Origin of the sequence: Neohoeflea coraliihabitans, from assembly GCF_019334345.1 — a bacterium.
GTDB classification, from domain to species: Bacteria; Pseudomonadota; Alphaproteobacteria; order Rhizobiales; family Rhizobiaceae; genus Pseudohoeflea; species Pseudohoeflea coraliihabitans.
Genome location: NZ_JAHWQX010000001.1, coordinates 1 through 54,679 on the forward strand (window position 1 = coordinate 1; position 54,679 = coordinate 54,679).

A 54,679-nucleotide genomic window follows, 5' to 3' on the forward strand; every position below is an offset into this window, starting at 1 on the left:
GCGCCCCCGGCGATCGGCAGAGATATCCGGACCTTTGTTCGCTCACCTGCCAAGACGAAACGTGAATGTGTCAGCGTGGTCCCGCTGGTGTACGCGATCGTCTGATAAATGTAGTGCAGCCCACTCGTCGCACTCTCGACAATCTTGTCCATCGTGGTTGCACCGGTCGGCGCAACTGCTGCATCGCTTGTGACGGTTACATTCGTCTTCGACCAGCTATTCGCATCCTCGGAATAGGTGAACCGGTTGGTCGTTGCCCCTTCTATCAGCAGACCCTCAGGATCACCGTTCTCGTCGTGCGACGTGCGCAGGGTCGTGCCCGCCACCAGAAGCCCGGATGCATTGCGCACATATTTCGTGGACGGACTGGTGTAGGTTACGAGATCGTTCGGATCGCCGCTGAAATTCGTCGTATGGCCCTTGACCACCGCCCTCGGCGTCGTATCCTCGAACGAGATCCCAAGGCCCGCATATTTGTTGACCAGAATGCCGCCGGCAATCAGGTGCTCGATACCGCCCCAAGGGTCAGTAAGCGGATCATAGAAGGGCGAGCGAAGAACCGGCCTCATCGCATTGCGAAGAACCATGGAAACCTCGATTCAATTCTGCAAGGGGCCGGGCGGGGGGGGTCAGGATGGCCGCGCCTATCCAGAAGTCGCGCAGGCAAAGAGGGCCGGGTTACTGGCTTACCGGCTAAGTCGAAGACGTTACCGCCTCGATATCATCCTGATAGGTGCCCCGCGCTCACCTGCTATAGCTAATGAGCTTCTGTGATGTTCAGGGAGGCGGGGATGGGGAATTACGACTGATCGGAGAGAAAGACCAGTTCAGCGCAATAGGCCCGGCGATACTTGCCAGCCTCGTTGATCGTAATCACGTCGCCAGCGAATTGCGCGTAGCAGTTTTTGTTGTTCGCCTCGGAGACGACAAGAAGCCGCTCACCAGTTGCGCGCGAAACCACTTCGTCACCCGCCTTGAACTGGCAGATGGGCGTTTCAGCCGCGGCCTGAGTGGCCTTGAACCAGCCCGCTCCACCGAGCAACGCCAAGCAGACGAGCGCAATGAAAGCGGTCGCGATATATGCTGTGCGCTCAGACATTGCCTTCTCCTTTGGGGTGGGGAATTGGTTGGCCGGGTATTCGGCCCCCTCGGCCTGGGCTTGAAACTGAGGCCAACTCACGCTGGCCTGCCACCATTCCCGGTGGTCTTGCAATCCGCCGAAGCGGTAACACCGTTGGCGACCGCCGGGCCGCTTGAGATGTACGCTCCAAGTGGATGGCTGCTATCCCGGTGCAGCACCGCACATCATCGCCGAAACGGTTGGGGGTAGCCGCCGGGTGGGCTTTTGGCCCTGATACGTTTCGACGTATCCCCGGCAAACCGTATATAGCGACTTCTGCGTGACTCGTCAAGGATTCTAGTTTTCATTCCGCTTGCGAAATGTTCACAATGCAAAAATGGGCCAGCCGCTTCTCGCAGCTAACCCATCGTGCATTTAATGCGCTATCTGATTCGGGATGATAAGTCAAGCCGCTCTATCCCCGCGTTGGAGGACTCTTGAACCTGGAAGGGACTTGCGCTATTATATCCGCCAAGCGGGAAGCGCAGTTTCCCCTTTACCCACCGAACGAGTCTCGCTAGGCCTCGGTGGGACCGGAAACGGCTCCAGACAGGTGTTCCACCACCTACTGGAGCCGTTTTCATTCCGGCGGTTCTATCTTTCATGCTGCCTTCCTCCGCTTTTTCAAACGCGCAACCTCGTTCAGCGCCAGGCGCAAATCCCCCACGAATTTCTGCATCGGCTTATTCTCGAACAATATGGCCTCAACAGCCATCATTCCAAATGGGCCGGATTCGAGAATTGCCCGCCGAACGGCCTTCCAGTCGGCCACAGCTCTCTCGTCTCGCTCGGCGCGCTCGCTCTCGAAAGGGTCTGAGCCATCGTAGCCTGAAGGCCCGGAATAGTCGCTGGCGGATCGCGGATTCCGCAGGCCCATGGCGTGACAATACCGCTCGTAGGTATCCATCACCATCTCAGCCGACCAACATTGCGCAACAGACACTTCCTCAGCCAGTCGCAGTTGCTCGAAATAGTTTCCGTGCCTCTTGTCCTTGGCTTGATCTGGCGTCAGGTCCGGGCGGTATTGGCGGCGCTTCCACGTCGCTGTTTCGAGGTTCATCCGGACCTCAACATGCTCTCCAACTGCGCGCGACAATGCCCCCGTTTGCGTGCGCTTGCCTCGTTTTCTCGGTCGTCCCGCCATGTCCCCGTTCCCTTGCTATTTCAGGCCCATCACCTTGAGCGCGTGAAGCACCGTTGTGTGGTCGCGGTTGAAAAATCGGCCGATCTGAGGCAGCGACATGTCAGGCCGGTGCAAATAGACCTCTGCCATCGCAGCCTGCCTTGCTCTGGTCAGCGGCTTGTACCGGCTTCTCCCGACGATCTCGCGCGGGGCGAACCCGAACCGCTCTGCGACCTCGACAATGATTTCCTTGACCATGAGCTGCGGCGTAATATCGATGATCGGCTCATACCGATTGCCAGCCTTGGCCATGATCTGTGTCGCTTCTTCGATCCTGCGCTGCTCGGCTTCTTGCTCACGCTCAGCCCTTGCTCTTTCCTCTCGCTCCCGGCGGGCTTCTTCCTTCGCCTTTGCCAAAAGCTCACGGTGAATCCTCGCGGCTTTTTCACGCTCGCGGCGTTTGTTCTTTTCCCGAGCACGCGCCAAGAATTCCGGGTTATAGCCAGGCCGATAGTCGCGGGCATCTGTGGCTGTGAACTCCATCAGCCTGACTCCTTCGAAAACCGTGCCAACACCTTCTGGCGCTCGGCTTTCAATTCTGCTGCCTGTGCGTCTGTCAGGCGCTTCATGGCCGCTTCAATCGGCGCTTCCCTTGGCTCTGGAGGGGAAAGTTTCATCCGCTCCCTTGCCCGCCGGATGACTTCGTTGCACTCGTGGACGTACCGGGCATGGTTCGCAAAAACGTCCGGGGATGGCGCCCAGCCCTTGCGCCGGCCCTCGATGTGTTCGCCGCTCGCCACATCGGCCACCGCCTGCTGCAGCGCCTCGTCGGGAAGCCCGCGACAGCCAAGCTCGACCATCGCCAGATAGGCCTCCCCGTTGATCTCATCGGATCGCGGGTAGGCTGAAAACATTGCGGAGATCATCTTCCGGGTCCTGCTGTTCATGGTCTTCGCCTCGCTGAATGAATTTTCGACATGCCTCGTCGGTCATGGTGATCCGGTTCGGCGGGGATCTGCCCCTGCCCTGATAATCGAGCGCCTTGAGCACCCACGTCCGCCACGCGGCAGACCAGTCCTTCTTCGGCTTGCCCTCCCCGAGCCAGTAGTTGACGAACTTCTCGGCCTCGGTCTGTGCAGCTTGCGGGGACAGGCCACGAGAAACAGCCCATTCGAGATCGGGCTTGAAACCAGCCGGGATTTGCCGTGCTCTTGTCGGTTTGGCTTTGGGCGCGTCCGCGCGCATCTCTTCTGAACGAAGTGAAGAAGAGTTATTACATCCTCCATCCTCCATCTGTTTTGGTTTTTCCCCACTAGTTCCGAACTGGTTCCGTACTGGTTCCGAACTCGGCTCGCTTGAAGCGGTGAACGTTCGGGACTCTGGGGTAACTGGATGGACCGCATTGGGCTTCTTCGGGCGCTGGAACTTGCAGAAGTTCCGAACCGCTCCGTAACTCTTCCCGGCAACTTCGAAACGCATCACAACGCCGAGGCTTACGAACTCTTCCAGGATCTCGGCAAAATCGATGTTGTCAGCAGGGAGAAGCCGCGCCTTGAGGACCACCGGCTTCCACTCGAACACGCCTTGATCGTCGCATTCCATCCAAAGCAGCGGCCATGCAGCCTTCGCATATGCCGTCATGGACATGAACGCTTCATCAGTCGCGAGGGCTGGATGGATGGATCGGATTCTAGCCATCATTCTGTCCTTCCATCTTCCGGCGGCAGGCTTCTTTCAGGCCCACGAAAAACCAGAGGTCGCGCTCGCTCATTCGCCCGCCCTCTCCGCTTCCCGCTCCGCGAGCTTGTCGTAGCCAACGGAAGCCCAATGCAGGGCGCGTATGTCGTCCTGATACATCTGGTGCCAGTGGTCGGGGCGGTCCTTGCCGAACCTCTCCAAGTGGTGCGTTTTCTCCCGCTCCATCTTGCGCAGTTGATCGCGTATCCATGATGCTGCTGGCCTCGTCATCTCGGGCTTATCTCCACCAGGACACTGCCGGGAGGTGAAGGTTCGACCTTGCGAAACGACAGGCTCCACCGGCTGTCATCAATGCCGATCACGTCAGCGATTCCGTCACGGTGCGCCTTGGTGGCTGCGGCCATGTTGTCGAGATCGCGGGCGCGGCGATCTGGCGGAACGAACGTCATGGAGACATGAACCTGCTCGCAGTTGAGCAGCGCGCCTCCTGCGGTACGGGTCAGCCATGCGGTATCCATGCGGGCTTTTCTCTTGGCCTTGGCTTCCGGTGCCCAATGAACCCGCTTGTTAGGGTTCAGGATTGGGTCGAACCATGGGAGTTGCAGCTTGATCATTCCTCGCTCCCTTTGCAGTCTACGCAGCGCCAGACACCGAGCCGCCCTTCCTTCAGGCAAACCCCGAATCCAAACGCAGCCCATTTGCCGGAGCCGCAATCACACCGCTTCATATCGCTCTTTGAAATCATCGAACTCGTCTGGCGAGACGGTTCGGAAAGTTTGGGGCGTGTCTTCAAAAAGTCCATCTGAGCAGGGCTTAACGAGCCCTTCTTGGATGAGGAATTTCGCGCTCGCCGTGCCAATTTTCTTCCCGTCCATTACTCGAAAATAGAGGTAGTTTTCACCCCTATGGGTGGCGTCGTCTGAACGGCTAAACTGCCTGCACAGAAGCCCGCGCCCCTCACTAAGCTGGGCGAAAGCGACCCTTACGTTCTTGTGAAGCTTCGGCATTCCGACCCTCCTTGATTGCGCCGGTTTTCTTCCGTGCGGCACCGGTAAGCCGCGTGTCTGACAAGCAAGGTTCAGCGGTTAGGGGTTCAGGATCACCCTTGCCGTCCCGGAATTCAAAAAACACCAACTGCAAACTGCCAGATGAACCACGCGGCAAAGCCGAAGTAGCCAACAAGCAGGAATGCGGCGACAAGCAGCGGAAGCCATCCAAACCAGCGCATCACTCAATCTCCCTCAATTCGGGAGCGATCCATTCCGCCCAACTGGCACCCCATTCCCTCAATCTGAGGGCTATGGAAAGCCGCGTCCGAGTGCTCAAGAAGCGAACGAAGACGGGCGGTTTTCTCGATGAATGCGGCATGTTCTTCCCTCGCTTGGGCGATCAGCGCCCGCTCTGCCTTCTTCTTCGCAGCAGCTTCGTGCAGCTCGACCATTTCGCGGTATTGAACCGTCGCGGCTTCCATGTTCCAGAAGGCGCGTAAGCGGCGCTCGGTCCATTGATTGCGGGGCTCTTCGTTGTGCGGAAACATCGCAGTCAGGGTTCGGTATGCCTCGAAAAGCATGACCTTTACTGACCGGCGACCGCCAATGTCCTGAACGAGTGAACGGGCCATAGCTACGTCAGTCATGGCGTTGCGCTCCGTTGCGGGTGAAATTTCCATGAATCTGGTTCTCCATCGTGGCTACATTGATTGCGTAGACACGTTGGAGAGAAGGAAACGAACGGATGGAAACCCTTGGTGAAGCGGCGGCTCGGCTCCTGGCAGAACTGGAGCGCCGAAATTCCAAGGTGACGAAAGGTGCTGGCGACCTTCAACGGCCAGTCAAATTCAGAACTCGCGCGGTCCTCGGCGCGGGACATGGTGCCAGCGGCAATTGCCCCGCCCGCCGCTGGCACCCAGCTAATGATGGATGGTGAGGTCATTTGCGGCCCTCGATCGTCCAGAGAATGGAAAAGACGCCAGCGCAGAGCGTGGCGAGGATAATGCCATCAACGACAATCGCCGGCGGGACGTTAGGCGCGAGGGCGACGAGAGCAACGCACCAAAAGGAGGCGAGGCCAAACCAGACAGCGCTCATCGGCACGCCCTCACGAAGATGTAAATCGGCCCGGCAACCGGCCAAAACAAAGCGGCGACGACCGCAAGCATATAATGTTCAGCGTTGAAGCTTGGATGGGAAAGCATGTACATGAGCGAGAGGACGAAGCCCGTCTCGTAGAGATAAAGAGCAATCCATTCTATCGGCGACATCACACCCACCCCTTGACCAGCGCCATGAGGCAGAGCGAACCGACAACAGCGAAAACGCCACAAGTGGCAAGGCATGCGACAATCAGGAGATCGACGGCGGGCGTGGAGGATATGACGCCCGCCGTCTTGGCTGCTTGGGAGGTCTTATCGCAGCCGTTAACCACGCCAGCAGTGCCATGCTTGCACAGTGCAAATATTTTAATTTTACTGGTATTCGAGGGGTTAAACGGGGAATTGCTATGATACATTACAGGGTGAAGGGACTTACCGAGCCGACTATTGTACTCGATACTTTCGTATCCGGCTTGGGAATGGTCGAGTGCGTCAGCGGGGGGCTGATGCGACTGACCTATTACGCAGAGATGGTCGATCCCTACACCGGCGACAACACCAGACCCATTGCGCTCAGGATGGTTCGACCAGTGCGCTATCTTGCCGAAGATACGAAACGGGTGCAGGAGGCTATCGCGCCGCAGCTTGTGCCGATCTAGCATCATTGCGCCGCCTCCGCCGGGAAGAGGTTCTCCACGGGAACGCCAACCTCTCGGCTGATCTTAAGCGCCGTCTCCAAGGACGGAGCTGCCTGACGGAGGCGGATTTTCGTGATTGTCGAACGATGCCTGCCGACAGCAGCCGCAAGGGCCTCATCAGAGATGCCTCGTTCTTTCATGGCTTCGGTCAGCGTTTTCATGCCCGTATTGTGAATGTGATGAACGTGCATGTCAAGAACATTGTGCATGACATTGCATGGATTCCCGCCGGGGCAGGTGCGAAAACTGCCTTATGCCGCCAGTAAGGAAACCCAAACGCCAGCTTCGCCGCACATTCCTCAGGGAATGGCGGGAACATCTGAACATCACTCAGGAGCAGGCAGCGGAAAGCCTTAATATCTCGCGGTCGCTGCTCTCCAAGATTGAGAATGCGCAAAGCCCCTACAGCCAAGGCTTAATTGAAGCAGCCTCGGACTATTACGGCGTTAGCGTGGCCTCGCTGCTAATGAGAAACCCGCTCATCCCTGATGCGGTCTGGTCGATTCACGACAACCTGGAGAAGGCGTCCGAGCCGGTCCAGCGTGAGATTTCCGACTTCATCAGCTTCAAGCTAGGCAAGACCGGCACCAACGACTGATTCCCTTAAATCCTTGATATTCTTCACTCTGCCCTTCTAGGCAGGGCTTTTTCGTTCATCTGATGCACATTATTGATTGACAAATATGTGAATGACATGCACTATCCTCTCACACCAAAGAGAGGACATGCAATGAAAACCCTCGACACAGCCGCATGGACAGATTTCGAAGTTCAGCCGGTCACGCTCGGCTTTCACGCACGAGCCATCGCCGCACAGCAGCGGGCCACCGACAAGCTTTGCGTCCCATTCCCGGCCTTCAACGTGATTGACGAAAAGGCGTCCTACGACGCTCACAAGGCGCAAGCCGCCAAGGTCATTGAGGTGGCTGTTGATCTTATCATCGATCAAATCGAGATCGTTCGCGACATGGGTGAGCAAAAGACCGATCGCAAGGATCTTCGCGAGCAGATCGAGGAAACCGTGAGCGAAGCGCTTTTCGACGCTGACGACTATTACGAGCAGGAGGATTCCTGATGACCGAGAGCAAGCACACGCCGGGGCCTTGGGGCGCGGAAAGAGCGGCATTCCCCGTTTTCGAAGCTTATGACTTCGCCATCCGAGCGAGCGTCGGCCACGGACCTGTGGTGATTGGCGAAGCGTTCGGGCGAGCAACTCAAACCGTGTACCTCCCCGCCGAGGCCAACGCCCGCCTGATTGCGGCCGCTCCTGATCTGCTGGAAGCGCTGGAGGGGCTGCTGGCGAAGTACACCGAACTCGTCAGCAGCGGAGACTGTGGCAGTTGGGACCCGGAGAAAGAGTCCGAGGTCATCGCCGCCCGCGCCGCCATTGCCAAAGCCAAGGGAGACGCATGATGGACAACATCGACCCCCGCACCACCCACCTGATCGGCCAGCGTCTTTCAGAGGAGACCGCACAGCCCAGCCGCAAGCCCAACATCGTGGGCGCGGTGCTGATTATCGCAATCCTGACGCTTGGTTTTCTCGCATGCGCGCAGGTCGGTTTCTCCCGAGCCGAAGCCGCCTATCAGACAGACAGGAGAGTGTAGCCATGAACAGCATCACCTTTCACGGCGTCATCAAGATCGAATTGGCGTCCTCCGATGACAGCAACGGCAAATGCAAGAGCCTGTGGGTCACATCGACAGATTACCTCGGTCACGAGCAGGATACGAAGATCAGTTTCTTTGGCGAAACCGACGCGCTCCTTGCCCTGCCCCGCTCTGAAGACTTCACCGAACACAGCGAGCCGGAGGCAGCAGAATGAACAATCACGAGAAACTCGCAAGCATTCTCCGCGAACTCACATGGTCCGAGATGGACGAATTTGCGGAATTCATCGTCAACATCGCAACCGATGACAAAGAGATGCCGAACGATGCCCACTACATCGCGGAGACGCTGCTGGAGTGGGCAAGCGCACTAGCGCCGGAGGCAGCAGAATGAACACCGTCATTGAAACGCGCCGCGATTTCTGGACCCGCATCGCCATGAGCGAGATTGAGCAAGCCAAAATCTGGCGGCGAGCGCGGCAATATCGTCAAGCATTCCGGTCCCTGTCTCTCGCCCGAGAATGGCTCAGCATTGCGAGGTCGGCATGATGGAACGCCAGCCCCCCGCGACATGGTGCAGTGACTGCCGAAACGTTGTCTCCGACACACGCAAGCGGCACCCCGGTTCATGGCTCTGCCGCAAGCACAAGCGCCTGGAAGGCATGGGCTTCGTGGACCGCGATTACTGGTCTCGCGAGGAACCCTTCATGCGCTGCGTGAACATCAACGGCGGCGACTGCCCCCTGTTCGACCCGCGAGGAAATGACAATGCCGACGAGTGACGAAATCAAGATGCTGGCTGCGGAATTCCCGAGGGATGCTGTGCACTGGCGCGCTCAGTCCGTCACCAAGGACGGCACCAAGGCGATGGCGCTGGCCTACATCGATAGCCGCGACGTTCAGGACAGGCTTGATCAGGTGTGCGGGATGGATGGCTGGCAATGCCGCTATTCCCACGCCGAAATCAAGACCATCTGCGAAATCGGCATCAAGGTCGATGACGAATGGATATGGAAGGCGGATGGCGCGGGAGATACACAGGTTGAGGCGCAGAAGGGCGCAATATCCGACGCCTTCAAGCGTGCTGCCGTGAAATGGGGCATCGGTCGATACCTCTACGATATGCCCACGACTTGGGTTCCGTGCGAGTGCTCGGAGTGGAACGGCAAGAAGCAATGGAAGCGCTGGACGGCTGACCCATGGGCTTACGTCAAGGGTAATGCGCCATCGGCAGCGGCAATGAAAAAAGCGCTGGCTGAACTTGATCAGGAGCTTTTCGATTGCTCCAGCGAGGTCAGCGTTGACCAACTGGCGCGCGTGTGGGGCGACAAGACCGCCCGCGAGTGCTGGCCCGCTGATTATCTCAAATTCGTCAAGGAGAAGTTCGCCGACCGGCGCGCGGCTCTCCACCCCCTCAACGCTGCCTAGGAGCGACACCATGATGCCACGATATCCTATCGTCGCCTTCCTCTCCAAGGCTGAAACACACGGACTTTCTGCGGAGAAGTGCTGGGCATGGAAAGGCGCGGGGAAGGGAAATGGGTACGGCCACTTTTCCCTGCTTGGGGAGCGAATGGGCGCGCACCGGGCTGCTTACATCATGTTCAAAGGCGATGTCCCGAATGGCATGGATGTCTGCCACCATTGCGACAACCGCTGGTGTGTGAACCCCGCTCATCTGTTCATCGGAAGCAGGTCGCAGAACATGGCCGATATGTCTCTAAAGGGACGGGGCAGTGGAGGGTGCCGCAAGCACATCAAGGAACACCAGGTTCAAGAGATCCGCAGGCGCATCCATGCCGGTGTCCGAATGTCGGAAATCGCGAAACAAATGGGCGTCAACTACTCAACTGTCACGGCCATAAACAGAGGAGATTCCTATGTCGGGATCAGTCAATAAAGCTATCGTTCTGGGGAACTTGTGCGCAGACCCGGATATCCGCAGGACGCAAGACGGGCGTCCAATTGCAAATGTGACGGTCGCTACGAACGAGACGTGGAAGGACAAGAGCACCGGAGAACGCCGTGAAAAGGCCGAATTCCATCGCGTTGTGATTTTCTCGGAAGGGTTGTGCAAGGTGGCTGAAAACTACCTGCGCAAAGGCTCCAAGGTCTATCTTGAAGGCCAGATCGCCACCCGTAAGTGGCAGGACCAATCCGGCAATGACCGGTATTCCACCGAGATCGTTCTGCAGGGCTTCGATAGCAAGCTGGTGATGCTGGATGGCCCGTCAGGGGATCGCTCACCCGCCCGCACGTCCTACGACGAACCGGACGCGGCTGGACACCCTGCAAGCAGCAGCGCCTTGGACGACGATATCCCCTTCGCCCCGGAATGGAGGGGATAGTGACCAAGCGCGACAAGCCCGTCTATGGCTTCATCCGAAAAGGCAATGCCCTGGTCCCCGAAATGGACATGGACCTTCACGCCCTTGACGGCGTGAAGCAGGGGCAGCTTGTCAAGGTGGAGGTGAAGAACTTTCGCCACGGGAAGAAGCACCGGCTCTACTGGCAGACGCTTCACAAGGTGGTGGAGGCCACGGAATGCGCGCCGACAGCGCGGCATCTGCATGAAGCCTTGAAGATGGAATTGGGCTTTCACGTACCGGTCAGGCTCAAGAGCGGCATGACCATTCTGGTCCCGGATTCCACGGCCTTCGACAAGATGGACGAGGCGGAATTCACCGCCTTTTTCGAGAACGCAATTCGCCACATGTCCATGGCGTTCGGCATTGACCCACTCGAATTTTACCGGAGTGCAGCATGAACCCCCTTCGCCCCTGGCTCCGCTGGTATCGCCGGAAACAGGCGCAGCGACGAGCACAATATCACGAGCGGCGTCGTCTCGCCATTCTTCGCCAGATCAGCGAAGCGCAGGACGCACGCAGGGAATGGAAACCCAAGCTCGGAGATTTGCAGGCGGCAACGCTTGCGGCCCTGCGTGCTGAAAACAGGATGGTGTGATGGCCCGTCTTGAGTTCCCCCGCAAGGTCAAGCGCGCCGCCATCGAGCGGGCGGCAGGTCACTGCGAGAAATGCGCCGCCAAGCTGAAGCCCGGAGAGGTCGAGGTCGATCACATTCTACCAGCTGAACTTGGCGGGGAACCGACGCTGGCGAACGCTCAGGCAATATGCCGGGTCTGCCACAAGGCCAAGACCGCCGATGACGTGCGCAGGATCAGGAAGGCCGACCGGGCGCGAGACAAGGCATCAGGAGCCATGCGGTCGAAACAAAAGATCAAGTCGCGGGGCTTCGCGCGCAAGGAGCGCAATCCGAAAGCGCCGCTGCCGCCGAAACCTCTATTCGAGGAAAGGAAGAACGCATGAGCGCTCTTGAGTCCTGCATGTCGCCGGAAGCCGTGGTCAGCCGCCTTGAACAGCGCGGCATTGCCATCAGCGAACGCAACCTGCGCAAGACCGCACGGAAACTCGGCACTTGCCGCCAGCTCGGCAATGCGCTTTTCTTTACAGAGGCCGACCTGGAAGCCCTTATCAACTCCATGCTGGTCCAACCCAAGGGGGAAGATGAATGCGGCTCATCAAGCGCGGCGCGGTCTGGCATTACCGGTTCACTGTTGACGGGGAGACAATCCGTCGATCTTCGGGAACGTCTGACAAGCGGCTCGCGGAAGACATCGCGCACGAGCACGAACAGCGCATCAGACGTGCTGCCGTTTACGGGCCGGAATCGGTCCTGACATTTGCCGAAGCCCTTGCCCTCTACGTAGACGAGGGCCGGGACAGGCGCTTCATGCTCCCGCTCTATGACCATTTCGGCAAGATGCAGGTGCGCAAGATTACCGCGCCCATGATCCGGGATGCTGCCCGCATCCTCTATCCCAAGGCATCAGCCGCCACCAGAAACCGCCAAGTCATTACCCCCATGTGCGCCGTGATTAACCGGGCTGCCAAGCGGGGGCTATGCGCGCCGATCAAGGCAGAGCGCTTCAAGGTCAAGCGCACGACACGCGCGGCCGGCGATATGGAATTTGCAACGAGATTCGCCAAGGCTGCGACGAACGAAGGCAAACCCCTTCTCGGGGCCGCTGCCCTGTTCCTATTCACCACCGGTGCGCGGCCATCTGAAATGATGGGCCTGACGTGGAGTGATTTGGATCTTGCTGCAGGCACCGCCACCATTGGCACCAGAAAGACGGGAGAGAACGGCCCCGAGGTCAGGTACAGGACCGTCTATCTTGTCCCTGCCGTGGTCGCCGCCCTTGCATCGATCAAGCCAGAAGACCGACATATCCGTCTGGTGTTCGGCTATCCCGCCAAGGGGACGTTTTACATGCACTGGCGCAAACTGGTGGCTGCGCATGGCCTCCCAAAGCTGACACCGCATGAAGCGGGGCGGCATGGCTTCGGAACTGAATTGATGATCCGCCAGGGCATTGACCCGGTGACAACGGCGGAACTTGGAGGATGGGAAAGCCCGCGCATGCTCATGGACAGATACGCGCACCCCGAGGCCGGGCGGTCGCTGATCATGGACGTTTTTGCGGGGAAAAAGCGTGGCGGGGAATGACCGTGAACAAAGCAGGATTTTCGTGTGTCGTTTTTGTGCTGCTTGTGCCGGTTTGTTCTGGTCCCGTTCTGCAAAATGCGGTCTGAAACTGCAAGAAAGGTTTTTGCTGAAAATGGCCGAAAAATCCGGCAAAGCCCTTGAAGGGCAAGGTTTTTACGGCTACAGCACCAGCCACGGAGAGGTGGCCGAGTGGTCGAAGGCGCTCCCCTGCTAAGGGAGTAAACCGGGAACGGTTTCGTGGGTTCGAATCCCATCCTCTCCGCCATTTTCCAAAGTGTCCGGCCCTGTCCGGCCCTGCCGCGCTTGCCCTGCATGACCAGCCGCTCGATCTGATCTCCTGGGTCAAAGCGTCCATTCGAAACCGGTGGCTTGTTCCGAGACGTCCCACAGCCGCTGCATGACGGCTTTGTCATAGGCATGGGCGTTCAGCGTGCCCTTGCCAACCGGGCCGACAAATTCCCGCGCCCCGAGGGCCCCGCCGGTGGGTCCATAGAGAGCGCGTTGTTCAAGCCCATCCTCGGTCGCGCACATGACCTCGGGATAGGCGCCCTGTTCGGCGCTTTGCACCATCGGCGTCTTGGTCATCAGCCACCAGACAAAGCGCATCGTGCGGCTGCCGCTGGTGGTGATCAGCGAAGTCGCCGCGGATCCGGGGTGGCAGACATAGACCTTGACATCGGTGCGGCCGGCGGCGGCCAGGCGATCCTGCAATTCGTAGGCAAACATCATCTGCGCCAGCTTGCTCTGCGAATAGGCAATGTTCGCGCCGTAGCCCTCCTCCCAGTTCATGTCGTCGAACTTGATCGTCTTCAGCCCCATATTGTAGCCGAGACTGGCCACCACGACGATGCGGCCCCCCGTCTGCGCGATGCGGTCAAACAGCAGACCACACAGCAGGAAATGGCCGTAGTGATTGGTGCCAAGCTGGCTTTCGAAGCCGTCCACCGTCAGCTTGCGCGTCGGAACCTGCGCAATGGCCGCGTTGCAGATCAGCGCATCGATGCGGGGAACGGTCTTTAGCACCTCGGCCGCGGCCGCGCGCACGCTGTCGAGAACGGACAGATCCATCCGCACGAAGCTGACCTCGGCCCGTGCCCCGAACTCCCTTTTCAGGTCTGCGATCGCCGCCTGCGATTTGTCGGTCGAGCGGTTGAGCATTACCACCCTGGCCTTTTTCGCAAGCAGCATCCGCGCCGCCTGAAAGCCGGCACCGGCATTGGCCCCGGTGATGAGATAGGTCTTGCCCGCAAGGGGGCCGAGGCGGTCGGGCGTCCAGCCCTCGGGTCCGAAAGTCGTATCTGCCATCTTTTCTCTCCTGCCAGCCGCGGCTGGCGACGTGAAGGGGTGTCGCTGTATTCTGGTCATGTAGATAAATCTCGAAGTACATCAGAAACAGGCGAAATCATCTCGAATATATGCCTGATTGTATCGCAACGATTGCAATGCATCATTTTTCCTGCCAGCTTGGCAGCATGCACAAGGACGCCATCAAGCACCTCATCGAGCGCCATCTCCCCGAGGCTGGCCTTATCGACACCGCGCTGGAGGGCGTGCAGCTGTTTCGCGTCAGCGAAGCTGTGCCCTGCGTGCCCGCCGTTTATGAGCCGACAGTCGTGGCCATCCTCAGCGGCGCCAAGGAAGCCGTTCTGGATGGCGAACACCATGTCTATGACAGCAGCCAATATCTGCTGTGTCCGATGACCCTGCCGGTCGAGGCGGGGTCGCCGCGCGCCTCGAAGGACAACCCGCTGCTGGGTGTGATGATCGCGCTCAGGCCGCGGCTGATGCGCGACCTTGCCATCGAAATGCAGACCGCAGCCGGTGCCGCCCGCCGGTCCGATGCCGCGCCCCCGCAAGCTCTGGCGCTGGCGCGCTGGGATCCGGGCTTCACCCAGGCGCTGCTGCGGCTTCTGGAATTGCTCGACAGCCCGGTGGATACGGCGGTGCTCGGACCAGGCCGCCTGCGCGAGCTTTACTACGCCGTGCTGAAGGGCGAAGCGGGAGCTGCCGCCCGGCGCGCCTTTGGCGTCGGCAACGAGATCGCGCGGACCATCGACTACCTGTCCACCCATCTGAACGAGCAGGTCAGCATCGAAGCCATGGCCAGCCACGTTGGCATGAGCCGCGCCGTGTTCCACCGGCGGTTCAAGGAGGCGACGACGATGTCACCGCTCCAGTTCGTCAAATCGATGCGGCTGAACAGCGCCGCGATGAAGATCGCCGAGGGAAAGACCGTCAACGAGGCGGCCTGGGATGTGGGCTATGCGAGCACTTCGCAGTTCAGCCGGGAGTTCAAACGCCTATACGGCCAGTCGCCCAGGGACTGGAGCCACTCGGTCCAGGCCACGGCGCGGTTTGTGTAAGAGGAGATGCAGAGCCGGAACGGCGCCGGACGCCCGGCACCTGATCAGCTGTTATTGCCGGGCACATCCGGTGGCACCAGGACGAAATTCCCGACATGGGTTTTCCGCAGAAACTCCTTCTGCGCCGCAACGATCTCCTTCAGCGGAAAGACGCCGGCCAGCACCGGCCGGATTTCACCGCGCTCGATATAGTAGACGAGATTGGCAAACACCGGCTCATCCCAGGCGGTGCAGCCGATCAGGGTGATGTCTTTGAGATACATGTCCCGCATGTCGAGTTCGACGATGGGACCGGCGATCGCGCCGGACGAGACCAGCCGCCCGCCGCGTTTCAGCACCTTCAGCATCTGCGGGAAGCCGCTGCCCGCCACATTGTCGACCACCACATCGACCGACTTTTCGCCGAGTTCGCGCACCAGGTCGGCCCCGCGCTCGATGATGATATCGGCGCCGAGATCGCGCAGCGCATCGCCTTTGCTGCTGCTGGTGATCGCGGCCACCCGCGCCCCGCGGCGCCTGGCCAATTGCACCGTTGCCGACCCCACGCCCCCCGACGCGCCCGCCACCAGCACAAGCTCGCCCGAGGTCACGCCGGCGCGGTGCAGCATGTTTTCCGAGGTGCCGTAGGCGCAGGGGATCGTGGCCAGCTCCGCATCCGACCAGTCGCAGTCGACCGGGAAGACCTCGCTGGTGGGCACCTTGACGAATTGCGCGAAGGCGCCATCGAAATCCGAAGCCATCCAGATGTTTTCCATGTCGTCAAAGCCGTTCGGGCGCATGCAGGGCCGCACCAGAACACGCTTGCCGATCAATGCGGCGCCTGCAGCGCTGCCCGCCGCTGCGACACCGCAACAATCGGTTCCCTGGATCAGCGGAAACGGCGTCGCCGCGCTCCATCCGCCATCGGATTTGTGCTCGGCCGAAGCGCCCTGGGCCTGCGAAGCCGCATCCGTGTCGGTTGTCACGCTGGACGAGTACCAGCCGAGCCGGGTGTTGATCTCCGTGTTGTTCACCCCGGCGGCCAGAACGCGGATCAGAACCTCACCATCGCCGGCAACAGGGATCGGCACCTCGCGATAGTCGAGCTTGTCATAACCGCCATTGCCGGTGGTAACGACGGCCATCATCGTCTTTCCGGTGCCGGGCTCGCCGTGATCGGCCATGCCATACCTCTTCGGAGCTGTCTGTCTTCGCGCGCTGCATCGAATCTGCACCATTTGCCCACTGAACCGGCCGGCCCGCAAGGTTTGCATGACCCTTTCCTGGACGTAGGCATCAGATATAGCTGTAGGACGACCATCCGCCGTCGGCCACGAGCACCTGGCCGGTGATGAAATCGCCGGCATCCGATGCCAGATACAGCCCGCTGCGGGCGATCTCCTCCACCGAACCCAGGCGCCCGGCCGGGGTGCGCCTCTTGAGGGCTTCTAGATCCAGCCGCCCCTCGCCGGACAGTTTTTGCGTCAGGGCCGTATCGACATATCCCGGTCCGATCGCATTGACGCGAATCCCGAGAGCGGCCCACTCCGAGGCGAGAACCTTGGTCAGCGCCACCACACCGGCTTTCGACGCACAATAGGAGGCACGCTCGGGCCCGGCGACGATGCCGAACATCGAGGCCGTATTGACAATCGCCCCGCCCCCGGTGGCCCGCATGTGCCGGGCCGCCGTCTGCGCGAACAGGAAAACGCCGGTGAGATTGATATCAATGGACCGCCGCCAGTCCTCCAGCGCCAGATCGATACTCGCTTCGGCGCCCGCGATCCCCGCATTGTTCATCAATATATCGATCTTGCCGAACGCCTGGCAGGCGGCGTCACAGGAGGCTGCCACGTCCTCAGGATCGGTCACCGAGCCTTGAAACCACTGGCACGACGCGCCGATCGACGCCGCTGCCTGTTCGGCCGCCGCAGCATCCAGATCGAAGACCTGCACAGTCGCGCCGGCAGCGGCCAGTTCTCTGGCCATGGCAAGTCCGATCCCGGAGGCCCCGCCGGTCACGATTGCCGTTTTGCCTGAAAAATCGAAGCTGATGCTCATGAAGTCACTCCTGCGGATGGACGGGATGCCAAAGACGGTGCAGGGTCGCGCGTTCATAGGCCTTGCGCCCGGGAAAGCTGACCAGTTCGCATTGCATGCCCCATGGGGTCAGGAAATAGACCCAGGTCTGCCCGCCGCTCGGCCCGTCCGCGCGGTAGGTCGGCACACCGAGTATGCTCACGCCGCTGTCCTGCAAGGCGGCATAGGCCGTGTCGAAATCGAGGGCATAGAAGGCAAGATGATGTCCGCCGACATCGCTGTTGGCCGGCGGCGTCCTGGCCTGGTCGGGCGCGTCGTATTCGAAAATCTCGAAATTGCTGCCGTGACCGCAACGCAGGAAGGCCAGGCGCTTCATGACGGCACGCCGATCGACACCCAGATGCGTCTGCATCCAGTCCCCATCGCTTTGAAAGGGTCCGACCTCGTATATTTTCTGGCAGCCCAGCACATCGACAAAGAACGCCACGGCAGCATCGAGATCGGGAACGGTGAACCCGATATGTTCGACGCCCGCGATGCCCGGTACTTTCCCCGTCATGGGCCGCGTGTCCCCGCTGCACGCAGGCCGCCGTGCGGCTGCGCACTCATGATGTCGCCACCGCCAGGCCCTGGTCGGCCATCACTTTTCGCAAAGCGGCTTCGATGTCGCCGGTTCGCGTTGAAGCCGCCGCCTCGAGCACTTTCGAAATGCTCGGCGAGGCTTCGGCGCCATGCACACGCTGGATTGGCTGATCCAGCGCATCAAAACACCGCCGCTGCAATTCATCGGCCAGCCAGCCGCCATAGGATGTGCCGGCGGCCCCCTGCTCCACGATCAGGACATTGTTGGTCTTCCAGACGGATGCTTCGACCGTCTCCCAATCGAAGCTCGCCCGATCGAGGGTGCGCAGATCGATAATCTCGACATCAAGACCCAACCGCTCCACGGCCTCGCGAACGGCGGTCACCATCGACAGGTAAGTCAGGACGGTCGCATGTTTGCCGGTGCGCACCACCTTGGCCTTGCCGATGGGAATGACATAATCCAGATCGTCGGCCGGCGCCGCGCCTTTGCTCGCATACAGATCCACATGTTCAAGCACCAGCACCGGGTCGTCGCAGCGCAGGGCGGCATTCATCAATCCAACATAGTCAAAGGGCGTTGACGGCGCCACGATGCGCCAGCCCGGCGACGTGGCGAAAATGCCGACCGGATCCATCGAATGCTGCGAGCCGTACCCCGTGCCGATCGCCACCTTGGTGCGCACCACCAGGGGCATTGCATTCTCACCCCCGAACATGTGCCGCGCCTTGCCGATCTGGTTGAACAGCTGGTCGGCCGCCACCCAGATGAAATCGGGATACATGAACTCGACGACCGGCCGCACCCGCCCGTCTGCAGCCATCCCCGCGGCAAGGCCGGTAAAAGCGTTCTCGGAGATCGGCGTGCCGAGGCAGCGATCGGCAAATTCCTGCGCCAGGCCGCGCGTCGCCCCGTTGGTGCCACCCCTGAGCCGGTGCACATCCTCACCGAGCACGACGATCCGCTCATCCTCTGCCATGCGCCGCCGCATCACATCGGCCACGACGTCAATGAATTTCACGTCCTCGACAAGCGAACCGGAAAAGCTGTCCTGCTCCTCGAACCGGGCATCTGCAAATTCCGACAGATCGCCACGCAGCCCGAAATCGCGAAAATCCTCTGACGGCCAGAGGGCCGGCACCACCTGCCGCCGATCGCCGGTTTCCTCGACCAGTTCGCCGGCAATGTCGTCCATCATCGCCTGACAGGCATTGTGCAGCTTAACGACAGCGACGCTGCCGATGATCTGCCGCTCCTGAAGATCGCGCGCCATCGCCACGAGCGGATCGCGCCCGCGCCATTCCTGCTCTTCGTCCTTTGTGCGATATCCGAAAGCCGATCCGGGCAGCGCGCCATTCTGATGGAAATAGCGGTAGACATCCGCCTCGATGATCACCGGCCCGCCGCCACTGCGCATGATCGCGTTGGCCTCCTGCGCCGCAAGATAGACCGCCAGCGTGTCCATCCCATCAACCCGCAGGGACGGAATGCCGAAACCCAGCCCGCGCGCCGACAACCGGGTTTCGGCGGTAACCTCGTCAACGCGCGTGGATACCGCATAATGGTTGTTCTCGATGAAGAAGCACAGCGGAAGTTTCCAGGCGGCGGCAATGTTCATGGTCTCGAGAACCGATCCGATGTTCACCGCCCCATCACCGAAATAGGTGTAGACGACATCGCCGCTGCCGGCGCGCTGATGCGCCCAGGCTGCACCCGCCGCCATCGGAACGCCGCCACCGACGATGGCGTTGGTGCCGAGATTCCCCGCTTCGGCCCAGCGCAGATGCATTGATCCGCCACGCCCTTTGCAGAACCCGTCAGAAAGACCGATGATTTCCGCCAGGGTGCGCTTGGCCACCTGGCGAATGTCGCTGCCAAGTTCAGCTTCGGGGTCGATCCCGTCGGGCCGGAGATAAGCCAGCGCCTTGGCGAGAAACTGATGGTGGGCGCGATGCGAACCATTCACCTGATCGCTGCCACGCAGCGCCAGGATGGAGCCCACGGCACCCCCCTCCTGGCCGACGGCTGAATGCGCCGGTCCATGAACCAGCCCCTGCGAAGCCAGTTCCAGCACCTTTTCTTCAAACACCCTGACAAGGTGCAGCATGCTGAGCATGCTGCGTCCGAGCGGAGCGGCAAGCCCCGACCGGTCCTCAGGCGAGGGCGATATTTCGCGCCAGAAACTGTGGGGGACCAGATCCGAATAGACGGGCATCATGCATTCCTTGAGAATTTGCGGCCGCGCGCTGCGCTGATCCGCCACGGACGCCAGAGATCGGGTAATCCGACGGCGCTCACGTGCCCGGTCCTGCCGATCCTTTCGCTTCGGGAAGATCCTGGCGCAGGAAATCGAGCAGCAGAGCATTGAAGTAGCCCGGACGATCGAGTTGCACCCAGTGCCCGGCGCCGGTCACACGCTCATAGCGCCAGAAGCCCTCCACCGCGTTTTTCGATCCGATCATCCGCATTTCCTGCAGAAACACGTCATCGAGCCCGAACACCCCCATGGTCGCGGATTGGATGGAGCCGACAGACGGCATCACCAGGCCGTTCTGCGGCGAATAATTCGCCCGATACCAGTTCATGGCGGCCCGCAGGGCGTTCGGACGCGACAGATCTTCGATCCATTTACCGCATTCGTCGTGATGCCGCACAAGCTGCCGAAACAGGCTGAAATTGTCGCGCGCCATCATCTCCTCGGCGACGCCCTCGAACTGGAACAGCAGGATGTACCAGGCCTTTTCCATCCCCTCGATCGTGCGGCTGAAAATCGGGTGCCCCGAGCCGACGGGAATGAACCGGTTGACGCGTTCGGGATGGCGATGCGCCAGATACCACCCCACATTGGCACCCCAGTCGTGGCAAAGAACATGTGCGTTCTCGAGATCAAGGCTGTCCATCACCGCAACCACATCGCCGACCAGCAGATCGATCGCGTAGGCCTCGACCTCCACGGGCTTGCTCGACGCACCAAAGCCGCGCTGATCCAGCGCGATGACGCGGTAACCGGCACTCACCAGCGCATCGACCTGATGCCGCCACAGGAACCAGCTGTCGGGAAAGCCATGCAGGCAGACGACCGCCGGACCCTCTCCGAAGATCGCCACATTGAGATCGACGCCAGCGGAATGAATGGTTTGAAAATCCGGTTTCATCGTCATTCGCAGGCAACCTTTCTGAAACGCTATCGGCCCACTGCGGAGACGGTCATTCTCGCGGTCACGCAAAATTCAGGTCCACGGCGCAGCCCGCTGCCGCTGCAACTCACCCCGCTAATCGGCGACGATCCACCGTAACGAAAATTTTTCCGGTTAAAAGTGACATTAACTTATCGTTTGTGTGAGTAGATTTTACACTACCCCCCCCCCCAGAGACGGAATTCGGAGCTTCGATCGGTGGGAATGAGCGCACTCACCGGAAAGAACAGCATTCACTCCCATCACAGCATGCTTGTGGCGGGCCGATTAGCGCCGAGGGCATGGGCTATCCTTGCCGCGAGGTGGTCAACAGCGGCCTGCTGCCGCTATGATGGGAAACGACCACAGCCAGAAGCGGCGCGAGGGCGCCTTTCCGCAATCACAAAACTTGCGGAAATCGTATGATAGTATACGATATTTCTATGATAGACGGAGCCGAAACTGTCCCTGAGCGTTCCGCTGGGGCTGAGCGATCGACGCGCCAGCCGGCCGGCGGGCCTGTCGCTCAATCTGACACTGCTGCCCCGCCCCTCCTTGAAGTCCGCAACCTGAAAGTTGCTTTTGGCGCCGTACCGGTGGTCAGCGGTGTCTCCTTCACTGTGCATCAGGGCGAGGTGGTGGGCATCGTCGGCGAATCCGGCAGCGGCAAGAGCGTCTCCGCCCTCGCGCTGATGCGTCTGCTGCCGCGTCACGCTCACATCAGCGCCGAGCGGATGAATTTTTGTGGCGAGGATCTGCTGAGTGCCGACCGCAGGCGCTATGAGCAATTGCGCGGCGCCGACATCGCAATGATTTTCCAGGAACCGATGACGGCTCTGAACCCGGTGTTGACGGTCGGCGAGCAGATCGCCGAGACGCTGCGCCGCCATGAGCGCCTCGGTCGCCGCCAGGCGCGCGCCCGCGCTATTGATGCCCTCGCCCGTGTCGGCATACCGGCGCCGGCGCGCCGCGTCGATGACTACCCGCACCAGATGTCGGGCGGCATGCGCCAGCGCGCCATGATCGCCATGGCCCTCGCCTGCCAGCCGCGCGTGCTGATCGCCGACGAACCGACGACCGCACTTGATGTGACGATCCAGGCCCAGATTCTCGAACTGCTGCAGGATCTGCAGGAAGAGTTTCAGATGGGCACGGTGATGATCACCCACGATCTCGGCGTCGTATCCTCCTTCGCCGACCGGGTGATGATCATGTATGCTGGCCAGGTGGTCGAGGATGCGAGTGCGGCCCAGGCATTCGCCAGCCCGAAACATCCCTATACGGAGGGACTGCTGGCCAGCATCCCCTTAAGTCAGTCGGACGTTGACCGGCTTTACGCCATACCCGGCGCCGTCCCGCCACCCTTTGATCTGCCGCCCGGCTGCCGCTTCGAGCCGCGGTGCGCCGCATCAAGGCCGCCCTGCCGGGAGGCGAGGCCGGTGCTGTATCCCTGCGGCGATGACCACCGCGTCGCCTGCATACGCCCGACCGGCTACGTGTTTCCGGACCGCGGAGAGTGCAATGAATAACGCTGAGGCGCCGCTGTTGCGCGTCGACAATCTCGAAAAGCGCTTCGAGATCGGCGGCAGGCTTCTGGCCGCTGCAAAGACGGTGCGCGCCGTCGATGATGTCTCCTTTGCCATCAACAAGGGCGAGACACTCGGCCTCGTCGGGGAAAGCGGCTGCGGCAAGACGACGGTCGGCCGCCTGGTGCTGCGGCTCATCGAACCGACCGCCGGCGAGATCACCTTTGACGGCACCGATCTGAAATCACTGCAGCCAGCGGAAATGCGCGCCATGCGCCGCGACCTGCAGATCATTTTCCAGGACCCTCTCGGCGCCCTCAATCCGCGCATGAGCGTCGGCGAACTGATCATCGAACCAATGGTCATCCACGGCATCGGCACCCCCGCCGAGCGTTACCGGCGCCTTGGCGAACTTCTCAATCTCGTCGGCCTTGCGCGCTATCATGCCGGCCGTTTTCCGCACGAATTCTCCGGCGGTCAGCGCCAGCGCATCTGCATTGCCCGCGCCCTCGCCCTCAATCCGCGTTTCATCGTTTGCGACGAAGCCGCTTCCGCCCTCGATGTTTCGATCCAGGCACAAATTCTCAATCTGCTGCAGGATCTGAAAGCCGAGCTCGATCTCACCTATCTGTTCATCAGCCATGACCTCGGGGTCATCCGTCACATCTCGGACCGGGTCATGGTGATGTATCTCGGCAAGGTGGTGGAATACGGCGACAAGCAACAGATCTTCGAGCGGCCGGCGCATCCCTACACCATTGCCCTGTTGCGTTCTGCACCGGCGCGCCACAAGGGCAAGACGCGCTACAGGGCGATTGCCGGCGATCTGCCGAGCCCCTTCGATCCGCCCCCCGGCTGCCCCTTCCACTCCCGCTGCCCGATCGCACGCGAGATCTGCACGTCGACGCCGCCGCCGCTTTCGCCGGTGGCCGGCGGAACGCATCAGGCCGCTTGCCATTTCGCCGGTGAAATGACGCTCTGAGGCAAGTGCGTTGTCCGGGCCTAGAGATCCGGCGTCCGGTAGATCACTTCGCCACTGACGCGGATTTCCGTGTCAACGAGATAGGGCCGGATCGCCTCGACATTGATGTCGATCCCCAGTCCCGGTGCTTCCGGCGCCCGGACACACCCATCCGCATCAAGTCCGATCGGCACCGCAGCAATCGCCGCCGCCAGCGGTTTGGGGCTGGCCGGATATTCGCAGATGCGGCTGCAATCCATGCCCGCGAACGGTTGCAGCGACGCCGACAGGGCCAGGTGCGAGGTGAAGGTGTGATTGACATAGGTGACTTTGCGCGCTGCCGCCATTTCCGCCACCTGGCGCGCCGGTCCGATCCCGCCGATGCGGCCGCAATCGACCTGCACGAAGCCAATGCGGCCATAGTCCAGAAGATGCTGCGCCATGTGCACATTGTGCGCCGCCTCGCCACCAGCCAGACGCACCCGCGACCTATGCTCCGCCAGAGCTGCATAAGCCTCGAAGGCGCCGGCGTCGAACGGCTCCTCGAGCCACAGCACATCGGCCGCATCGAGCGCCTCGAGCCGGTCCGCAGCCGCGCCGACATCCGTTCCGAAGATCTGCCCGGCATCGACCATCAGATGCGCATCCGCGCCCAGCCCCTGCCGTGCCGCCTCGAACTGCGCCGCATCGGCAGCAACCCCGTGCCGGCCGATCGGACCCCAGCCGAATTTCGCAGCGTGGAACCCTTCGCCGCGCGCCTGCTCGGCCCGCCCCCGCGTGATCTCCGGCGTTTCGCCGAACAGCAATGAGGCATAGGGCGTCTTGGCGAGCGAAGCAGGAAATCCGAGCAGGGACCAGACCGGCGCATCATGCTTGCGCCCGAGCAGGTCCCACAGGGCCATCTCGATGCCCGACAACGTATGCGCCGACTGCAGCAGATCCATCGAATTGTAGCGCACCTCGGCCGAAATGCGGGCGATGTCGGCCACGCTGTCCAGCCGCGCGCCGAGAACCGAGGCCCCGACCGGACGGCAGACGCCATGCGATGGCGGACAGACGAATGCGGCGATCGAGGGCAGCGGCGCCGCTTCACATTCGCCCCAGCCGACCAGCCCGCCGGCACTGACTCGCACCAGCAACGCGTCCTGGCTGCCGTCCACCTCCTCGGTGATCTCCGGCATCGCCAGATAAAACAGCTCGACGGATTCGATCTTCATGTCAGCCTTTCAGACAGCCGCTCAGCCACGCCGATGGAGCGTGGCGCGCGGGACGAATTCATGAATGGCATCGAGCGGAAACATCGGGCGGGCGCAGATCCGGTGGCCGAGCTGCGCGATATTCGCCGATGTCGCGCCCGGCGCGTCGATGTTGAAATTGGCCGCCACCCAGCCGTCATACATGTGATATTCGGTGTGCGGCGACTTCACCACGACGAGGTCGAAATCAGCCGGATTAAGGCCACAGGCGAAATACATCGCCCGGTCAAACAGGCTGACGGTCCGGCTCATGACGACGACGGTGAACTGCTCGAATGCCAGCACCGCCGTCGCTCCCGCATCGAGCGGCAGCCCCATCGTTTCAAGGCGCGCCCTCCCGTCGGAGAGCAATTTTACTCGTGCCGTCACCGGCATCGGCCTGTAGCGCTCGGCATCCATGCCGCCCCCGAGCGTGAGCGAAAGCGTTGCCCCTACGCCCGCCTGGTGGGCCGCCGCGGCGGCGGCGGGATCGACAATCTGCGCCAGCACCCGCTTCGGATATTTCGCCTCGCGCAGGGCCTGCAAGATGACGTTGGAATCGCCGCTGGCGCCGGACGACGTGGCATCGGCCGCATCGGTGAAGCACACTGTTCCCTTTAGTGTGCGCGCCTGGCCGATGGCCCGCTCAAGGGGCACCAGCCGGCTTTGCATGCGATGACGCATCGCCCAGAACTCCGCGGCAAGCCGTTCGGCTTCCCGTTGCGCGGTTTTGCCATCCCCGTCCGTACTGATGATCACCTGGCTGCACACTTCCGGCACATCGGTGAAGGGATTGCCGATCATGACGCCGGCCGACAGGGCGCTTCCCTCGGCTTCCAGCCGCTGGCACTCGCGGATCAGATCGCCATAGCAGCCCGTACGCGTGATCAGTTCGTCGCCGCGCACCAGCGCCGGAATGACCGCCCGCGCGATTGCCGCCGGCGGTCCGCCGGCCATCAGACGCAGCAGCAGCCGCGCCGCCCGCGCCCCCGTGTCGGCAAAATCGACATGCGGATAGGTGTGATAGATCGCCAGCCCGTCGATCGCCTTGATCATTTTCTCGGTCAGGATGCCGTGCAGATCAAGCGAGATGACGATCGGCGTATCGGGGCCGGCCATGGCGCGGATTTCACTGAGCAGAAATCCTTCGGGATCAAGTTCGCCGGAAGCGCCCATGGCGCCGTGCAACGACACGTAAATGGCGTCGACCGCGTCGATCTTGGCCCGAACCGCCTCCAGCAGCTGCTGCGACAGGCGGCGCCAGCCCTGCTCCGACAACAGGCCGGCGCTGCCGGCGCGCGCCGCAATGCCCGGCATTACCCTGATGCCCGCATCGGCATTGAGGATCTGCAACGCACCGCCAATCGCGGTGTTGCCGCCGCGATGCGCAAACAGCGCCTCGCCTTGTTCGATCTCGAAATTCTCATACTCCGACGGCACAGGGTTGAAGGAGGAGATCTCCTGCATGCACTCGACGATCAGCACGGTCTTCATCGCAATTCCCCGGCGCATGCGCCTGTTCAATAACTGGGCCAGTTGTCCGCGTAATCCTCCATGACGATCGCCACGGCATCACCGCGCGCCACCCGGCCCGGACCGGCGCCGAACCAGATAACACCATCTTTTTGATAGTTTAGCGTGATCGGCTCTGAATCCACATCCTCGATGAAATGCAGATAGCCGGCCACGTCCCCGGCCCGCACCGCGGCCCCGACATAATGGGTCGGCTCGAACAAGCCTCCGCGTGGGGCGAAAACATAGGAGTCCGGATCCCGCACCATCATGTGCCGCGTTTGCGCGCTTCCGTCCGCCTGTCCGGTGACCGGTTCCCCCTCGATCACCCCCATATGCTTGAGGATGTTCTCGATGCCCCGGCGGGCAATACGGACACCTTCGATATTCACCCGCCCCCAGCCACCCAGCTCGGTGCCCAGCGAGATGATGCCGCGGCGTTCGACGCAGGAGGTAAAGGTCGCATCCTCGTCGACACCGCCGAACACGACGTTGTAAGGCGCCCCGAAGGCAGCCGCCGCCGCCAGCGTCTTCTCGCGCATGCCGGCATCGGCGACATGATGCATGTTGGTCGACAAGGCCGAATCAAACGAATGTCCGGCCGTGTGCATATCCACCGAAATGTCGGCCATGGGCAGGATGACGCTGTCGAGAAAATGCGCCAGCATCTGGCTGAACGTGCCGCGTGGATCTCCTGGAAAACAGCGGTTGATATCCCATCCGTCGACCGGCGACAGGCGTGTATCGGCAAGAATGGCGGGAATATTCACCGCCGGCATCATGATCACGCGGCCCTGCACCTCTTCGGGGCGCAGCGTGCGAGCCAGCCGCGAGATGGCAATCGGCCCCTCATATTCATCGCCATGCACCCCGCCGGTCAGCAGCACCGTCGGCCCTTCCCCGTTCTTCACCACGACGATCGGAATTTCGACCGTGCCCCAGCCGGAAGTGTTGCGCGACAACGGCGCCCGCGCATAACCGGCCTGCCGGCCGTTCCTCTCGAAGTCGATCGTCGTGACGATCCTGCTCCGTGCCGCACTGTCATTCATCGGGAGATCTCGCTTAAAAGGGTTGTTTCGTAAGATTGTATACTATATTTCTGGAGTCAAGGTCGGCGACACCGGCATTCGGCGGATCGCGGCATTGCAGTCAGGAGAAAGAGATGCAGTCGGGCATGCCGAAGATCACCCCGCCAAGCGAACCGGCTTCGCTCTGCGCACAAAGGATCACCGCCGTGCGGGTCGCTCCCCTGCACGGAGAGAGCCCGCAGGGCGGCTGGCGCCACGAGATCGAGCCCGATGATTCCATACACGCGCTGGTCGCCGTGCACACCGACGCTGGCGTTTCGGGCTTCGGCAGCGCCTTCACCAGCGGAGCTCTGGTGCAGGGCGCGGTTGATGTGCTCGCCCCGCTTCTGATCGGTGAAAACGCGCTCGAGGTCGAACGGGTCAGCGAGAAGCTCAACCAGCATACCTTCTGGCTCGGCCGGGGCGGCACCCTCACGCATGCGATCAGCGCCATCGACATTGCCCTGTGGGATATTCTCGGCAAGGCGACGGGCCTGTCGGTCGGGCGTCTCATCGGCGGTCGTCATCGTGATCGCGTCCGCCCCTATTGCTCGCTGTTGATGGATGCCCCCGAACGCATGGAAGGCCATGTCGCTCCCCAGTATGAACAGGGCTACCGTGCTTTCAAGATCGGCTGGGGTCCATTCGGACGCCGCGATGACCGCCGGCTGGATGAAGCGATCATTCGCGCCACAAGGACGGCCATCGGCGACGATGCGCGCCTGTTCGTCGATGCCGGCGCCAGTGACGCCTACTGGCCGAACGGTCTGAAATGGGCGTTGAACACCGCACATATGCTCGCCGATTACGATGTCGGCTGGTTTGAGGAACCGCTCAAGCCGGATGCCATCGATGATTATGTCACATTGCGCCAGGCAAGCCCTGTGCCTGTCGCCGGCGGCGAGGTCCTGACCCGCCGTCAATCCTACACTCCATGGCTGGTGCGCGGCGCGCTCGACATCGTGCAGCCTGACGTCACCAAGGTCGGCGGCATCAGCGAACAGCGGCGCATCGCCTGGATGGCCGCCGAATTTGGCGTGCGCTATGTCGGCCATGGCTGGAACACCGCCCTTGGTCTTGCCGCCGATCTGCAGCTGGCGAGTGCCATTCCCGACTGCGACCTTGTCGAATACATCTGCGGCAGCGCCTATGTGGATCGCCTTGCCCAGCAGCCCTTTGCCCTCGATGCGGATGGCTTGCTGCCAATACCGGACGTTCCGGGCCTTGGCGTGGCGCCTGATCCCGGTCTGCTGGCCCGCTACACGCCCGACGCCGGACGCTTTTTCTCCGCCTGAACCGCATCAGAGAACGCCGTGACAGGAGTGGCTTGATGAACCAGATCGACCTGAAGGATCGCACCGCCGTGGTTACCGGCGGCGCCCAGGGCATCGGGCGTGCCGTTGCCGAACGGCTGACCGCCTCCGGTGCAACGGTCTGCCTCTGGGACAAGGATGCGGCCCTTGCTGAGCGCACCGCCGCCGAACTGGGTGCCGGGACTTCTTTCCTCGCCGTCGACCTCACCGATTTCGCAGCTGTCGAGAAGGCCACTGCCGAGACCGAAGCCCGCCTGGGCCGGATCGACATCCTGATCGCCAATGCCGGCATCGCCGGTGCCAATGCTCCGGTCGCCGATTATCCGGTCGAGGAATGGCGGCGCATCGTCGACATCAACCTCAACGGTGTCTTCTATTGTTGCAAGACGGTGGTCGCCGGCATGGCACGCCGCAATTACGGCCGCATTGTCAATCTCGCTTCGATCGCCGGCAAGGAAGGCAACCCGAATGCCGCCGCCTACTCCGCCTCGAAAGCCGGCGTCATTGCCCTGACCAAGTCGCTCGGCAAGGAAATGGCCGGTCACGACATCGCCGTTAATTGCGTCACGCCGGCCGCGGCCCGCACCCGCATTTTCGATCAGATGTCGCAAGAGCACATCGACTACATGCTGTCGCGCATTCCGCGCGGACGCTTTCTTGAACTTGATGAAGCGGCCGCTATGATCGCCTGGCTCGTCAGCGCCGAGAACACATTTGCCACAGGCGCCGTCTTCGACCTGTCCGGCGGTCGCGCCACCTACTAGCTCAAGGAGCCCTTATGAAACTTCTTCGCACCGGCCAGCCCGGACAGGAGAAACCTGCTCTCCGCGCCGAGGACGGCAGCCTGCGTGATCTCTCGGGCATTGTCTCCGACATCGCTGGCGAAGTGCTCACACCCGACGGGCTTGAAGAGATCCGCCGCATTGATCCGGCGACCCTGCCGCAGTTGCCGGAGGATGGTCGTATCGGCCCGTGTGTGGGCGCGGTGGGCAAGTTCATCTGCATTGGCCTCAACTATGCCGACCATGCCGCCGAGGCTGGCCAGCCGCTGCCTGCCGAGCCGATCATCTTCATGAAGGCGACCAGCGCCATCTGCGGCCCGGACGACACGGTGCTGATCCCGCGCGAGTCGCAAAAAACCGACTGGGAGCTTGAGCTTGGCGTCGTCATCGGCAAGCCCGGGCGCTACATCGAGGAGAGCGATGCCCTGGCACATGTTGCCGGTTATTGCGTCATCAACGACATTTCCGAGCGCGAATATCAGCTCGAACGCGGTGGCACCTGGGACAAGGGCAAGGGCTGCGATACATTTGGTCCGATCGGCCCGTGGCTGGTCACCGCCGATGAAATTCCCGACCCGCAATCCCTCGCCATGTGGCTCGAGGTCGATGGCAAGCGCTACCAGGACGGCTCCAGCCGAACGATGATTTTCGGCGTTGCCGAACTGATCAGCTATGTCAGCCGCTTCATGAGCCTGCAAAGCGGCGACGTCATCTCGACCGGAACGCCGCCTGGCGTCGGCATGGGTCAGAAACCGCCGGTCTACCTGAAGGCTGGCCAGACCATGCGCCTCGGCATTGAAGGCCTCGGCGAGCAATGCCAGAAGGTGGCCGCCGACACCTGAGAACCGCCGGCCGGAAGCCATGTCGGCCTGCCCTCAAATGCTCCAGCCACCGTCGATCGCATAGGCCTGCCCGGTCGTGAAGCCGGCGCTCGCCAGATGCACGGCCAGAGCGGCAATCTCCTCGGGCGTCCCGATCCGTCCCATCGGCTGTCGCCCGATGAAGGCGGCGCGCGCCGTCTCGTAATCGCCCTGGGCCCGCATCCTTCCCTGCAGGGAGGGGCTGTCGACCGTTCCGGGGCAGATGGCGTTGCAGCGGATGCCCTGCGTGACATAATCGGCAGCAACCGCCTTGGTCAGCCCGATCACTGCCGCCTTGGTCGTGCCGTAGATGGCCCGGCTCGGCGCTCCCTTCAAGCTCGACACCACCGACGCCATGTTGATGATGCAGCCCTCTTTCTGCGCCAGCATGGCCGGCAGGAAGGCGCGGATGGTGCGCACCATCGCTTTGACATTGATGTCGAAAGCGGCGTCGAGATCGGCCTCCTCGAGTTCGAGGATCGTGCCGCCATGCACGACGCCGGCACAATTGAACAGCACGTCGACGCAACCGGTGTCAGCGGCCAGATCGGCGATTGCGGCGGCATCGCGCACATCGAGCTGCCGCGTGCCAAGGCCCGGTGCCGCCTCGAGGCCGGCGAGCAGCGCCGGGTCGACATCTGTCGCCAGAACCTGGGCTCCCGCCTGCGCGAAAGCCAGCGCGCTGGCGCGCCCGATCCCCTGCCCGGCCGCCGTGATCAGAACCTTCTTGCCATCAAGCGAACCGTTCATCGCTGCCTCCCTCTCTGCTTACACAGGCCTCAGCCAGCCTCACGCCCCTGCCGCAATTGCGGATCCGTGACGTCGCGCAATCCATCGCCCATCAGGTTGAGTCCAAGCACCGCGGCGGCGATCGCAATGCCGGGAAAGAACGCGATCCAGCCCGCTTCCTGCAGATAGGTGCGCCCCTCGGCGATGATGTTGCCGAGCGACGGCGCCGGCGGCGGTGGCCCGACGCCAAGAAAGCTCAGTATCGCCTCTGCAAGGATCGACACCGCGAACACGAAGGTCAGTTGCACGATGAGAGGCGACAGCGCATTGACCAGAATGTAGCGGAAGATGATGCGGCCATGCCCGGCGCCCACCGCCACCGCGGCCTCGACATAAGGCAGCGCCCGGATCACCAGGACACTGGAGCGCACGATGCGCGCCGTGCGCGGCGTGAAGGTCACGGTCAGCGCGATCACGGCATTCAGCGCCGACGGCCCGAGCGCCGCCGCAAGCGCAATCGCCAGCAGGACGCCGGGAAACGCCATCAGACCGTCCATGACCCGCATCAGGAGATTGTCGAGCCAGCGCACATAGCCGGCCAGCATGCCGAGAAACACGCCGAACACGCCGGTCATCACCACCACCGAAATGCCGATTCCCAGCGAAATGCGCGTGCCGTGGATCACCCGGCTTAAAATGTCGCGCCCGTAGCCGTCGGTGCCGAACCAATGCTTCATGGAGGGCGGCGCCAGCAAGCTGCGGTAATTGTTCTTGTTCGGCTCGTAAGGCGCGATCAGGTCCGCGAACACCGCGGTCAGCACGATCAGGAAGAACAGTGCAAAGCCGACCCGGAAGGACCGGTGCGCCGCAAGCCGCCCGAAAAAGCGGACAATGCCGCGGCGCCGCGCCCGGGCGACCTCCCGCTCAAGCGCTTCAGGTGTTTCGGCTGCCTCCTCAACGGTCATCACGCACCCTCGGATCCAGCCAGCCATAAGCGAGATCGACCAGAATATTGACGAACACGAAGGTCGCGGCCGTGATCAGCAGTCCGCCCTGGATGATCGGATAATCGCGCCGCTGGATGGCGCCGATGATCAGCCGGCCGACGCCCGGCAGCGAAAACACCTGTTCGATCACCACCGCCCCGCCCAGCAAGACCCCGGTCATCACGCCGACAACCGTGACAATCGGCACCAGGGCATTGCGCAGGGCGTGTTTGAAGATGATCGTGTGGCTGCGCATGCCCTTGGCGCGCGCCGTGCGGATGTAGTCCTGACTCATCACTTCGAGCATCGAAGAGCGCGTCATGCGGGCCACCACGCCCATCTGGGTGATCGCCAGTGCCAGGGCCGGCAGGGTCATCGATCGCGCCCAGCCGAACAGGCTTTCACTGAGCGGCACATAGCCCCCGGTCGGAAACCAGCCGAGCCCGACCGAAAACACGGAAATCAGGATCAGCGCGAACCAGAAATCGGGGACCGACAGGCCGAACAGGGCCAGCGACATCGACCCCTGATCGAGCCAGCTGTCATGGCGGATTGCCGAGACGATGCCGAGCAGAACGCCAAGCACGATGGCCAGAACAAGCGCGATACCCGCCAGGGACAAGGTGACCGGCAGGCGTTCGAGCACGGCATCGGTAACCGACATGTTGAGCAGATAGGACTGGCCGAGATCGCCGCTGAGCAGCCGCCCGTACCAGCGCACCGCCTGCTCGATCATCGGTCGGTCAAGCCCGAGCCGCTCACGGATCTCGGCCCGTTGCGCCTCGGTCGAATCGCTGCCGGCGAGCTCCGCGGTGACGTCCCCGGGGACGATCGCAATGATTATGAAGCTGACCAGCGAGACGACAATCAGCACCGGGATGGCGCTGAGCAGACGTCGCACGAGAAATGAAATCAAGAACCCTGCTCCGCTCTGCACAGACGTTTCGCGACAAGCTCCCATGCCATTCTTGCCGCCGTTCACATTCAAGGCGCGAGAAAGATCGTCAGGCGCCTTTCTTGTGACAGACCGGGCGCGACGGGGGTGCCGCGCCCAGATTTTGTTTCAAGCGTTCGCCCGCCCGGCTTAGTTCTGCTCCAGCCAGACGTCATAGACCCGCGGGAAGCGAAACGGCTTGAAGCCTTCGACATTGGCGCGCGAGGCCTGCATCAGCCCCGTTTCCCCGACTTTGATGATACCGAAGAATTCGTACATCCGCTTCTGGATTTTTTCGAACACCGCCTTGCGGCCCTCTTCGCTATCGGTCGAGATCAGTTCCTGGTAGAGCGCGTCGAGCTCCTCGTCGCTGTCGCGGAAATGCGCCGCCTCGCCGGTCAGGGCCGAAATCAGCGCCGCCGGGCCGAGATACGGCTCGATGCCCATCATCAGCGTCCAGCCGTTCCAGCCTTCATCCTGCAGCCTGATCTTCAGGGCCGTCGGCCAGTCAACCTGGTTGATCACCGCATTGATGCCGATGGCCTTCAACTGCTCGCCGATGACAACGCCGGCCTTGCCATGCTCGGGGATCGTGGAATCGGTCAGGATCGAGAATTCCTCGTTGTTGTATCCGGCTTCCTCCAACAGGGCTTTGGCCCGCTCGGTGTCGGCGACATTGTAGTACTCCTTGCCGACATCGCCCGCGTCATAGGTCGAGCCCTCATACATCCAGCCATGATAGAGGTTGAACAGCCCTTCTGTTGCGATCGCCATGATCTCTTCGTTGTTCAGGGCAATCTGCACCGCCTCGCGGAATTTCGGATTGTCGCTCGGCGCTTCCTTCATGTTGAAGATGAAGGTCATGAACGCCCAGGGCATGTTCTCGTAGATTTCAATGTCGTCATTTGAAGCCAGCCGGCGGGCGGTTGGCACCGGCAATTGTTCGAGCAAATGCACCTCCCCGGTCTCGAGAGCCGCCACCGCAGCGCCGGGCTCGGGAATCACCCGGAAAGTCACCGTGTCGAGATAGGCGGTCTTCTTTCCGCCAAAGCCATCGATCCCCTCATGGTCGGTATCGGCACTGTATTCGTCGAACCGTTCCAGCTTGACGTGGCTGTCGGGAACATACTCGACGAATTTGTAGGGCCCGGTGCCGATGAACGAGATCTCGTTCGGCGCCTTGGCGGCTTCTTCTTCCGGAATGATCACCGCCGGCGCGCGCGGCGAGGCAAAGGCCTCGAGAAAGGTTGGCGTCGGTTCCTTCAGGGTCAGCGTCACCTCGAGCGGACCGGTGACCTCAATGCTGGCGATCGGCTCTAGCATCGACTGGGTGGCGCCATGTTCCTGATAGCGCTCAAGCGAAGCCTTGACGTCTTCGGCAGTCATCTCATCGCCATTGTGGAACTTGACACCCTCTCGCAGGGGAATGCGATAGGATGTCCCGTCCTCGGAAATCTCGACGGATTCGGCGAGAATCGGTATCGGGCGGATATCCTCGCTGAAGCCGAACAGCGGCTCGTAGATGTTCATGGTGATGTTGCGGGAGGCCTGCGACGAGGTCACCATCGCATCAAGGCTGGGAGGATTGGAGCTTTGCACCACGACAAGGTCGCCTCCCGCCGTCTGTGCCTGAACCGGTGCTGCGGCGAGTCCCATCAATGCCGCGGCCACCAGGCCGGTACAGAGATACCCTGCCCTCTTCAAACTGCTGGTCTTTGCCATTTCCCGTCTCCCTCTATATTTGTTGGTTATTATTCTCCGGATGCGTCATCCTGATCCGATATCCTGCCGGATCAAGCGACCGAAATTTGCATTTATCGTATAATCGTATACGATTTTTATGACCCAATCAAGGAGCGTGAGAAGAAGCAAATGCCGCCATCCCGCCCCGATACACGCAAGGGCACTTTGCCGAAGCTGCAACCGCTCGAAGCAAAAACTCTGGTTGATCAAGTCGTCGATGCCATTGTCGAGGCGACGGCGACCGGTGTTTTCTTGCCCGGCGACCGGATCGTCGAGGCGGAAGTGGCACGCTCGCTCGACGTCAGCCGCGTGCCTGTGCGCGAAGCGCTGCGCATACTCGAAAGTCAGGGGATCGTCGTCAGCAGTCGCTATCGCGGCATGCGCCTGATGGATGTCAGCGTCGATCGCCTGGAGAAGATCCTGAAAGTGCGCACGGTGCTGGAAAAGCTCGCCGCCGAAGAGGTGATGGCGGGGCTCAAGGACGATCCCGACCTTCTCGCGCCGCTCGAAGATATCGTCGACCGACTGCATGCGGCCTTGAAGCGCGAGGATTCCTACGGCGTCGCCCGCCTCGACACCGAGTTTCATCGCACGCTCTGCCGCCTGTCGGGCAACGATGTTCTGCTGCATATGTGGGAGCCGCTGGCCCGCCAGCTGACCATCATCTTCGGCTTGTCGACCTTGCAGAAGGACCTCACTGCGATCATCGAGGAGCACGACGAACTGCTTGCCCGCTTGAAAGCCGGCGATGTTGACGCGGCGATCGCGCAAGTCCAGATTCACATTCTCGATTACGCGCGCGCTCTCGATTATGAAGGGCTGGTCTCCGAACGCCGAAGCGCCCGTGACAAATAAGCGGCCGTGACGAATAAGCAGCCGTGAGAATAAAGGCGTGCCGGTCTCTGAAGGCACAAGCAAGTCTCCCTGCAAGCCGCTCACTCGTTTCGCCGCACATCCACGGTGGTTCGACCTTGCCCCCATGCCCAACCGGCCTATAAAGACGGGACGGGGCACAACATGGCCGATCCGACCGATCTTGATGTCAGGGCAGCAGCCGCTGCCGGCAAAGGGTCGTTGCGGATCCGACGCCGCGCATGCGATGACGGTTCTGATTGCCCGAAACCAGCCATACCGCCCTTGTTATCGCTGACCGCAGCTGGATCACCGCCCAGGTCCTCGCAGCCTGGTTGCGGTCGGGCAATACAATCGCCGAGGTGTGGTGCTTCGCCGCCAAGAGCCCGCTTTTGCGTCCGCCCGGCGGCCTGTTCGGGCGCCTTTACCCCGAATGGGACACCGTCCGGCTGCTCGCCCGTCACCAGATACCGGTTCGCCTCTGCCCGCCCCTTAAAACCTGGCCGGCAGCCACCGAGGCAGCGGCCGCAACCCGAGCAGATGTTTTGATAACGCTGATGACGATGCAGATTGTTCCCCCCTCGCTGCTGGCACGGTTTGGCAACCGCGGCATCAATTTTCATCCGGCGCTCCTCCCCGGTTACAAGGGACCGGCCCCGCGGGTCGGCATGCTTCTTGACGGGGCCGGCGACACATGCGGCGGCATCACCGCGCATGTCCTCACACCCGGTATCGACGAGGGACCGATCATCGCCCAGTCCGCGGTGCCCCGCTCGCCGGCCCGCGATTTCCTCGACTGGGATGCCGCGCAGGCACGTGCCGCCGCGCAGATCACATCCGGACCGCTTCTGGATTTTCTCGCCGGCCGCATTTCGGCGCGCTCGCAAATCCCGCAAACCGGCAGCTATCGCCGACTGGCGCCCGGAGAGGAGCTGATCACGCCGGAGTGGACCGTCAGGCGCGTTGAGGAGTGGTGCAGGGCCCTGCTTCACTCCGGTCGGCTGCGCTTCAGCCTGTCAGAGGACAGGCCGTTGCCAATCACGGGTTTTGACCGCTGTATCGGCCCCCCGACCGGGGCCGCGGCCCGCGTCACACGAACAACAATCGAGTGCGACGTCCGAGATGGCCGCATCCGGCTCAGGCGGCGGACGGCCGCCTCACGCGTCGCTATGTGGCCGGCCAAGGTCCGGGCCGTCCGGCGCGCCGGCAGGGCTCATCACAGCCCCGCTTCGACCAACCGATCAGGGAGCCTTTGATGCCGCCGTTCTTGAAGCTTTCGTATCAGACGCCGACCGACCCCAGCGACATCCGCGTTCGGGTGACGGGCGGCAACTCCGACATCGGCACGGTGTTTTTCCGTTCTTCGGCCTTGCCGATGACCGCCAATGGCGATGCGTTGTTCTGCCTCGGGCTGACGCTGGCCATGGAACTCGGTGCACCGGTTCGGATCAACGGTGAAGTTGAACAGGGGCTGTTGCAGAATGCCGGTCCGATCAAGGATCTGCTGCGCTCGTGGTATCCGTTCTACCGTGACATCCCGGTCAGCACCGATGGACCGACGCAACGCCACTATCCCGAGGGGCGTGGCACCGCGCTGTTTTACTCCGGCGGCATCGATTCCAGCTATTCGCTGGCCGAAGCGGCCCCGCGCCTGACCGCGCTGATCAGCCTGATCGACGCAAAGCGCCCCGGCGAAATGGCGCACGGCTCGGAGCGGCTGATTGCGTCAACGACAAGGATAGCCGAGACCTACGGCCTGACGCCGGTCTTCATCGAAACCAACGTGCGCTATGTCATTCATCCCTATCTCGGCTGGACCCTGTATCATGGCTCGGCCATGGCGGCGATCCGCCACTTGCTCGGCCGGCATTTCGACAATGTGCTGATTGCCTCGTCCGGCGACGAAACGGTCTGGGACTGCCCCTGGGGGTCGCATCCGACCCTCGATCCACTGCATGCCACCGCCGGCGCGCGCCTTGAGCACCACGGACTGGTCAGCCGCCTTGAAAAGACGCGCACGCTGCTCGAGCACCCGGCCCTGATGCGGGAGCTGCACATCTGCACGGACAGCGCCACCCACAATTGCGGCCTGTGCAAGAAATGCCGCTTCACCATGGCCTGCCTGACGGCACTCGACGCCTTTGACCAGGCGCCGACTTTCCCCAAGGATCTGCAGGATGCGCCGAACATCTTCAACCTGGGAGACGAGGCATCGCAGTCGGATCTTCGCGTGCTGCGCCGGGCGCTCGCCGAAACCGGGCGCCACCCGGGCGTGCTTGCCGATGTCGAAAAGGCGATCAGCGACTATCAGCGCGCCAAGGCGCGGCGCACCCGCTGGCACCTGCCGAATTTCAAGCGCCGCTTCTATCTCATCAAGCGGCGCGCCCGCTACTGGCGGGCAACGCACCTGCCGCGCAAGCAAATGACCGGGTAAGAAGCGGTACTGCGCTCAGCTGGACACCATAGCGCGGAAATCGGGAACAAGTTGCTCCATCTTGTCCTTGGATGACCCCTTCAGATAGATCAGTTCATCCTTCTGCGCCGTCGATTGCAGGCAGTTGGCGACATCAGCAAGGTCCTCGAACGGCATCAGGCGCTCGCCATACTGCGGGATCATACGGCGAATGCGCGCGCTGTGCGGCCCCGTGAAGATCACGCGATCGGCGACCGCCAGAGCCTGCCTCGCCGCATCCTCATACTTCTTGCGTGCCGAACCGCCATAATCCGACAGCGTTCCGATCACGATGGTCTTTCGCGAAGCCTGCGCCGTCCGCACGGTTTCGAAACCGCTCGCCAGGGACCAGACCGGAGCCTTGTAGATGTCGGCGAGAATCACCGAACCGTTGACATAGGAATGCACCGAGTCGCGCCCCGCCACGGCTTCCGCCTCCGCGATCGCCCGCGCGCACTGTTCAGCGGGAATGCCGAGCCCGCGCCCCAGGGCAAACGCCGCCAGGATGGCCGTGGCCCACCTCTCCCCGACCAGTTGCGACTGCAATTCGACAATTTGAGCTCCATCATCGATTGACAGCCGCAGCGGATCGGGAAACCGGCCCGCGCAATCGACCAGGCGGATGTCCGCCGTTGCGGCACGGCCGTAGCTGACAACCCGGGCCTTCGTCTGGGCCGCCATCGCCGCCACAAGAGGATCATCGGCGTTCAGAACCGCAAGACCGTGCGCCGGCAAGGTGCGCACGAGATTGCTCTTTTCCGCGGCCACCGCCTCCCTGCTGCGGAAATTCTTGAAATGATCGAGACCGACCGTGGTGACAATCGCCGCATCATGGGTGATGAATTTTGCCACCGGATTGATGGCCCCGGGCGAATGGCCACTGACCTCCACCACCCAATTGCGGTGCCGCGGTCTCGCCCTGTAAATGCGCTTGGCGATCGCACTGGCCGTATTGTGGCCGATGGACGCATGCGTCGGCGCCTGACTGGCGAGGATTTGCGACACCAGTCTCGACGTCGTTGTCTTGCCGGCGCTGCCCGTGACGGCAACAATACGCTCGGGCTGCATCAATCGTCGCCAGGTCGACGCCATCAGAGCCCTTCGCCAGACCCGCAGGCGGCGCAGAAATGCACGCACCGGAGCGATGCGCTGGCGCCAGGCCATCGAAAACGTCTGCCTCACTGCGCCTCCCCTTCGGCGCGATCCGCACCCGCCGGACGAGCGGCATTGCCCGCCACCGATTTGTCAGTCCGCGCGTTCACCTGGTTGCCCCAGAGACCATATTGCGACGGCGCACGCTTGATGTCCTCAAGCATGCCGTCGCGAACCCGCAGCAGGATCTCTGCCATATCGGCGCGCCGCGCATCGCCCTGGCCGCTGCCCCCCTCACGCCGATCGGCCGCAGTCCAGATCGGCCGTATCCGGATTTCGTAGTGCTCGAAGGGCTTGATCTCGAATGTCGACATCATGAACATTGCCGCCTTGCTCTTTAAGACGAAATTGGCCGGCGCCGTGGCCAGTTCGATGCAGCCAGCGGCGCCGAACGCCGCTTCGGCAAAACGCGTCCCGGCATAGATGTTGTTGGTCATCAGAACAATCTTGTTGGAGCGAAGCGCCCTTGCCACCTGCCGAGCCGCATCAACCCCGTCGCCGCGGTCGAACGAGATGCGGCCGGCCAGATACCTGTTCTCCGCGGGGAGATAACCGGGATTGATCGTCCGACGGCCGAAAGCACTGCGCGACAGGCCGTGGCTGAACACGCTGACCTGATGCGCGGCCAGTCCGGCTTCGAACAGACCACGCTTTCCCACCAGCGTCTGAGAATGAAAGCTCGTGCCCCAGATCAAGGCGCCGTGACCTTCGGCAAGCGCGCGTTTGACCTCCGCCACCCCCGTGACAGTGATATGCGGCTGCCAGTTTATGCGCGCCATCTCCGCGGCGGCGATGATCAGGCGGCGATAATTGGCGCGGCGCGAATCCTTGTACATCTGCGCTGCCTCGTCATCGCTGATGCCGAGCACCGCCTTCACCGCCAACGCGAAACTGGGATAGCGCTTGCGCAGATGCTTGCGGTAGCGCAAGTGCACCATACGCTCCACGGCACGATCCCAGTTTTCGCGCTGCTGCCAACGCACGATCCGGCCGCACGCGGCCAGCAACGCCAGCATGCGCAAATCTCCCAAAGGTATCCGGGGGATGCGCCGATCCGGTCCGCCCGGCTTGTCGCGCGTGAAGGCGGTCAAGCTTTCGCCGCGCGCCGGAGCATGCATGTGGTGGATGGCCCGTCTCATGACGTGGTTCGATCTCTTTTCTGAGCAACCGTAAGTCCGTGAATTATCACAATATCGTTTAGACAAGTAAGGGCCTGTGAGCTATATCCTGAACGCAAGGGGCATAATAGGATGCAAGAGGCTGGGCCATGCAGTCCGTGCGAACATGCGCCTTGCAGAGTGCGCCGCATCAGGTCGATGCCATTGCGATAGCCGCGCCCGACCGGTCGCCGCTGACCTATGCCGCCTTGGCACGACAGATTGACGCTGTCGTCGGCGATCTTGGCCAACGCGGCTTTGGCCCGCACAGCATCATCGCCCTGTGCCTGCCGAACGGGCCGGAGATGGCCACCGCTTTTCTCGGAATTTCGGAAATCGCCACCGCCGCGCCGCTCAATCCTGCCTATAGCGAGGAGGAGCTTGCCTTCTACCTGGACGATCTGCCGGCTGATCTTCTCATCGTGCCGGCCGGACAGATGCCGGCCGCGCGCGCTGCTGCCAGCGCCGCGAAAATTCCCATTCTCGACCTCGTCTTCGACCCGGCTGCGCCAGCCGGCACCTTCCATCTTGAAGGCGCCGTCGACTTCACTGCTCCGCCAGCTCAAGCCTCAGTGAACGGGGGGCCGGGCGCACGCAACCAGCCCGATGACATCGCTCTCATCCTGCACACCTCCGGGACCACCGGCAGACCAAAGAAGGTCGGATTGCGCCAGCGCAATCTGCAGGCATCGATTGCCTCGATCACCAACGCCCTGGCCCTGACACCGGCGGATCGCTGTCTGAACGTTATGCCGCTGTTTCATATTCACGGCCTGATCGCCGCTTTGGCGTCGACCATCGCCTCGGGCGGCACCATCATCTGCACGCCCGGCTTCAACGCAATGCGATTTGCCGGCTGGCTCGACGCCCACGATCCCACATGGTTCACCGCAGTGCCGACCATGCATCAGGCGGCGATCGAGCGTCTGGCACGCCAGCCCGAAGGATCATACAGGGGCCGGCTGCGCTTCGTGCGCTCCTCTTCGGCTGCCCTGCCGGCCCGCGTTCATGCCGAGCTTGAAGCCATGTTCGATTGTCCGGTGATCGAGGCGTATGGCATGACCGAGGCCGCGCACCAGATCAGCACCAACCCCATCGCGCCCGGTCAACAACAGCCGGCATCGGTCGGATATGCCACCGGAGCCGACGTGGCGATCATGGATTCCGATGGCAATCTCCTTCCAGCCGGCACCTCCGGCGAAATCGTTATTCGCGGCGCCAATGTGCATGATGGCTATCTGGATAATCCGGATGCCAACGCGACCGCCTTCACCAATGGCTGGTTCCGCACCGGCGACCTTGGCTGCCTGCAGCGCGATGGCCGTCTGCGGATCGAGGGGCGCCTCAAGGAAATCATCAATCGCGGTGGCGAAAAGATTGCCCCTTTGGAGATCGACGCCGTCCTGCTCCGCTACCCGCAGATTGCCCAGGCGGTGACGTTCGCCGTGCCGCATCCGCTGCTCGGCGAGGACATCGCTGCCGTCATCGTGCCGCAACCCGGTGCGGAGATTGATATCAATGAGCTTCGCGAATTCACGCGCCAACGTGTGGCCGCATTCAAGGTGCCGCGCCATATCGTGATTGGCGACCGCATTCCGACCGGCGCAACCGGAAAGGTGCAGCGAATGCTGCTGGCGGGTCAGGTGCAATGGCAATCTCCCAGCCCGCTCGAAGACAGCGCAACCACACCAGGGCCGAAATGACGGTTCCGATTCAGTCATTCAGCGACCTGCGCCGCGCTTTGGTAAAATCTGCCGAACAGCGCGTGCGTCGCGAGGCGGCGCGTTGGAAGCGGGCCCGCAGCAAGGCGAAATTTGTCTGCGTGACCGGCAGTTCCGGCAAATCGACCACCTCGACCTTGCTGGCGCACATTCTTAATCTGCATCGTCCGACGGCAAGCCAGACCATCTCCAACACCTTCCCGTGGCTGCAACGCGCCGTCCGCAAGTTGCCCGCCGATCTCGCTTTCGCCGTATTTGAAACCGGCATCGCCAAGAAGGGAGACATGGACCCGATTACCGGCCTGCTGCAGCCGGATATGGCCATCGTCACCCTGGTCACAAACGAGCATTACAGCAGTTTTCGCGGCCGGCAGGGCGTTGCCGAAGAGAAAGGCAAGCTGGTTGCCGCTGTCCGGCCCGGCGGCTGCGCCATTCTCAATGCCGATGACGATCAGGTCATCGCCATGGCCGCCCTGACCGAACAGAAGGTCATCACCTTCTCGCGCCACAAGGCCGAGGCCGACTATCTCATCCTGCCGAGGCGCCCCGGTCCTGAGGGGCTGACCCTCGAAATAAAGGGGCACGGTCGCAATCTCGAGCTTCAGACCGGCTTTCTCGCCGAGCACTTCTGGGTGCCGACGGCCGCCGCCGCCATCGCCGCGCTTGAACTTGGGGTGCCTGATGAACTGGTGGTCGAGGGCGTGGCCACCTTCCCCGGTCTGTTCGGTCGCTTCTACATGATGTCGACCCGCCGCGGTCCGCAATTCATCCTCGACACCACCAAGGCGCCCTGGGACACGCTGATCACCGCAATAGAGAGCTTTGGCCGGCTGGACAGCCCCCGTCGCAAACGCATCATCCTCGGTCATATTGCCGATTACCGCGGCAATCCGCGCCCAAAATACCGGGAAGCCTGCCAGGTCGCGCTGCGCAATGCGGACGAGGTCGTGCTGGTCGGCGACAACCAGCGTCATGCCCAGGTCAGCGAGGAGGTCACCGCCGCGGGCGCCTTCAAAGCCATCAGATCCGTGGGAGAGACCGCCGAATATCTGCGTCGGACCGCCACGCCGGACGACCTGATATTTCTCAAGAGTTCAAGCAACCTCCATCTCGAACGCCTTGCCCTCGATTGGGATCACTCGGTGCGATGCTGGGAACAGGAATGTGGCATGGCGGGAAGTTGCAAGGGTTGCGGCCTTTTTAGCCACCCTTTCTCCGAGCATCCGCAATTGCGCAAGGCGAAAAAGCGCCTCTCCGTTCCGGCCGTCTTGTCGCGGCTTTCGATCGCCCAGCAGCGGCCGCGATCCTGAAGATGCAGGCCTATATCATCCATCTGCGCAACTCGGTGAACCGCCAGCAGAATGTCCGGCATCTGCAGAACTGCCTGCCGGGGCCGACCCACATCGTCGACGCCGTGGCCGGAGCGCAATTGAACCAGGACGATATCGACGCCGTTTATCAGCGCTCACGCTTCTGGCTTCCCTACCCGTTCCGCCTGTCGCGTGCGGAGATCGCCTGTTTCCTGTCGCACCGCAAGGCCTGGCGCGCCATTGTCGAGTCCGGCGATGAGGCCGCCATCATCGTCGAGGATGACGCACAAATCGATACAGACCGCTTTCCGGAAGCTTTAAGGCTGGTGGAGACGTTCATCGGGCCGCGCGATATCGTCCGCTTTCCCCACAAATGCCGTGGGCGGGTGCCGCCGCTCCTGCTCGAGGGTCCGAGTGTATGCGGCACGCCGATCACCATCCGGCGCGAGATCTCGCCGGGGCTGGCGATGATCATGCAATGTGTCGGCCGCGATGCGGCGCGCCACCTGCTGGCGCTGACCGAGACCTTTGACCGGCCTGTTGATGTCTTTCTGCAGATGCGCTGGCTGCACAAGCTTCCCGTCTCGTCGGTGCATCCGGTCGTGGTCCGCGAGATTTCGCAAACGCTGGGCGGTTCGACCATCCAGACGCACAAGCGGCCGCTGTTTCACAAACTGGGCCGCAATCTCAGCCGGGCCGCCTATCGCAGCTGGGTTCGCACCTACAATGGACTTGTCTGACACCCGATGAAGCATCCATTGGCAAAACTGGAAAAACAGCGCCGCTACTGGCGCTGGCGCCTCGCTTCCGGCAAGCGGGTGCCCCTGTGGTGGCATGTCGGCCGACCGAATTTTGGAGACGATCTCAACCCCGACCTCTTCGAAAAGCTGGCCGGGGTACCGGTCCGGTTTCCCGCAAACCGTCTGCACCCGCATCTGCTCGGGATGGGTAGTATCCTTGGCAAATCGCTTCCCGCCTCGATCATCTGCGGCAGCGGCCTGCTTTGCCCGCCGGGCCCGGACACACGCATAGAGGGCTCAGCGGTCGCCGTGCGTGGCGAACTGTCGCGACAGGCCCTGGCACACCATGAGGATGACCTTCTGCTCGGTGACCCGGCGGTGCTGATCAGCGAGATTTTCGAGGCGCCAAAGGTGAAACACCATGCTTTCGGCTTTGTCCCGCATGTGGATAGCATCGACCGCTGGAAAACGATGGACCGGCACGGGCATCACGTCATCGATCCCTCCGGCCCGGTCTGGTCGGTTGTCCGGCAGATTGCCGCCTGCGAAACGGTTTTCTGCCAATCGCTGCACGGAATGATAACCGCCGACGCGCTTCAGATCCCGAATGTCTGGGTGGCGCCCTCCGAGACCATGCGCGGGGGCCGCTTCAAGTTCGATGACTACATGACCACCGTCGACGCGGCGAAGGAAATGGTGCCGGAAACCGCCGACCTGTTTTCCGCACCGGCCCAGTTCGCTGCCACCGTCAGCCGCTATCGCTACGACAAGACGGCTTATCGCGACCGGCTGCGCGCCGTCTTTGACGACTTCGACGAACTGGCGATCTGAGGTGCTGCCCTTGACCGCGACGCGGCTTTCTTGACACAACCGTTGTCAGAAGGACTTTGCACAAGACACAGCGGCGACCCGCTCGCGATGGAACCCTAAACATTGTTTCAGTTCAAAGGTCTCCGTCGCTACGAACATGGCGGCAAGGTAAAATTCAGCCGGCTTGTGACACGCAAGCTCCGCCTGGCAATCCACCACGCCCTCAACGGTCCTGATTTCAGCTATCACGGCATAAGGATCACCGTCCCCGACACCGTGATGTTCTCGCTCAAGCGCCAGCTGATGCGCGGAATGTATGAGGAAGCGGAGCGGGAGATTATCGCCCGCCACCTTGATCCGGACTCTCCCGTCATCGAGTTGGGCGGGTCGATCGGCGTTGTCAGTGCCTTCATCGCCTCGCGTCTTTCGCCGCGCATTCGCCATCGTATCGTCGAGGCCAACCCTGCCTTGATCGACATTTGCCGGCACAACGCCGTTAGGGCCCGCGCCGGCGAAGGCACCGATGTGGTGTGGGCAGCAGTCGCCTATGGCGCCCAGGAGGTCGCCTTTACCGCCGGAGAGAACACCCTTGGCTCGCGCGTAGCACCTGCCGGCGAAGGGGACATAACGGTTCCGACGACCACCCTCGCCGAGCAGATCGCGGCGATCAATGCCGGCGACGGCTATACCTTGATCATGGACATCGAGGCCATGGAGCTCGAAGTTCTGGCCAATGAACGCGGCGCGCTCGCCCATTGCCGCATGGCATTCATCGAATTTCATCCCGGCCTTTATGCGCAGGAGGGGCGAACCGTCGCCGAATTCTTCGCGCTTGCAGCTGAGGCCGGGTTCGAGGTTTTCGACCAGGTCGACGATGTCGTCGCCCTGCGCCGCGCCTCTGGAAATACGCCACCTCCGCCTTTATAGAAGGCACCCATGCGCATCCGGCGCGAGAGAAGGCATCCATGCGCATCCGGCGCGCTGCCCGGCCACGAGGATTAGACCATGAACCGCAAGCAACGCAGGGCAGCCCCTAATGCTGGACGCGGCTCCCCGAATGCGGGACGCGGCGCGGCGGGCCGCCCGGCTGCCGCCATCGAGGAACAGATGGTGCGCCAGGCGGGTGCGCTCTTCCAGGCCGGACGCCATGACGAATGCGCGGCCCTGTGCCAGAAGATTCTCGCCGGCGATCCGAATCATTCCGAGGCCAATCTTCTCACTGGCCTTTTGGCGCTGTCATCCGGTCATAACAGCGAGGCTTTGACTCATCTTCGCAGCGCACTGTCGGGCAATCGCAAGAACCCGGTCATCCATGCCAATCTTGGCCTCGCCTTGTCGCAAACCGGGCAGTGGCGCGAAGCACGGCAAAGTCTGCAGATCGCCATACGCCTGCAGCCGGCCTATCTCGAGGCCCACACCAACCTGGCCAATGTCGAGATGCAGCTCGGCCATCCCGACAAGGCGGTCGCGCATCATGCCAAGGCCCTGTCCTTCCGGCCTGGTGCGCCGCTGTTGCGCGCCAACCTTGCCTCGGCCCTGTTGCGCAACGGCGAAACCGAGGCGGCAGCGAACGCCTATCGCGCCCTGCTAGAAGAACACCCGGACCATGCCGAGGCGCATTTCGGTCTCGGCCTTGCCTGCCGCGAGGCCGGAGATCTGGTGGAAGCAGGCACGCATCTTCGCAAGGCTACAGTGCTTGCCCCTCCGCATGCCGAAGCCATTCTCGCCTGGGTGATGCTGGCCGATACGTTGAGCGATGCCGACATTGCCAGCATCGAAGCAGCGCGCGAGGCCACCTTGGAGGGATCGCACGATCGCATGCAGATTGATTTTGCGCTCAGCAAGATCGCCCACGACCGCGGCGACTATCACCGCGCCGCGACGACCCTTCGGGCCGCCAACACCCGCCGCCGCCAGGACCTCGATTATCAGCGTTCCGAGGTCGAGGCCGCCTTCGCGGAAACCACGCGGGTCTTCGATGCCGACTTCTTCGCCGAGCGCGCCGGCTTCGGTCATCCCGATGACACGCCGCTCTTCATCCTCGGCATGCCGCGCTCGGGCACCTCGCTGATCGAACAGATCCTTGCCAGCCATCCGCAGGTACACGGCGCCGGCGAACTGACGCTGTTGCGCGATATCGCCGGCGGTCCGCAGGGGCCGAAGGACAGCGCCACACCGCCGGCCTTCGCCGCCGCCCTGTCCAGGGGCGCCTCGGCAACCGTCGGCCGCAACTATCTGCGTCAGTTGCAGGCCCAGGCGCCTCAAGCGCGCTTCATCACCGACAAGATGCCGGGCAACTTCATGCTGATCGGCCTTATTCGTCTGATCTTGCCGAAGGCGCGGATCATCCATTGCCGCCGCGACCCGCGCGACACCTGCCTGTCGATCTACCGCACCAATTTCAGCGGCAACGGGCTGGCATTTGCCTATGATATCGACGATCTGGTCCACTATTATGGCCTGTACCAGGACCTGATGGCGCACTGGCATGCGCTGTTCGGCGACACCATCATCGAAGCCGAGTACGAGCGGCTGATCGCAGACCCGGAAACCGAGATCCGCGCCTTGCTGGCACGCTGCGACCTTCCCTTCGACAGCCAGGTCATGGCGTTTCACGAGACCCGCAGGCCGGTCCGCACCGCCAGCGCCGCCCAGGTGCGCCGACCCCTATATGCCTCCTCACGCGGCAACTGGCGCGCCTATGCCGAATATCTGCCGGAACTTGCGCGCCTGACTGCTGACCCTTAGGCGCCGCGTTCGACGCCATCAATGAGATCGAGCACCATCTCCTTCGGACGGCAGAGCCGCACGCCGTTTTCGGTGCACACGATCGGCCGGTTGACCAGCACGGGATGCGCCACCATCGCATCGAGCAAACGGTCGTCATCAACCGATTCATCCGTCAGTCCGAGCTCCTCGGCTGGCGATTTGCTGACCCGCAAGGCTTGCCGCGGCGTCAGGCCAGCTGCCGCAAAAAGGCCGAGCAGTTGCGGCCGGGTCCATCCCTCTTTCAGATATTCGATCACCACCGGCTCTATGCCGCGCTCGCGGATCAGCGCCAGGGTGTTGCGCGATGTGCCGCATTCGGGATTGTGATAAACGACGACATTCATGGCGGCTCCTTGCAGCACTGGACTTGCGTTTCAAGCGCACTATATCCCCCCGCATTGCACAATCCACACGTCGCGGGCCGTTTCGCGCGCCAAATTCACATTTTATTGATCATTTTACTCAACGCCCCCGGCTGCTCATTGTTTTCAAGCCGTTAGCCTGTCGCGAGAGTGTCACCGACGCGGTCGATATCGGTCTGAGACCGGTCTCACACACCTCCTTGTGGAACTATTCCGGCGCGGCCGGCGTTTTACTGGCAATTCCGGACCGCGGTTGCACACCGACACAGACGTCAGTTGCAATGGCAGGCAGAAAAGGCCGGATCACAAGTTTTGCAAGGAGGCGGTGCTCGGAAGAGCACCGAAATGCCGAATGAACAACGCAATCGTCAAGACCGCCTTCCGCCACGTTGCCGCCACCGTTTTTGTGGCCGGCTCGGTTCTCGCAGCTGCGTCCTCTGTCAATGCTTTCCAGCTGGAAAACGTTGTCAAGGGACCGCGCACCGCCCCGGCCACCGTGATGGCCTATGCGGACCCGAATTTCGACGCCCGCTTCGGCAGCGCGCCGGCCGGTGAAGAATCGGCTGATCACGAGCTCAACGATGCCTGGCTGGGCATGACCGTGACCGCCGAGAATGGTGAGAACCTCGGTTATGTCGTCGACGCCCTGATCGATGAGGATGGCTACATCACCGATCTGGTCATCACCGATGATCCCAATTCCGAAGTCGAGATCTATGTTCCGGCCCGTCTGGCCACCCTGACCGACACCAATGTCACTCTGGCGCTTGACGGCAATGATGTCGCAGCTCTGCGGACGGCCTATAATTCGGTTCTCGCTTCGGCCAACTGATCGCGGCGAGACGATAAAGAAATAGCCGACCTCCAGCGAAAGGAACGGACTGTCCCCCCGTGATTTTCGATCGGCTCTTACGGCCCGGTGTTCCCCGCACCGGGCCGAACCTTTTTCTGTTTCCGGCAGCACTTTTTTGCTAGCGCTACGACGATAACGCTGATGCCTGCTTTCCGGACAAGCCATGCCCTGTCACACGATCCATCGCCTGAGACACCGCGCGCCCCCGCCGTCGCGCCTGTTTGCGCTCGCCCTTGCGCTGTTGATCGTGACCGCATCCGCCGCCGCATCACGGGCGCAACCAGCGACCAGCGACGCGGCGCCGACCAGCGCCGATGAGACAGACAATCCGAGCGCGCCTATCTCGATCGGGCTGGTCGATCTCGACAGCCTGCCCGGCCTGCGGGCCTATCTGCGCAAGACCGGCTACCTCGCTCCCGACAGCGTGGTCCGCCTGTTTCGCACCGGCCCGGTCAGCAAACCGGCGGCGACCGGTCTCGCGCCGCGCGCCATCTATGCCCTGCAGTTCGAGGACCTTGCCAATTGCGGCTCGCTCGGCTGCACGCAACTGATCATTCGTCAGGAGCACGATGGGGCCTTCACGCTTTACGATGAGCGTGCCGGCGGTGATCTGCAGTTGCTTGGCGAGACCACCCGCGGCATGCATGATCTGACAAGCCGCACCAACAATGGTCTGATGATCGGCCGCTACAATGGCACCAAATATCTCTGGTCGAGACTTGCCAGCGACGAAAAGAAGGCGGCGGACCCGACCGAGCCGGCGGCGCTGCCCGCCGAGATCGCCGGACCCTGCATCGATGATCGCGCCTGGCACGGCTATGCCGCAGCTGCCGATGGCGGCGCCGCCGGCTATGGCCTGTGCCGCACCAACCGCAGCGGCAATTTTCTGCTTTTCGAATGCACCACGTCCGCGCCCGACATCGCCGTGACGGCCAACGTGACCACCGGGTCGTTGCAGGATTCCGCGCCGGTGACAATGCAGCTGACCATTGACGGCAGCACTTTCACCCTGTCCGGCACCGGCTATTACGACGTGATGACCGGCGTGGTACTGCCGCGGATCGATCCGCTGCCCATCGACACACCGCTGCTCGAGGCGCTCGCCACCGGCAGGCAAGCCAGCTACGCCCTGGCCGGTCGCCGCAAGACATTGCACCTTGATGGAGCGCCAGAGGCCATTGCCCTGATGCGTGCCGCCTGCACCCCGCCACGCGGATGAACTAGGGTTGCGACACTGCTTTCTGCCGCCGCCGGAATGGCGCCCTGATCCACCCCTTGATGGTGGCCAGACGGCGCGTCACCGCACTGTCATTGGACCGGGTGACGATCATCAACAGAGCCGGTGTGACAATCAGGGTCAGCACGGTGGAAAAAGCCAGCCCGTAGACGATGGCGCTCGACAGGGCGATCCACCATTGCGTCGATGGCGCGCCATAGGTCGTCTCATGCGTCATGATTTCCAGATTGACGCCGAAGGCGATCGGCAACACCCCGAGTATGGCGGTCACCGCGGTCAGCACCACGGGACGCGCGCGCTCGGCACAGGTCTGCAGTACCGCCGGAAGCTTGTCCATGCCGCCACGTCGCAACAGGGCATAGGTCTCGATCAGCACGATGTTGTTGTTGACCACGACGCCGGCCAGCGCGATGACGCCGATGCCGGTCATCACCACTCCGAAGGGCTGCTGCATGATCAAGAGGCCGAGAAACACGCCGATGGTCGACATCACCACCGCCGAGAGCACCAGGCCGACAAACACGAAACTGTTGAACTGCGCCAGAAGCACAACGAAGATGAGAAAGATCGCGGCGCCGAAGGCTTTCGACAAGAAGGCCATCGCATCCTTCTGCTCCTCGTCTTCGCCGGCCAGCATGTAGCGGATGCCCTGACGGTCGAGCCGCGCCGCCTCGAGCTCTTCGACAATGCCGCGCCGCACCGCATCGCCCTGCACGCCATCACGCAGGCCGGCCGCAACGGTAATCGTTCGCGCCCCATCAATGCGTGTCAGCGTCCCGGTGCTCTCCACCGCCTCACGGCGCACGAAATTGGAGATCGGCACGGCGCCCTGGCTTGTCTGGATGCGCAGATTGTCCAGCTCCGACAGCGTCCGCCGCTCTTCCGGCAGCCGCAGGCGGATATCCACCGCATCATCGACCCCGGCCGGACGGTAATCGGTCAGTTTGAGCCCGGTTGTCACCAGCTGCACCACGGTGCCGACCGATGCCGGCCCAACGCCGTAACGCGCCGCCACCGAGCGATCGACCCGCAACTCCCAGTCAATGCCCGGCGGAGGCAGGCCGTCGGTGACGTCCACCACCTCCGGCACCTGGCGCAGCCGCTCGGCGATTTGCCGCGCCACCGCCGGCAGCGCCACCGGATCAGCGGCCGACAGGCGGATCTGGATCGGCTTGCCGGTCGGCGGACCGCCCTGCGGCACCGACACCTCGATTTCAACGCCCGGAAACCCGTTCATCTCGGCGCGAAAATCCGCCAGGATCTCGCCCGCCGGCTTGCGCTCGCGCCAGTCGACAAATTCGTACTGAATGACGCCCACCACGTCCGCGGCAACGTCGTTGCCACCGCCCGAGACCTGCCCGACCCGGGTGTAAACGCTCTTCAGGCCCGGCCAGCCGATGATGCGCTCTTCGACCATCCGCACCGCCCGATCCTGCTCTTCGAGCGACAGGTTGCCGCGCGCATGCACGTAAAGCAGCCCGTATTCCGGCTCGATATCGGGAAAGAATTCGAGCCCCGAACCGTATTTGCCATAGGCCACCGGCACGGCGACCAGAAGACCGATCACCGCTGCCACGACGATAAACGGATGCCGCACCGCCTTGTCGACCGTCCACATATAAAACCCGCGACGACCGTCCTTGGCGGCCGGCGTCGGCTTGGCGAACATCGCTCCGAGCGTCGGCGTGAACACCAGCGCGTAAAGCAGGGAGGCCGACAGCGTGGCGATCAGCGTGATCGGCAGGTATTTCATGAATTCGCCGACGATCCCCGGCCAGAACAACAGCGGCGAGAACGCCGCGACACGGGTCAGCGTCGCCGCTGTCACCGGCCCGGCCATGCGCTTGGCCGCCAGCGAAAATGCCGCCCGCCGCTCCATGCCCTCCGACATCCGCCGTTCGGCAAATTCCGTGACGATGATGGCATCATCGACCAGCATGCCGACCGCCAGGATCAGCGAGAACAGGACGACCAGATTGACCGTCATGCCAGCCAGGGACAGCGCCAGTATGCCCATCAGGAACGAAGCCGGAATGGCAAACCCGATCAGAAGCGAAGCGCGCCCCGACAGGGCGTAGAGAATGACGATGAACACCAGGATCACCGCCGTCAGCACGCTGTTCTGCAGATCGCTGAGCAATTGCCGGATTGTCTGCGACTTGTCCTGGCTGAAGCTGATTTCGGCCCCTTTTGGCAACAACGGCTCGAATTCCTCGACCACCGCCCTCACCGCATCGACGGTCTCGACGAGATTGGCGCCGGTGCGCTTTGACACCTCGATGGCGATCGCCGGTGCGCCGTTCAGCCGCGTTACCGTCGTCGCATCCTTGAATGTCGACCGGATCGTCGCCAGGTCGCGCGCCCGCACCACCGAGTTGGCGCCCGCAACGATGGGCAGGTTGGCGACGTCCTCCACATCCTCGATCAAGAGGGGCACCTTCACCGCGTAGCGGCCCTGCTCGCCCTCCAGCGCGCCGGCCGCGACCACCGAATTGCCGGCACGCACGGCAGCCAGCAACTGGTCGAGTTGCAAACCATAGGAATCCAGCTTCACCGGATCGATGATCACCTCGACCAGATCTTCGCGCGCCCCCTGCAGCTTGGCGTCGAGAACCCCGTTCACCTCTTCCAGGCGATCCTGCAATTCATGCGCGGCGCGCGTCATCACCCGCTCGGCCACCGGCCCGGACAGGGTCACGACGAGAACCGGAAACTCCGAGATATTGACCTCGTTGACCGACGGCTCGTCAGCGCCGGCTGGCAGTTCCGCCTCGGCGTCCGACACCTTGTTGCGGACATCCTCGAGCGCCTTGTCCAGATCGGCGCCGGCCTGGAATTCGATGACCACATTGCCGCCGCCCTGATAGGCCGTGGCCCGCATCTCCTTGATGCCCGAGATCGACTTGAGCTTCGTCTCCATCGGCCGCAGCAACAGCCGCTCGGAGTCTTCCGGCGAAATCCCCTGATAGCTCATGCTGACGTAGATCACCGGGATCTGCACGTCAGGTTCGGCTTCCTTCGGGATGTCGATATAGGCCAGCGTGCCGGCCAGCACGAGAAAGAACAGGACAGCGATCGTCAGCCTGGCATTGCGGATCGCCAGGTCGACGACGCTCATTGCGATGCAACGGCGCCGCGTTCAGCCGCGCCCGCCTCGGAAGTCTCGGAGGATTTCAGCGACAGGCCGATTGCGGCGCTGCCCTCCGGTTTGCTATCGGGAAATGCCGCCTCGGCCGGCAGAGCGCGCACCTTCTCGCCATCGGAAACCAGGTCCTGGCCGGCCACCACGATACGCGCGCCGGCCGGCACATTGCCGAGGACCAGCCCGTCCGGCGTGTCATCGATCAGGTCGATCGGCACGAAGGCGGTGACATCGTCCGCATCGACCACCCGCACGCCGAGATTTCCGGCAGCATCCAGCGTCACCACCGAGCGCGGCACTTTCACCGCCTGCACGACTTCCGCTTTCAGGCGTATCTCCGCCGTCATGCCGGCCGGAATGCGCCGATCGGGATTTGCGATCGCCACCTCGACCGGAAAGGTTCGGGTCTGCGCCGTCGCTTCGCGGCTGACATAGCGCACCGTGCCGGTCAGCAGCGACCCGTCGACCAGCGCCACATCCGCCTCGCTGCCGATCGAGACCAGATCGCGTTCGCGTTCGGACACCTCACCCCGGGCGATGATCGGATCGAGCGCCAGCAGGGTGGCCACCGCTTCCCCCGTCGTCGCCCAGCTGCCTTCCTCCACCTCGACCGCATCGACGATGCCGCCGAATGGCGCCACCACCTGCAGGCGGTCGAATTCCGCCTGCGCGGTCTCCAGCTGCGCCCGCGCCGCGGTCAGTGCCGACTGCGCGTCATCCGCCTGCGTTTTCGGCGAAATGCCCCGTGCGATCAGCTTGTCGACATTCGCCGCTTCGTTTTCTCGCTGGCGCAAAAGGGCGCGCGCCGTCTCCACCGCCGCCTGTTTCTCGCTGCCATCCAGAGACAGGACCACGTCGCCGCTTTTCAGCAACTGGCCTTCCGTCACATTCAGCGTCTCGATGACACCGGCGCTGCGGGTCGCCAGCACGGTCTTCTTGTCGGGCTCCGTGACCCCCGACACGCGCACGATGCGTCGATGCGCGATGAAGTCGGGAGCTGCCACGGCGACCGTTGGCAGTATATCGGATGGCTCTGCGGTGATGAGGCGAGCAGCAGTTTTGTCGTCATCTGCGTGCAGCGTCGCGGCGTCCGGACTGGACTCTGGCTTCTGCTCCGAAAGGGCGCTGCCGACGGAGGAGAATTCACCGGTCAGCACCCAGGCAGCCGACAGCGCCAGCACCACAAGAGCCGCGACCCGATGAAACTTGAATTTCGGCATGCCGTATGCTCCGTATCGCCGGAAAGCGCACGCCGCAATCCGGCCCCCAGCACCGGGCACCTATCAGACTGTCGCGGCCATATCGTGACGCTAGCCGATACTTTGCTTTACCCGTCATCGGGCGGTTTACACTATGGGGACGACTTGGCAACACCTTCCCTTACGGCAACCCGCGGCAAGAAAGAGGCGAACGATGCCGCTTGCTCCGCTGCGAAAACCGATGCGCAGCCCTGCGATGGCGCGAT

64 protein-coding genes, 1 tRNA gene and 1 pseudogene are annotated in these 54,679 nt (G+C 62.3%); 36 read left to right on the top strand and 30 right to left on the bottom strand.

Annotated features, from left to right (window positions below; all coding sequences use genetic code 11):
• From KY465_RS00005 to KY465_RS00055, 11 genes are all read right to left on the bottom strand, one after another.
• Positions 1-587: phage head spike fiber domain-containing protein (locus KY465_RS00005; RefSeq protein ID WP_219156996.1), on the bottom strand; the 587-nt coding region annotated here is incomplete at its 3' end.
• A 212-nt stretch (positions 588-799) separates the two neighbouring features.
• Positions 800-1,099 carry a hypothetical protein gene (locus KY465_RS00010; protein WP_219156999.1) on the bottom strand — a complete coding sequence of 100 codons (300 nt, stop codon included), beginning with the start codon at positions 1,097-1,099 and terminating at the stop codon, positions 800-802.
• 622 nt (positions 1,100-1,721) lie between these two features.
• Positions 1,722-2,180, bottom strand: coding sequence for a hypothetical protein (locus KY465_RS00015; protein ID WP_219157002.1), 459 nt, complete (start codon positions 2,178-2,180; stop codon positions 1,722-1,724).
• A 99-nt stretch (positions 2,181-2,279) separates the two neighbouring features.
• On the bottom strand, positions 2,280-2,786 hold the full coding sequence (locus KY465_RS00020; protein ID WP_219157005.1) for a helix-turn-helix domain-containing protein: 507 nt from the start codon (positions 2,784-2,786) through the stop codon (positions 2,280-2,282).
• Complete coding sequence (locus tag KY465_RS00025) at positions 2,786-3,103, bottom strand: hypothetical protein (RefSeq protein ID WP_219157008.1); 318 nt, start codon at positions 3,101-3,103, stop codon at positions 2,786-2,788. The genes KY465_RS00020 and KY465_RS00025 overlap by 1 nt, the downstream gene beginning before the upstream one ends.
• 25 nt (positions 3,104-3,128) lie before the next feature.
• The gene (locus KY465_RS00030; protein WP_219157011.1) at positions 3,129-3,890 is read right to left on the bottom strand and encodes a hypothetical protein; all 762 of its coding nucleotides are present in this window, start codon (positions 3,888-3,890) and stop codon (positions 3,129-3,131) included.
• A 120-nt stretch (positions 3,891-4,010) separates the two neighbouring features.
• The gene (locus KY465_RS00035) at positions 4,011-4,211 is read right to left on the bottom strand and encodes a hypothetical protein (RefSeq protein WP_219157014.1); all 201 of its coding nucleotides are present in this window, start codon (positions 4,209-4,211) and stop codon (positions 4,011-4,013) included.
• Positions 4,208-4,555, bottom strand: coding sequence for a RusA family crossover junction endodeoxyribonuclease (locus tag KY465_RS00040; RefSeq protein ID WP_219157017.1), 348 nt, complete (start codon positions 4,553-4,555; stop codon positions 4,208-4,210). Before KY465_RS00040 ends, KY465_RS00035 begins: the two co-directional genes overlap by 4 nt.
• Before the next feature lie 99 nt (positions 4,556-4,654).
• Positions 4,655-4,948, bottom strand: coding sequence for a hypothetical protein (locus tag KY465_RS00045; protein ID WP_219157020.1), 294 nt, complete (start codon positions 4,946-4,948; stop codon positions 4,655-4,657).
• A gap of 224 nt (positions 4,949-5,172) precedes the next feature.
• On the bottom strand, positions 5,173-5,610 hold the full coding sequence (locus KY465_RS00050; protein WP_219157023.1) for a hypothetical protein: 438 nt from the start codon (positions 5,608-5,610) through the stop codon (positions 5,173-5,175).
• 259 nt (positions 5,611-5,869) lie between these two features.
• Positions 5,870-6,028, bottom strand: coding sequence for a hypothetical protein (locus KY465_RS00055; RefSeq protein ID WP_219157026.1), 159 nt, complete (start codon positions 6,026-6,028; stop codon positions 5,870-5,872).
• Between the two features lie 412 nt (positions 6,029-6,440).
• Between KY465_RS00055 and KY465_RS00060 the strand changes: the two genes are divergently transcribed.
• Entirely contained in the window at positions 6,441-6,692 is a 252-nt protein-coding gene (locus KY465_RS00060; protein ID WP_219157028.1) for a hypothetical protein, read from the top strand.
• Positions 6,693-6,694: 2 nt separating this feature from the next.
• Here KY465_RS00060 and KY465_RS00065 read toward each other — a convergent pair whose 3' ends face one another.
• Positions 6,695-6,940 carry a helix-turn-helix transcriptional regulator gene (locus KY465_RS00065; protein WP_219157031.1) on the bottom strand — a complete coding sequence of 82 codons (246 nt, stop codon included), beginning with the start codon at positions 6,938-6,940 and terminating at the stop codon, positions 6,695-6,697.
• Positions 6,941-6,984: 44 nt separating this feature from the next.
• Between KY465_RS00065 and KY465_RS00070 the strand changes: the two genes are divergently transcribed.
• From KY465_RS00070 to KY465_RS00155, 18 genes and pseudogenes are all read left to right on the top strand, one after another.
• The gene (locus KY465_RS00070) at positions 6,985-7,329 is read left to right on the top strand and encodes a helix-turn-helix domain-containing protein (RefSeq protein WP_219157035.1); all 345 of its coding nucleotides are present in this window, start codon (positions 6,985-6,987) and stop codon (positions 7,327-7,329) included.
• A gap of 132 nt (positions 7,330-7,461) precedes the next feature.
• A complete protein-coding gene (locus tag KY465_RS00075; protein WP_219157038.1) occupies positions 7,462-7,806 on the top strand; it encodes a hypothetical protein in 345 nt (114 codons plus the stop codon).
• Positions 7,806-8,144, top strand: coding sequence for a hypothetical protein (locus KY465_RS00080; protein WP_219157041.1), 339 nt, complete (start codon positions 7,806-7,808; stop codon positions 8,142-8,144). Before KY465_RS00075 ends, KY465_RS00080 begins: the two co-directional genes overlap by 1 nt.
• On the top strand, positions 8,144-8,338 hold the full coding sequence (locus KY465_RS00085; protein ID WP_219157044.1) for a hypothetical protein: 195 nt from the start codon (positions 8,144-8,146) through the stop codon (positions 8,336-8,338). The genes KY465_RS00080 and KY465_RS00085 overlap by 1 nt, the downstream gene beginning before the upstream one ends.
• A 2-nt stretch (positions 8,339-8,340) precedes the next feature.
• Complete coding sequence (locus tag KY465_RS00090) at positions 8,341-8,556, top strand: hypothetical protein (protein WP_219157047.1); 216 nt, start codon at positions 8,341-8,343, stop codon at positions 8,554-8,556.
• Entirely contained in the window at positions 8,553-8,735 is a 183-nt protein-coding gene (locus KY465_RS00095) for a hypothetical protein (RefSeq protein WP_219157050.1), read from the top strand. Before KY465_RS00090 ends, KY465_RS00095 begins: the two co-directional genes overlap by 4 nt.
• Complete coding sequence (locus tag KY465_RS00100; protein WP_219157051.1) at positions 8,732-8,890, top strand: hypothetical protein; 159 nt, start codon at positions 8,732-8,734, stop codon at positions 8,888-8,890. The genes KY465_RS00095 and KY465_RS00100 overlap by 4 nt, the downstream gene beginning before the upstream one ends.
• Positions 8,887-9,123: a hypothetical protein gene (locus KY465_RS00105; RefSeq protein ID WP_219157053.1), complete on the top strand. Its 237-nt coding sequence runs from the start codon at positions 8,887-8,889 to the stop codon at positions 9,121-9,123. The genes KY465_RS00100 and KY465_RS00105 overlap by 4 nt, the downstream gene beginning before the upstream one ends.
• The gene (locus tag KY465_RS00110; protein WP_219157055.1) at positions 9,110-9,769 is read left to right on the top strand and encodes a Rad52/Rad22 family DNA repair protein; all 660 of its coding nucleotides are present in this window, start codon (positions 9,110-9,112) and stop codon (positions 9,767-9,769) included. Before KY465_RS00105 ends, KY465_RS00110 begins: the two co-directional genes overlap by 14 nt.
• A 10-nt stretch (positions 9,770-9,779) precedes the next feature.
• The gene (locus KY465_RS00115) at positions 9,780-10,241 is read left to right on the top strand and encodes an HNH endonuclease (RefSeq protein ID WP_219157057.1); all 462 of its coding nucleotides are present in this window, start codon (positions 9,780-9,782) and stop codon (positions 10,239-10,241) included.
• Positions 10,222-10,689 carry a single-stranded DNA-binding protein gene (ssb, locus tag KY465_RS00120; RefSeq protein ID WP_219157059.1) on the top strand — a complete coding sequence of 156 codons (468 nt, stop codon included), beginning with the start codon at positions 10,222-10,224 and terminating at the stop codon, positions 10,687-10,689. The genes KY465_RS00115 and ssb overlap by 20 nt, the downstream gene beginning before the upstream one ends.
• Positions 10,689-11,108, top strand: coding sequence for a DUF1367 family protein (locus tag KY465_RS00125; protein ID WP_219157062.1), 420 nt, complete (start codon positions 10,689-10,691; stop codon positions 11,106-11,108). Before ssb ends, KY465_RS00125 begins: the two co-directional genes overlap by 1 nt.
• Positions 11,105-11,305: a hypothetical protein gene (locus KY465_RS00130; protein ID WP_219157065.1), complete on the top strand. Its 201-nt coding sequence runs from the start codon at positions 11,105-11,107 to the stop codon at positions 11,303-11,305. The genes KY465_RS00125 and KY465_RS00130 overlap by 4 nt, the downstream gene beginning before the upstream one ends.
• Positions 11,305-11,667: an HNH endonuclease gene (locus KY465_RS00135; RefSeq protein ID WP_219157068.1), complete on the top strand. Its 363-nt coding sequence runs from the start codon at positions 11,305-11,307 to the stop codon at positions 11,665-11,667. Before KY465_RS00130 ends, KY465_RS00135 begins: the two co-directional genes overlap by 1 nt.
• Before the next feature lie 202 nt (positions 11,668-11,869).
• Positions 11,870-11,929 (top strand): annotated as a pseudogene (locus tag KY465_RS18880) (hypothetical protein); the annotation flags it as partial.
• Positions 11,930-12,091: 162 nt separating this feature from the next.
• Positions 12,092-12,868, top strand: coding sequence for a tyrosine-type recombinase/integrase (locus KY465_RS00145; RefSeq protein ID WP_219157074.1), 777 nt, complete (start codon positions 12,092-12,094; stop codon positions 12,866-12,868).
• Positions 12,855-13,082 carry a hypothetical protein gene (locus KY465_RS00150; RefSeq protein WP_219157077.1) on the top strand — a complete coding sequence of 76 codons (228 nt, stop codon included), beginning with the start codon at positions 12,855-12,857 and terminating at the stop codon, positions 13,080-13,082. The genes KY465_RS00145 and KY465_RS00150 overlap by 14 nt, the downstream gene beginning before the upstream one ends.
• Positions 13,044-13,133, top strand: a tRNA-Ser gene (locus tag KY465_RS00155). The genes KY465_RS00150 and KY465_RS00155 overlap by 39 nt, the downstream gene beginning before the upstream one ends.
• 77 nt (positions 13,134-13,210) lie before the next feature.
• Here KY465_RS00155 and KY465_RS00160 read toward each other — a convergent pair.
• Entirely contained in the window at positions 13,211-14,173 is a 963-nt protein-coding gene (locus tag KY465_RS00160) for an SDR family oxidoreductase (RefSeq protein ID WP_219157080.1), read from the bottom strand.
• Between the two features lie 137 nt (positions 14,174-14,310).
• On the opposite strand from KY465_RS00160, the gene KY465_RS00165 reads away from it, so the two are divergent.
• Positions 14,311-15,231 (top strand): AraC family transcriptional regulator, encoded by a 921-nt coding sequence (locus KY465_RS00165; protein WP_219157082.1) that lies wholly within the window; start codon positions 14,311-14,313, stop codon positions 15,229-15,231.
• 44 nt (positions 15,232-15,275) lie between these two features.
• Here KY465_RS00165 and KY465_RS00170 read toward each other — a convergent pair whose 3' ends face one another.
• From KY465_RS00170 to KY465_RS00190, 5 genes are all read right to left on the bottom strand, one after another.
• Positions 15,276-16,394: an alcohol dehydrogenase family protein gene (locus KY465_RS00170; protein ID WP_255561362.1), complete on the bottom strand. Its 1,119-nt coding sequence runs from the start codon at positions 16,392-16,394 to the stop codon at positions 15,276-15,278.
• 112 nt (positions 16,395-16,506) lie between these two features.
• Entirely contained in the window at positions 16,507-17,271 is a 765-nt protein-coding gene (locus tag KY465_RS00175) for an SDR family NAD(P)-dependent oxidoreductase (RefSeq protein ID WP_219157085.1), read from the bottom strand.
• A gap of 4 nt (positions 17,272-17,275) precedes the next feature.
• Positions 17,276-17,809 carry a VOC family protein gene (locus tag KY465_RS00180; protein WP_219157087.1) on the bottom strand — a complete coding sequence of 178 codons (534 nt, stop codon included), beginning with the start codon at positions 17,807-17,809 and terminating at the stop codon, positions 17,276-17,278.
• Positions 17,810-17,855: 46 nt separating this feature from the next.
• Entirely contained in the window at positions 17,856-20,048 is a 2,193-nt protein-coding gene (locus KY465_RS00185; RefSeq protein WP_219157090.1) for an alpha-ketoacid dehydrogenase subunit alpha/beta, read from the bottom strand.
• Between the two features lie 79 nt (positions 20,049-20,127).
• A complete protein-coding gene (locus KY465_RS00190; protein WP_219157093.1) occupies positions 20,128-20,994 on the bottom strand; it encodes an alpha/beta fold hydrolase in 867 nt (288 codons plus the stop codon).
• Positions 20,995-21,452: 458 nt separating this feature from the next.
• On the opposite strand from KY465_RS00190, the gene KY465_RS00195 reads away from it, so the two are divergent.
• Positions 21,453-22,538, top strand: coding sequence for an ABC transporter ATP-binding protein (locus tag KY465_RS00195; RefSeq protein ID WP_219157095.1), 1,086 nt, complete (start codon positions 21,453-21,455; stop codon positions 22,536-22,538).
• The gene (locus KY465_RS00200; RefSeq protein WP_219157098.1) at positions 22,531-23,517 is read left to right on the top strand and encodes an ABC transporter ATP-binding protein; all 987 of its coding nucleotides are present in this window, start codon (positions 22,531-22,533) and stop codon (positions 23,515-23,517) included. Before KY465_RS00195 ends, KY465_RS00200 begins: the two co-directional genes overlap by 8 nt.
• 20 nt (positions 23,518-23,537) lie before the next feature.
• Here KY465_RS00200 and KY465_RS00205 read toward each other — a convergent pair whose 3' ends face one another.
• Genes KY465_RS00205 through KY465_RS00215 form a run of 3 tightly spaced genes read right to left on the bottom strand, consistent with a single transcriptional unit; the run spans position 23,538 to position 27,292 of the window.
• Positions 23,538-24,713, bottom strand: a complete 1,176-nt coding sequence (locus tag KY465_RS00205; protein WP_219157101.1) for a mandelate racemase/muconate lactonizing enzyme family protein — start codon at positions 24,711-24,713, stop codon at positions 23,538-23,540.
• 21 nt (positions 24,714-24,734) lie between these two features.
• Complete coding sequence (locus tag KY465_RS00210) at positions 24,735-26,225, bottom strand: M81 family metallopeptidase (protein ID WP_219157104.1); 1,491 nt, start codon at positions 26,223-26,225, stop codon at positions 24,735-24,737.
• Between the two features lie 26 nt (positions 26,226-26,251).
• Positions 26,252-27,292 carry a succinylglutamate desuccinylase/aspartoacylase family protein gene (locus KY465_RS00215; protein WP_219157107.1) on the bottom strand — a complete coding sequence of 347 codons (1,041 nt, stop codon included), beginning with the start codon at positions 27,290-27,292 and terminating at the stop codon, positions 26,252-26,254.
• Positions 27,293-27,405: 113 nt separating this feature from the next.
• Between KY465_RS00215 and KY465_RS00220 the strand changes: the two genes are divergently transcribed.
• Genes KY465_RS00220 through KY465_RS00230 form a run of 3 tightly spaced genes read left to right on the top strand, consistent with a single transcriptional unit; the run spans position 27,406 to position 30,247 of the window.
• Positions 27,406-28,605, top strand: a complete 1,200-nt coding sequence (locus KY465_RS00220; protein ID WP_255561363.1) for a mandelate racemase/muconate lactonizing enzyme family protein — start codon at positions 27,406-27,408, stop codon at positions 28,603-28,605.
• A gap of 35 nt (positions 28,606-28,640) precedes the next feature.
• On the top strand, positions 28,641-29,387 hold the full coding sequence (locus KY465_RS00225; protein WP_219157110.1) for an SDR family NAD(P)-dependent oxidoreductase: 747 nt from the start codon (positions 28,641-28,643) through the stop codon (positions 29,385-29,387).
• A 14-nt stretch (positions 29,388-29,401) separates the two neighbouring features.
• On the top strand, positions 29,402-30,247 hold the full coding sequence (locus KY465_RS00230) for a fumarylacetoacetate hydrolase family protein (protein ID WP_219157113.1): 846 nt from the start codon (positions 29,402-29,404) through the stop codon (positions 30,245-30,247).
• A gap of 33 nt (positions 30,248-30,280) precedes the next feature.
• On the opposite strand, the gene KY465_RS00235 is transcribed toward KY465_RS00230, so the two are convergent.
• The 4 genes from KY465_RS00235 to KY465_RS00250 form a co-directional block, all read right to left on the bottom strand.
• The gene (locus KY465_RS00235) at positions 30,281-31,015 is read right to left on the bottom strand and encodes an SDR family oxidoreductase (RefSeq protein ID WP_219157115.1); all 735 of its coding nucleotides are present in this window, start codon (positions 31,013-31,015) and stop codon (positions 30,281-30,283) included.
• A gap of 29 nt (positions 31,016-31,044) precedes the next feature.
• Positions 31,045-31,959, bottom strand: coding sequence for an ABC transporter permease (locus KY465_RS00240; RefSeq protein ID WP_219157118.1), 915 nt, complete (start codon positions 31,957-31,959; stop codon positions 31,045-31,047).
• Positions 31,949-32,896, bottom strand: a complete 948-nt coding sequence (locus tag KY465_RS00245; protein WP_219157121.1) for an ABC transporter permease — start codon at positions 32,894-32,896, stop codon at positions 31,949-31,951. The genes KY465_RS00240 and KY465_RS00245 overlap by 11 nt, the downstream gene beginning before the upstream one ends.
• Before the next feature lie 168 nt (positions 32,897-33,064).
• Positions 33,065-34,636: an ABC transporter substrate-binding protein gene (locus KY465_RS00250; RefSeq protein ID WP_255561364.1), complete on the bottom strand. Its 1,572-nt coding sequence runs from the start codon at positions 34,634-34,636 to the stop codon at positions 33,065-33,067.
• A gap of 150 nt (positions 34,637-34,786) precedes the next feature.
• Here KY465_RS00250 and KY465_RS00255 point away from each other — a divergent pair, with 150 nt between their 5' ends.
• From KY465_RS00255 to KY465_RS00265, 3 genes are all read left to right on the top strand, one after another.
• Positions 34,787-35,512: a GntR family transcriptional regulator gene (locus KY465_RS00255; protein ID WP_219157124.1), complete on the top strand. Its 726-nt coding sequence runs from the start codon at positions 34,787-34,789 to the stop codon at positions 35,510-35,512.
• A 359-nt stretch (positions 35,513-35,871) separates the two neighbouring features.
• On the top strand, positions 35,872-36,765 hold the full coding sequence (locus KY465_RS00260; RefSeq protein ID WP_346432599.1) for a formyltransferase family protein: 894 nt from the start codon (positions 35,872-35,874) through the stop codon (positions 36,763-36,765).
• A complete protein-coding gene (locus KY465_RS00265) occupies positions 36,765-37,943 on the top strand; it encodes a hypothetical protein (protein ID WP_219157130.1) in 1,179 nt (392 codons plus the stop codon). The genes KY465_RS00260 and KY465_RS00265 overlap by 1 nt, the downstream gene beginning before the upstream one ends.
• Before the next feature lie 15 nt (positions 37,944-37,958).
• Here the strand turns inward: KY465_RS00265 and KY465_RS00270 are convergent, their stop codons facing one another.
• On the bottom strand, positions 37,959-39,143 hold the full coding sequence (locus KY465_RS00270) for a Mur ligase family protein (RefSeq protein ID WP_219157133.1): 1,185 nt from the start codon (positions 39,141-39,143) through the stop codon (positions 37,959-37,961).
• Entirely contained in the window at positions 39,140-40,252 is a 1,113-nt protein-coding gene (locus tag KY465_RS00275; RefSeq protein WP_219157136.1) for a lysophospholipid acyltransferase family protein, read from the bottom strand. The genes KY465_RS00270 and KY465_RS00275 overlap by 4 nt, the downstream gene beginning before the upstream one ends.
• 128 nt (positions 40,253-40,380) lie before the next feature.
• Between KY465_RS00275 and KY465_RS00280 the strand changes: the two genes are divergently transcribed.
• From KY465_RS00280 to KY465_RS00305, 6 genes are all read left to right on the top strand, one after another.
• Positions 40,381-41,973 (top strand): acyl--CoA ligase, encoded by a 1,593-nt coding sequence (locus KY465_RS00280; RefSeq protein WP_219157139.1) that lies wholly within the window; start codon positions 40,381-40,383, stop codon positions 41,971-41,973.
• A complete protein-coding gene (locus tag KY465_RS00285; RefSeq protein ID WP_219157142.1) occupies positions 41,970-43,301 on the top strand; it encodes a Mur ligase family protein in 1,332 nt (443 codons plus the stop codon). The genes KY465_RS00280 and KY465_RS00285 overlap by 4 nt, the downstream gene beginning before the upstream one ends.
• Before the next feature lie 2 nt (positions 43,302-43,303).
• Positions 43,304-44,041, top strand: a complete 738-nt coding sequence (locus tag KY465_RS00290) for a glycosyltransferase family 25 protein (protein WP_219157145.1) — start codon at positions 43,304-43,306, stop codon at positions 44,039-44,041.
• A 6-nt stretch (positions 44,042-44,047) separates the two neighbouring features.
• Positions 44,048-44,872 carry a polysaccharide pyruvyl transferase family protein gene (locus tag KY465_RS00295; protein WP_219157148.1) on the top strand — a complete coding sequence of 275 codons (825 nt, stop codon included), beginning with the start codon at positions 44,048-44,050 and terminating at the stop codon, positions 44,870-44,872.
• A 102-nt stretch (positions 44,873-44,974) separates the two neighbouring features.
• Positions 44,975-45,778 (top strand): FkbM family methyltransferase, encoded by an 804-nt coding sequence (locus KY465_RS00300; protein WP_219157151.1) that lies wholly within the window; start codon positions 44,975-44,977, stop codon positions 45,776-45,778.
• 78 nt (positions 45,779-45,856) lie between these two features.
• Positions 45,857-47,599: a tetratricopeptide repeat-containing sulfotransferase family protein gene (locus KY465_RS00305; RefSeq protein ID WP_219157154.1), complete on the top strand. Its 1,743-nt coding sequence runs from the start codon at positions 45,857-45,859 to the stop codon at positions 47,597-47,599.
• Here KY465_RS00305 and arsC read toward each other — a convergent pair.
• Positions 47,596-47,964 (bottom strand): arsenate reductase (glutaredoxin), encoded by a 369-nt coding sequence (gene arsC, locus KY465_RS00310; protein ID WP_219157157.1) that lies wholly within the window; start codon positions 47,962-47,964, stop codon positions 47,596-47,598. The genes KY465_RS00305 and arsC overlap by 4 nt on opposite strands.
• A gap of 370 nt (positions 47,965-48,334) precedes the next feature.
• On the opposite strand from arsC, the gene KY465_RS00315 reads away from it, so the two are divergent.
• Positions 48,335-48,814 carry a PRC-barrel domain-containing protein gene (locus tag KY465_RS00315; RefSeq protein ID WP_219157160.1) on the top strand — a complete coding sequence of 160 codons (480 nt, stop codon included), beginning with the start codon at positions 48,335-48,337 and terminating at the stop codon, positions 48,812-48,814.
• Between the two features lie 184 nt (positions 48,815-48,998).
• Positions 48,999-50,054 carry a hypothetical protein gene (locus KY465_RS00320; protein ID WP_219157163.1) on the top strand — a complete coding sequence of 352 codons (1,056 nt, stop codon included), beginning with the start codon at positions 48,999-49,001 and terminating at the stop codon, positions 50,052-50,054.
• Between the two features lies 1 nt (position 50,055).
• Here KY465_RS00320 and KY465_RS00325 read toward each other — a convergent pair whose 3' ends face one another.
• Both KY465_RS00325 and KY465_RS00330 read right to left on the bottom strand, forming a co-directional pair.
• Positions 50,056-53,190: an efflux RND transporter permease subunit gene (locus KY465_RS00325; RefSeq protein ID WP_219157166.1), complete on the bottom strand. Its 3,135-nt coding sequence runs from the start codon at positions 53,188-53,190 to the stop codon at positions 50,056-50,058.
• On the bottom strand, positions 53,187-54,434 hold the full coding sequence (locus tag KY465_RS00330) for an efflux RND transporter periplasmic adaptor subunit (protein WP_219157169.1): 1,248 nt from the start codon (positions 54,432-54,434) through the stop codon (positions 53,187-53,189). The genes KY465_RS00325 and KY465_RS00330 overlap by 4 nt, the downstream gene beginning before the upstream one ends.
• Positions 54,435-54,679 lie beyond the last annotated feature (245 nt).

Coding starts and splice junctions, on each gene's coding strand:
- KY465_RS00010 (WP_219156999.1), bottom strand. CDS start 1,099: ATGTCTGAGCGCACAGCATATATCGCGACCGCTTTCATTGCGCTCGTC.
- KY465_RS00015 (WP_219157002.1), bottom strand. CDS start 2,180: ATGAACCTCGAAACAGCGACGTGGAAGCGCCGCCAATACCGCCCGGAC.
- KY465_RS00020 (WP_219157005.1), bottom strand. CDS start 2,786: ATGGAGTTCACAGCCACAGATGCCCGCGACTATCGGCCTGGCTATAAC.
- KY465_RS00025 (WP_219157008.1), bottom strand. CDS start 3,103: ATGGTCGAGCTTGGCTGTCGCGGGCTTCCCGACGAGGCGCTGCAGCAG.
- KY465_RS00030 (WP_219157011.1), bottom strand. CDS start 3,890: ATGTCCATGACGGCATATGCGAAGGCTGCATGGCCGCTGCTTTGGATG.
- KY465_RS00035 (WP_219157014.1), bottom strand. CDS start 4,211: ATGACGAGGCCAGCAGCATCATGGATACGCGATCAACTGCGCAAGATG.
- KY465_RS00040 (WP_219157017.1), bottom strand. CDS start 4,555: ATGATCAAGCTGCAACTCCCATGGTTCGACCCAATCCTGAACCCTAAC.
- KY465_RS00045 (WP_219157020.1), bottom strand. CDS start 4,948: ATGCCGAAGCTTCACAAGAACGTAAGGGTCGCTTTCGCCCAGCTTAGT.
- KY465_RS00050 (WP_219157023.1), bottom strand. CDS start 5,610: ATGGAAATTTCACCCGCAACGGAGCGCAACGCCATGACTGACGTAGCT.
- KY465_RS00055 (WP_219157026.1), bottom strand. CDS start 6,028: ATGAGCGCTGTCTGGTTTGGCCTCGCCTCCTTTTGGTGCGTTGCTCTC.
- KY465_RS00060 (WP_219157028.1), top strand. CDS start 6,441: ATGATACATTACAGGGTGAAGGGACTTACCGAGCCGACTATTGTACTC.
- KY465_RS00065 (WP_219157031.1), bottom strand. CDS start 6,940: ATGCACAATGTTCTTGACATGCACGTTCATCACATTCACAATACGGGC.
- KY465_RS00070 (WP_219157035.1), top strand. CDS start 6,985: ATGCCGCCAGTAAGGAAACCCAAACGCCAGCTTCGCCGCACATTCCTC.
- KY465_RS00075 (WP_219157038.1), top strand. CDS start 7,462: ATGAAAACCCTCGACACAGCCGCATGGACAGATTTCGAAGTTCAGCCG.
- KY465_RS00080 (WP_219157041.1), top strand. CDS start 7,806: ATGACCGAGAGCAAGCACACGCCGGGGCCTTGGGGCGCGGAAAGAGCG.
- KY465_RS00085 (WP_219157044.1), top strand. CDS start 8,144: ATGGACAACATCGACCCCCGCACCACCCACCTGATCGGCCAGCGTCTT.
- KY465_RS00090 (WP_219157047.1), top strand. CDS start 8,341: ATGAACAGCATCACCTTTCACGGCGTCATCAAGATCGAATTGGCGTCC.
- KY465_RS00095 (WP_219157050.1), top strand. CDS start 8,553: ATGAACAATCACGAGAAACTCGCAAGCATTCTCCGCGAACTCACATGG.
- KY465_RS00100 (WP_219157051.1), top strand. CDS start 8,732: ATGAACACCGTCATTGAAACGCGCCGCGATTTCTGGACCCGCATCGCC.
- KY465_RS00105 (WP_219157053.1), top strand. CDS start 8,887: ATGATGGAACGCCAGCCCCCCGCGACATGGTGCAGTGACTGCCGAAAC.
- KY465_RS00110 (WP_219157055.1), top strand. CDS start 9,110: ATGCCGACGAGTGACGAAATCAAGATGCTGGCTGCGGAATTCCCGAGG.
- KY465_RS00115 (WP_219157057.1), top strand. CDS start 9,780: ATGATGCCACGATATCCTATCGTCGCCTTCCTCTCCAAGGCTGAAACA.
- ssb (WP_219157059.1), top strand. CDS start 10,222: ATGTCGGGATCAGTCAATAAAGCTATCGTTCTGGGGAACTTGTGCGCA.
- KY465_RS00130 (WP_219157065.1), top strand. CDS start 11,105: ATGAACCCCCTTCGCCCCTGGCTCCGCTGGTATCGCCGGAAACAGGCG.
- KY465_RS00135 (WP_219157068.1), top strand. CDS start 11,305: ATGGCCCGTCTTGAGTTCCCCCGCAAGGTCAAGCGCGCCGCCATCGAG.
- KY465_RS00145 (WP_219157074.1), top strand. CDS start 12,092: ATGCTCCCGCTCTATGACCATTTCGGCAAGATGCAGGTGCGCAAGATT.
- KY465_RS00160 (WP_219157080.1), bottom strand. CDS start 14,173: ATGGCAGATACGACTTTCGGACCCGAGGGCTGGACGCCCGACCGCCTC.
- KY465_RS00165 (WP_219157082.1), top strand. CDS start 14,311: ATGCATCATTTTTCCTGCCAGCTTGGCAGCATGCACAAGGACGCCATC.
- KY465_RS00170 (WP_255561362.1), bottom strand. CDS start 16,394: ATGGCCGATCACGGCGAGCCCGGCACCGGAAAGACGATGATGGCCGTC.
- KY465_RS00175 (WP_219157085.1), bottom strand. CDS start 17,271: ATGAGCATCAGCTTCGATTTTTCAGGCAAAACGGCAATCGTGACCGGC.
- KY465_RS00180 (WP_219157087.1), bottom strand. CDS start 17,809: ATGACGGGGAAAGTACCGGGCATCGCGGGCGTCGAACATATCGGGTTC.
- KY465_RS00185 (WP_219157090.1), bottom strand. CDS start 20,048: ATGCCCGTCTATTCGGATCTGGTCCCCCACAGTTTCTGGCGCGAAATA.
- KY465_RS00190 (WP_219157093.1), bottom strand. CDS start 20,994: ATGACGATGAAACCGGATTTTCAAACCATTCATTCCGCTGGCGTCGAT.
- KY465_RS00195 (WP_219157095.1), top strand. CDS start 21,453: ATGATAGACGGAGCCGAAACTGTCCCTGAGCGTTCCGCTGGGGCTGAG.
- KY465_RS00200 (WP_219157098.1), top strand. CDS start 22,531: ATGAATAACGCTGAGGCGCCGCTGTTGCGCGTCGACAATCTCGAAAAG.
- KY465_RS00205 (WP_219157101.1), bottom strand. CDS start 24,713: ATGAAGATCGAATCCGTCGAGCTGTTTTATCTGGCGATGCCGGAGATC.
- KY465_RS00210 (WP_219157104.1), bottom strand. CDS start 26,225: ATGAAGACCGTGCTGATCGTCGAGTGCATGCAGGAGATCTCCTCCTTC.
- KY465_RS00215 (WP_219157107.1), bottom strand. CDS start 27,292: ATGAATGACAGTGCGGCACGGAGCAGGATCGTCACGACGATCGACTTC.
- KY465_RS00220 (WP_255561363.1), top strand. CDS start 27,406: ATGCAGTCGGGCATGCCGAAGATCACCCCGCCAAGCGAACCGGCTTCG.
- KY465_RS00225 (WP_219157110.1), top strand. CDS start 28,641: ATGAACCAGATCGACCTGAAGGATCGCACCGCCGTGGTTACCGGCGGC.
- KY465_RS00230 (WP_219157113.1), top strand. CDS start 29,402: ATGAAACTTCTTCGCACCGGCCAGCCCGGACAGGAGAAACCTGCTCTC.
- KY465_RS00235 (WP_219157115.1), bottom strand. CDS start 31,015: ATGAACGGTTCGCTTGATGGCAAGAAGGTTCTGATCACGGCGGCCGGG.
- KY465_RS00240 (WP_219157118.1), bottom strand. CDS start 31,959: ATGACCGTTGAGGAGGCAGCCGAAACACCTGAAGCGCTTGAGCGGGAG.
- KY465_RS00250 (WP_255561364.1), bottom strand. CDS start 34,636: ATGGCAAAGACCAGCAGTTTGAAGAGGGCAGGGTATCTCTGTACCGGC.
- KY465_RS00255 (WP_219157124.1), top strand. CDS start 34,787: ATGCCGCCATCCCGCCCCGATACACGCAAGGGCACTTTGCCGAAGCTG.
- KY465_RS00265 (WP_219157130.1), top strand. CDS start 36,765: ATGCCGCCGTTCTTGAAGCTTTCGTATCAGACGCCGACCGACCCCAGC.
- KY465_RS00275 (WP_219157136.1), bottom strand. CDS start 40,252: ATGAGACGGGCCATCCACCACATGCATGCTCCGGCGCGCGGCGAAAGC.
- KY465_RS00280 (WP_219157139.1), top strand. CDS start 40,381: ATGCAGTCCGTGCGAACATGCGCCTTGCAGAGTGCGCCGCATCAGGTC.
- KY465_RS00285 (WP_219157142.1), top strand. CDS start 41,970: ATGACGGTTCCGATTCAGTCATTCAGCGACCTGCGCCGCGCTTTGGTA.
- KY465_RS00290 (WP_219157145.1), top strand. CDS start 43,304: ATGCAGGCCTATATCATCCATCTGCGCAACTCGGTGAACCGCCAGCAG.
- KY465_RS00295 (WP_219157148.1), top strand. CDS start 44,048: ATGAAGCATCCATTGGCAAAACTGGAAAAACAGCGCCGCTACTGGCGC.
- KY465_RS00305 (WP_219157154.1), top strand. CDS start 45,857: ATGAACCGCAAGCAACGCAGGGCAGCCCCTAATGCTGGACGCGGCTCC.
- arsC (WP_219157157.1), bottom strand. CDS start 47,964: ATGAATGTCGTCGTTTATCACAATCCCGAATGCGGCACATCGCGCAAC.
- KY465_RS00315 (WP_219157160.1), top strand. CDS start 48,335: ATGAACAACGCAATCGTCAAGACCGCCTTCCGCCACGTTGCCGCCACC.
- KY465_RS00320 (WP_219157163.1), top strand. CDS start 48,999: ATGCCCTGTCACACGATCCATCGCCTGAGACACCGCGCGCCCCCGCCG.
- KY465_RS00325 (WP_219157166.1), bottom strand. CDS start 53,190: ATGAGCGTCGTCGACCTGGCGATCCGCAATGCCAGGCTGACGATCGCT.
- KY465_RS00330 (WP_219157169.1), bottom strand. CDS start 54,434: ATGCCGAAATTCAAGTTTCATCGGGTCGCGGCTCTTGTGGTGCTGGCG.